The 57,455-nt window shown below is 30.5% G+C and carries 62 protein-coding genes, 1 other RNA gene and 1 riboswitch (1 of these 64 running past the window's edge); of the genes, 34 read left to right on the top strand and 29 right to left on the bottom strand.

From position 1 onward, the window contains the following. Positions 1-1,085: the 5' portion of a TonB-dependent receptor plug domain-containing protein gene (locus ACKVOV_RS03830; RefSeq protein ID WP_409205445.1), read on the bottom strand. It extends 859 nt beyond the left edge of the window; 1,085 of the gene's 1,944 nt are visible here — the first part of the coding sequence; it begins with the start codon at positions 1,083-1,085; its stop codon lies beyond the left edge, outside the window. Between the two features lie 80 nt (positions 1,086-1,165). Continuing rightward, a riboswitch (cobalamin riboswitch) is annotated at positions 1,166-1,364 on the bottom strand. A gap of 82 nt (positions 1,365-1,446) precedes the next feature. Here ACKVOV_RS03830 and ACKVOV_RS03825 point away from each other — a divergent pair. From ACKVOV_RS03825 to ACKVOV_RS03810, 4 genes are all read left to right on the top strand, one after another. Beyond that, positions 1,447-2,589: an ABC transporter substrate-binding protein gene (locus ACKVOV_RS03825; RefSeq protein WP_409205444.1), complete on the top strand. Its 1,143-nt coding sequence runs from the start codon at positions 1,447-1,449 to the stop codon at positions 2,587-2,589. Positions 2,590-2,595: 6 nt separating this feature from the next. Then, positions 2,596-3,618, top strand: a complete 1,023-nt coding sequence (locus ACKVOV_RS03820) for an iron chelate uptake ABC transporter family permease subunit (RefSeq protein WP_409205452.1) — start codon at positions 2,596-2,598, stop codon at positions 3,616-3,618. Further along, positions 3,618-4,403, top strand: a complete 786-nt coding sequence (locus tag ACKVOV_RS03815; RefSeq protein WP_409205443.1) for an ABC transporter ATP-binding protein — start codon at positions 3,618-3,620, stop codon at positions 4,401-4,403. The genes ACKVOV_RS03820 and ACKVOV_RS03815 overlap by 1 nt, the downstream gene beginning before the upstream one ends. 69 nt (positions 4,404-4,472) lie before the next feature. Beyond that, positions 4,473-5,240 (top strand): dienelactone hydrolase family protein, encoded by a 768-nt coding sequence (locus ACKVOV_RS03810; protein ID WP_409205442.1) that lies wholly within the window; start codon positions 4,473-4,475, stop codon positions 5,238-5,240. Here the strand turns inward: ACKVOV_RS03810 and ACKVOV_RS03805 are convergent, their stop codons facing one another. Both ACKVOV_RS03805 and ACKVOV_RS03800 read right to left on the bottom strand, forming a co-directional pair. Next, positions 5,241-5,693 carry a tRNA (cytidine(34)-2'-O)-methyltransferase gene (locus ACKVOV_RS03805; protein ID WP_409205441.1) on the bottom strand — a complete coding sequence of 151 codons (453 nt, stop codon included), beginning with the start codon at positions 5,691-5,693 and terminating at the stop codon, positions 5,241-5,243. A 3-nt stretch (positions 5,694-5,696) separates the two neighbouring features. After that, a complete protein-coding gene (locus ACKVOV_RS03800) occupies positions 5,697-6,287 on the bottom strand; it encodes a pseudouridine synthase (RefSeq protein WP_409205451.1) in 591 nt (196 codons plus the stop codon). Between the two features lie 91 nt (positions 6,288-6,378). Here ACKVOV_RS03800 and rmuC point away from each other — a divergent pair, with 91 nt between their 5' ends. From rmuC to ACKVOV_RS03785, 3 genes are read left to right on the top strand one after another with little or no spacing between them, the layout of a single operon-like run. Beyond that, the gene (rmuC, locus tag ACKVOV_RS03795; RefSeq protein ID WP_409205440.1) at positions 6,379-7,728 is read left to right on the top strand and encodes a DNA recombination protein RmuC; all 1,350 of its coding nucleotides are present in this window, start codon (positions 6,379-6,381) and stop codon (positions 7,726-7,728) included. 5 nt (positions 7,729-7,733) lie between these two features. Further along, positions 7,734-8,102 (top strand): 6-phosphogluconate dehydrogenase, encoded by a 369-nt coding sequence (locus tag ACKVOV_RS03790; protein WP_409205439.1) that lies wholly within the window; start codon positions 7,734-7,736, stop codon positions 8,100-8,102. After that, on the top strand, positions 8,103-8,651 hold the full coding sequence (locus ACKVOV_RS03785; RefSeq protein ID WP_409205438.1) for an acyl-CoA thioesterase: 549 nt from the start codon (positions 8,103-8,105) through the stop codon (positions 8,649-8,651). It abuts the gene before it with no gap. On the opposite strand, the gene ACKVOV_RS03780 is transcribed toward ACKVOV_RS03785, so the two are convergent. The 3 genes from ACKVOV_RS03780 to ACKVOV_RS03770 are packed head-to-tail and all read right to left on the bottom strand — an operon-like array spanning position 8,648 to position 10,810. Continuing rightward, entirely contained in the window at positions 8,648-9,490 is an 843-nt protein-coding gene (locus ACKVOV_RS03780; RefSeq protein WP_409205437.1) for a DUF5777 family beta-barrel protein, read from the bottom strand. The genes ACKVOV_RS03785 and ACKVOV_RS03780 overlap by 4 nt on opposite strands. Before the next feature lie 11 nt (positions 9,491-9,501). Further along, positions 9,502-10,275 (bottom strand): T9SS type A sorting domain-containing protein, encoded by a 774-nt coding sequence (locus ACKVOV_RS03775; RefSeq protein WP_409205436.1) that lies wholly within the window; start codon positions 10,273-10,275, stop codon positions 9,502-9,504. 4 nt (positions 10,276-10,279) lie between these two features. After that, a complete protein-coding gene (locus ACKVOV_RS03770; protein ID WP_409205435.1) occupies positions 10,280-10,810 on the bottom strand; it encodes an ankyrin repeat domain-containing protein in 531 nt (176 codons plus the stop codon). A 110-nt stretch (positions 10,811-10,920) separates the two neighbouring features. Here ACKVOV_RS03770 and ACKVOV_RS03765 point away from each other — a divergent pair, with 110 nt between their 5' ends. Together ACKVOV_RS03765 and ACKVOV_RS03760 are read left to right on the top strand one after the other, a co-directional pair. Continuing rightward, positions 10,921-11,283: a c-type cytochrome gene (locus ACKVOV_RS03765; protein WP_409205434.1), complete on the top strand. Its 363-nt coding sequence runs from the start codon at positions 10,921-10,923 to the stop codon at positions 11,281-11,283. Positions 11,284-11,374: 91 nt separating this feature from the next. After that, positions 11,375-11,917 carry a YceI family protein gene (locus tag ACKVOV_RS03760; RefSeq protein WP_409205433.1) on the top strand — a complete coding sequence of 181 codons (543 nt, stop codon included), beginning with the start codon at positions 11,375-11,377 and terminating at the stop codon, positions 11,915-11,917. Between the two features lie 2 nt (positions 11,918-11,919). Here ACKVOV_RS03760 and ACKVOV_RS03755 read toward each other — a convergent pair whose 3' ends face one another. Next, entirely contained in the window at positions 11,920-12,876 is a 957-nt protein-coding gene (locus tag ACKVOV_RS03755) for an ion channel (RefSeq protein WP_409205432.1), read from the bottom strand. A 53-nt stretch (positions 12,877-12,929) separates the two neighbouring features. Here ACKVOV_RS03755 and nhaA point away from each other — a divergent pair, with 53 nt between their 5' ends. Further along, a complete protein-coding gene (gene nhaA, locus ACKVOV_RS03750; protein WP_409205431.1) occupies positions 12,930-14,093 on the top strand; it encodes a Na+/H+ antiporter NhaA in 1,164 nt (387 codons plus the stop codon). A 222-nt stretch (positions 14,094-14,315) separates the two neighbouring features. On the opposite strand, the gene carB is transcribed toward nhaA, so the two are convergent. Together carB and rpmH are read right to left on the bottom strand one after the other, a co-directional pair. Continuing rightward, positions 14,316-17,168, bottom strand: coding sequence for a carbamoyl-phosphate synthase large subunit (gene carB, locus ACKVOV_RS03745; protein ID WP_409205430.1), 2,853 nt, complete (start codon positions 17,166-17,168; stop codon positions 14,316-14,318). A gap of 237 nt (positions 17,169-17,405) precedes the next feature. Beyond that, positions 17,406-17,567, bottom strand: a complete 162-nt coding sequence (gene rpmH / locus ACKVOV_RS03740) for a 50S ribosomal protein L34 (protein WP_007136275.1) — start codon at positions 17,565-17,567, stop codon at positions 17,406-17,408. Between the two features lie 153 nt (positions 17,568-17,720). Here rpmH and ACKVOV_RS03735 point away from each other — a divergent pair, with 153 nt between their 5' ends. Then, entirely contained in the window at positions 17,721-18,236 is a 516-nt protein-coding gene (locus tag ACKVOV_RS03735) for a DUF2892 domain-containing protein (protein ID WP_409205429.1), read from the top strand. A gap of 145 nt (positions 18,237-18,381) precedes the next feature. Beyond that, the gene (locus tag ACKVOV_RS03730) at positions 18,382-19,077 is read left to right on the top strand and encodes a TlpA family protein disulfide reductase (protein WP_409205428.1); all 696 of its coding nucleotides are present in this window, start codon (positions 18,382-18,384) and stop codon (positions 19,075-19,077) included. Position 19,078: 1 nt separating this feature from the next. Here the strand turns inward: ACKVOV_RS03730 and ACKVOV_RS03725 are convergent, their stop codons facing one another. Genes ACKVOV_RS03725 through ACKVOV_RS03715 form a run of 3 tightly spaced genes read right to left on the bottom strand, consistent with a single transcriptional unit; the run spans position 19,079 to position 21,042 of the window. Further along, the gene (locus tag ACKVOV_RS03725; protein ID WP_409205427.1) at positions 19,079-19,453 is read right to left on the bottom strand and encodes a TSUP family transporter; all 375 of its coding nucleotides are present in this window, start codon (positions 19,451-19,453) and stop codon (positions 19,079-19,081) included. Positions 19,454-19,463: 10 nt separating this feature from the next. Then, positions 19,464-20,348 (bottom strand): lytic transglycosylase domain-containing protein, encoded by an 885-nt coding sequence (locus ACKVOV_RS03720; protein ID WP_409205426.1) that lies wholly within the window; start codon positions 20,346-20,348, stop codon positions 19,464-19,466. 37 nt (positions 20,349-20,385) lie between these two features. Beyond that, complete coding sequence (locus ACKVOV_RS03715; RefSeq protein ID WP_409205425.1) at positions 20,386-21,042, bottom strand: alpha/beta hydrolase; 657 nt, start codon at positions 21,040-21,042, stop codon at positions 20,386-20,388. Positions 21,043-21,716: 674 nt separating this feature from the next. Here ACKVOV_RS03715 and ACKVOV_RS03710 point away from each other — a divergent pair. The 3 genes from ACKVOV_RS03710 to ACKVOV_RS03700 all read left to right on the top strand — a co-directional run bounded on the left by ACKVOV_RS03710 (position 21,717) and on the right by ACKVOV_RS03700 (position 23,118). Further along, the gene (locus tag ACKVOV_RS03710) at positions 21,717-22,001 is read left to right on the top strand and encodes a GNAT family N-acetyltransferase (protein ID WP_409205450.1); all 285 of its coding nucleotides are present in this window, start codon (positions 21,717-21,719) and stop codon (positions 21,999-22,001) included. A 67-nt stretch (positions 22,002-22,068) separates the two neighbouring features. Further along, on the top strand, positions 22,069-22,437 hold the full coding sequence (locus ACKVOV_RS03705; RefSeq protein WP_409205424.1) for a hypothetical protein: 369 nt from the start codon (positions 22,069-22,071) through the stop codon (positions 22,435-22,437). 78 nt (positions 22,438-22,515) lie between these two features. Then, positions 22,516-23,118: a T9SS type A sorting domain-containing protein gene (locus ACKVOV_RS03700; RefSeq protein ID WP_409205423.1), complete on the top strand. Its 603-nt coding sequence runs from the start codon at positions 22,516-22,518 to the stop codon at positions 23,116-23,118. A gap of 344 nt (positions 23,119-23,462) precedes the next feature. On the opposite strand, the gene ACKVOV_RS03695 is transcribed toward ACKVOV_RS03700, so the two are convergent. Next, positions 23,463-23,714, bottom strand: a complete 252-nt coding sequence (locus ACKVOV_RS03695; protein ID WP_395047272.1) for a type B 50S ribosomal protein L31 — start codon at positions 23,712-23,714, stop codon at positions 23,463-23,465. Between the two features lie 224 nt (positions 23,715-23,938). Here ACKVOV_RS03695 and ACKVOV_RS03690 point away from each other — a divergent pair, with 224 nt between their 5' ends. The 6 genes from ACKVOV_RS03690 (at position 23,939) to ACKVOV_RS03665 (ending at position 30,036) form a co-directional block, all read left to right on the top strand. Further along, on the top strand, positions 23,939-24,469 hold the full coding sequence (locus ACKVOV_RS03690; protein WP_409205422.1) for a DUF4199 domain-containing protein: 531 nt from the start codon (positions 23,939-23,941) through the stop codon (positions 24,467-24,469). Continuing rightward, on the top strand, positions 24,469-25,428 hold the full coding sequence (locus tag ACKVOV_RS03685) for a glycosyltransferase family 2 protein (protein WP_409205421.1): 960 nt from the start codon (positions 24,469-24,471) through the stop codon (positions 25,426-25,428). Before ACKVOV_RS03690 ends, ACKVOV_RS03685 begins: the two co-directional genes overlap by 1 nt. A 151-nt stretch (positions 25,429-25,579) precedes the next feature. Next, a complete protein-coding gene (locus ACKVOV_RS03680; RefSeq protein WP_409205420.1) occupies positions 25,580-27,307 on the top strand; it encodes a phospho-sugar mutase in 1,728 nt (575 codons plus the stop codon). Continuing rightward, positions 27,307-29,136 (top strand): ABC transporter ATP-binding protein, encoded by a 1,830-nt coding sequence (locus ACKVOV_RS03675; protein WP_409205419.1) that lies wholly within the window; start codon positions 27,307-27,309, stop codon positions 29,134-29,136. Before ACKVOV_RS03680 ends, ACKVOV_RS03675 begins: the two co-directional genes overlap by 1 nt. A gap of 18 nt (positions 29,137-29,154) precedes the next feature. After that, positions 29,155-29,334, top strand: a complete 180-nt coding sequence (locus tag ACKVOV_RS03670; protein ID WP_409205418.1) for a hypothetical protein — start codon at positions 29,155-29,157, stop codon at positions 29,332-29,334. Further along, complete coding sequence (locus ACKVOV_RS03665) at positions 29,335-30,036, top strand: hypothetical protein (RefSeq protein WP_409205417.1); 702 nt, start codon at positions 29,335-29,337, stop codon at positions 30,034-30,036. Between the two features lie 23 nt (positions 30,037-30,059). Here ACKVOV_RS03665 and ACKVOV_RS03660 read toward each other — a convergent pair whose 3' ends face one another. Genes ACKVOV_RS03660 through ACKVOV_RS03645 form a run of 4 tightly spaced genes read right to left on the bottom strand, consistent with a single transcriptional unit; the run spans position 30,060 to position 35,466 of the window. Further along, on the bottom strand, positions 30,060-30,536 hold the full coding sequence (locus ACKVOV_RS03660; protein WP_409205416.1) for an MlaD family protein: 477 nt from the start codon (positions 30,534-30,536) through the stop codon (positions 30,060-30,062). Positions 30,537-30,545: 9 nt separating this feature from the next. Beyond that, on the bottom strand, positions 30,546-31,274 hold the full coding sequence (locus ACKVOV_RS03655) for a hypothetical protein (RefSeq protein WP_409205415.1): 729 nt from the start codon (positions 31,272-31,274) through the stop codon (positions 30,546-30,548). Positions 31,275-31,311: 37 nt separating this feature from the next. After that, complete coding sequence (locus tag ACKVOV_RS03650; protein WP_409205414.1) at positions 31,312-33,768, bottom strand: carboxypeptidase-like regulatory domain-containing protein; 2,457 nt, start codon at positions 33,766-33,768, stop codon at positions 31,312-31,314. A 6-nt stretch (positions 33,769-33,774) separates the two neighbouring features. Further along, the gene (locus ACKVOV_RS03645; RefSeq protein WP_409205413.1) at positions 33,775-35,466 is read right to left on the bottom strand and encodes a M23 family metallopeptidase; all 1,692 of its coding nucleotides are present in this window, start codon (positions 35,464-35,466) and stop codon (positions 33,775-33,777) included. A gap of 188 nt (positions 35,467-35,654) precedes the next feature. Here ACKVOV_RS03645 and ACKVOV_RS03640 point away from each other — a divergent pair, with 188 nt between their 5' ends. From ACKVOV_RS03640 to mtaB, 7 genes are all read left to right on the top strand, one after another. Then, positions 35,655-35,945, top strand: coding sequence for a hypothetical protein (locus ACKVOV_RS03640; RefSeq protein WP_409205412.1), 291 nt, complete (start codon positions 35,655-35,657; stop codon positions 35,943-35,945). Positions 35,946-35,953: 8 nt separating this feature from the next. Further along, entirely contained in the window at positions 35,954-36,247 is a 294-nt protein-coding gene (locus ACKVOV_RS03635; protein ID WP_409205411.1) for a cell division protein ZapA, read from the top strand. A gap of 52 nt (positions 36,248-36,299) precedes the next feature. Then, a non-coding RNA gene (ssrS, locus tag ACKVOV_RS03630) (6S RNA) lies at positions 36,300-36,406 on the top strand. Positions 36,407-36,454: 48 nt separating this feature from the next. Continuing rightward, a complete protein-coding gene (gene rny, locus ACKVOV_RS03625) occupies positions 36,455-38,017 on the top strand; it encodes a ribonuclease Y (protein ID WP_409205410.1) in 1,563 nt (520 codons plus the stop codon). Positions 38,018-38,140: 123 nt separating this feature from the next. After that, positions 38,141-39,316 carry a GlmU family protein gene (locus tag ACKVOV_RS03620; protein ID WP_409205409.1) on the top strand — a complete coding sequence of 392 codons (1,176 nt, stop codon included), beginning with the start codon at positions 38,141-38,143 and terminating at the stop codon, positions 39,314-39,316. Beyond that, entirely contained in the window at positions 39,301-39,645 is a 345-nt protein-coding gene (locus tag ACKVOV_RS03615) for a hypothetical protein (protein ID WP_409205408.1), read from the top strand. Before ACKVOV_RS03620 ends, ACKVOV_RS03615 begins: the two co-directional genes overlap by 16 nt. A gap of 106 nt (positions 39,646-39,751) precedes the next feature. Continuing rightward, a complete protein-coding gene (mtaB, locus tag ACKVOV_RS03610; protein WP_409205407.1) occupies positions 39,752-41,080 on the top strand; it encodes a tRNA (N(6)-L-threonylcarbamoyladenosine(37)-C(2))-methylthiotransferase MtaB in 1,329 nt (442 codons plus the stop codon). 141 nt (positions 41,081-41,221) lie between these two features. Here mtaB and ACKVOV_RS03605 read toward each other — a convergent pair whose 3' ends face one another. From ACKVOV_RS03605 to ACKVOV_RS03585, 5 genes are all read right to left on the bottom strand, one after another. Next, complete coding sequence (locus tag ACKVOV_RS03605; RefSeq protein ID WP_409205406.1) at positions 41,222-41,650, bottom strand: c-type cytochrome; 429 nt, start codon at positions 41,648-41,650, stop codon at positions 41,222-41,224. Positions 41,651-41,811: 161 nt separating this feature from the next. Next, complete coding sequence (locus ACKVOV_RS03600; protein WP_409205405.1) at positions 41,812-42,933, bottom strand: hypothetical protein; 1,122 nt, start codon at positions 42,931-42,933, stop codon at positions 41,812-41,814. A gap of 141 nt (positions 42,934-43,074) precedes the next feature. Next, entirely contained in the window at positions 43,075-43,416 is a 342-nt protein-coding gene (locus ACKVOV_RS03595) for a hypothetical protein (protein ID WP_409205404.1), read from the bottom strand. A 108-nt stretch (positions 43,417-43,524) separates the two neighbouring features. After that, positions 43,525-44,973 (bottom strand): glyceraldehyde-3-phosphate dehydrogenase, encoded by a 1,449-nt coding sequence (locus tag ACKVOV_RS03590; protein ID WP_409205403.1) that lies wholly within the window; start codon positions 44,971-44,973, stop codon positions 43,525-43,527. 141 nt (positions 44,974-45,114) lie between these two features. Next, entirely contained in the window at positions 45,115-46,503 is a 1,389-nt protein-coding gene (locus ACKVOV_RS03585; RefSeq protein ID WP_409205402.1) for a Do family serine endopeptidase, read from the bottom strand. Between the two features lie 302 nt (positions 46,504-46,805). On the opposite strand from ACKVOV_RS03585, the gene dapF reads away from it, so the two are divergent. The 5 genes from dapF to ACKVOV_RS03560 all read left to right on the top strand — a co-directional run bounded on the left by dapF (position 46,806) and on the right by ACKVOV_RS03560 (position 50,835). Beyond that, positions 46,806-47,582 carry a diaminopimelate epimerase gene (dapF, locus tag ACKVOV_RS03580; RefSeq protein WP_409205401.1) on the top strand — a complete coding sequence of 259 codons (777 nt, stop codon included), beginning with the start codon at positions 46,806-46,808 and terminating at the stop codon, positions 47,580-47,582. A 10-nt stretch (positions 47,583-47,592) separates the two neighbouring features. Then, on the top strand, positions 47,593-48,126 hold the full coding sequence (locus ACKVOV_RS03575) for a GNAT family N-acetyltransferase (RefSeq protein WP_409205400.1): 534 nt from the start codon (positions 47,593-47,595) through the stop codon (positions 48,124-48,126). A 10-nt stretch (positions 48,127-48,136) separates the two neighbouring features. After that, positions 48,137-49,168: an endolytic transglycosylase MltG gene (gene mltG / locus ACKVOV_RS03570; RefSeq protein WP_409205399.1), complete on the top strand. Its 1,032-nt coding sequence runs from the start codon at positions 48,137-48,139 to the stop codon at positions 49,166-49,168. A gap of 2 nt (positions 49,169-49,170) precedes the next feature. Further along, positions 49,171-50,085, top strand: a complete 915-nt coding sequence (locus ACKVOV_RS03565; protein ID WP_409205398.1) for a DUF2279 domain-containing protein — start codon at positions 49,171-49,173, stop codon at positions 50,083-50,085. A 108-nt stretch (positions 50,086-50,193) separates the two neighbouring features. After that, entirely contained in the window at positions 50,194-50,835 is a 642-nt protein-coding gene (locus tag ACKVOV_RS03560; protein ID WP_409205397.1) for a peptidoglycan-binding protein LysM, read from the top strand. Here ACKVOV_RS03560 and ACKVOV_RS03555 read toward each other — a convergent pair. From ACKVOV_RS03555 to dnaA, 3 genes are read right to left on the bottom strand one after another with little or no spacing between them, the layout of a single operon-like run. Further along, positions 50,832-51,548, bottom strand: coding sequence for an SAM-dependent methyltransferase (locus ACKVOV_RS03555; protein ID WP_409205396.1), 717 nt, complete (start codon positions 51,546-51,548; stop codon positions 50,832-50,834). The two genes, ACKVOV_RS03560 and ACKVOV_RS03555, sit on opposite strands and share 4 nt — an antisense overlap. Before the next feature lie 6 nt (positions 51,549-51,554). Further along, positions 51,555-52,010 (bottom strand): low molecular weight protein-tyrosine-phosphatase, encoded by a 456-nt coding sequence (locus ACKVOV_RS03550; protein ID WP_409205395.1) that lies wholly within the window; start codon positions 52,008-52,010, stop codon positions 51,555-51,557. Positions 52,011-52,013: 3 nt separating this feature from the next. Then, positions 52,014-53,441: a chromosomal replication initiator protein DnaA gene (gene dnaA / locus ACKVOV_RS03545; protein ID WP_409205394.1), complete on the bottom strand. Its 1,428-nt coding sequence runs from the start codon at positions 53,439-53,441 to the stop codon at positions 52,014-52,016. Between the two features lie 198 nt (positions 53,442-53,639). On the opposite strand from dnaA, the gene ACKVOV_RS03540 reads away from it, so the two are divergent. Further along, complete coding sequence (locus tag ACKVOV_RS03540) at positions 53,640-54,041, top strand: acyl-CoA thioesterase (RefSeq protein WP_409205393.1); 402 nt, start codon at positions 53,640-53,642, stop codon at positions 54,039-54,041. A gap of 50 nt (positions 54,042-54,091) precedes the next feature. Here ACKVOV_RS03540 and ACKVOV_RS03535 read toward each other — a convergent pair whose 3' ends face one another. Genes ACKVOV_RS03535 through ribD form a run of 4 tightly spaced genes read right to left on the bottom strand, consistent with a single transcriptional unit; the run spans position 54,092 to position 57,383 of the window. Further along, on the bottom strand, positions 54,092-55,150 hold the full coding sequence (locus tag ACKVOV_RS03535; protein WP_409205392.1) for an acyltransferase family protein: 1,059 nt from the start codon (positions 55,148-55,150) through the stop codon (positions 54,092-54,094). A gap of 6 nt (positions 55,151-55,156) precedes the next feature. Continuing rightward, entirely contained in the window at positions 55,157-55,765 is a 609-nt protein-coding gene (locus ACKVOV_RS03530) for an IMPACT family protein (protein ID WP_409205391.1), read from the bottom strand. A 6-nt stretch (positions 55,766-55,771) separates the two neighbouring features. After that, a complete protein-coding gene (locus tag ACKVOV_RS03525; protein WP_409205390.1) occupies positions 55,772-56,383 on the bottom strand; it encodes an HAD family hydrolase in 612 nt (203 codons plus the stop codon). Further along, entirely contained in the window at positions 56,376-57,383 is a 1,008-nt protein-coding gene (ribD, locus tag ACKVOV_RS03520) for a bifunctional diaminohydroxyphosphoribosylaminopyrimidine deaminase/5-amino-6-(5-phosphoribosylamino)uracil reductase RibD (RefSeq protein WP_409205449.1), read from the bottom strand. The genes ACKVOV_RS03525 and ribD overlap by 8 nt, the downstream gene beginning before the upstream one ends. Positions 57,384-57,455 lie beyond the last annotated feature (72 nt).

The raw sequence follows: 57,455 nt of genomic DNA, 5'->3' as shown, positions 1-57,455 counted from the left end.
ATTTCTTGAAATTGAAACTGCCCTCCAACCACAACAAATAATTGTTTTAGTATTGAATATTTATTAAAAACATCAATACTTGCACTTCTTGATTTGTAATTACTTGCATCTACAGAATTTGTCCAAGAACTAAATACGTTATAACTTCTTTCTATAGTATTAAAAGCTGAATTAATTACAAATTCTCCTTTATTGTATTTGTATTTTGGTGAAAACCCAAAACGAAACTGTTCTGAAGTAGAATTATTTAAATTTGTATCTGGATTACTAAAATTATCAAATCCTGAATCAAAATTATTTTTTATTCTGTCGTAATTCGCAAAAAAGTTTAAATCTAATTTTGATGTTGCTTTAAAACCTAGTTTAACTAATGAATTCACTTTAGAAAAAGCATCTGCTTCATAAATAGTGTTTACTGGAGCTGAAGCTTCAGATATCCCTGTAGTTTCTGTGCTATTTAAAGTTGCATAATAGTTAAATTTATTAACCGTCCCATTTACTGCAAAACCTTGACTGTAATCTTGAGGCTCATATTTTTTAGTATGAGCTGTTGTTTCTTGTGATCCAAAACTCATATATGCATTTCCTGCAATATCTTTTTTAGCTGCTTTTTTTAGTGTAATATTAATTACTCCAGCAGCAGCTCCAGTTCCATACAAAGTACTAGAAGCACCTTTTAGAATTTCGATGCTCTCTACTTGTTCTACAGGAATTAATCGCAAATCATATTCGAGGTTAATTCCAGACGCATCAGTTAGAGGAATACCATCAATCATAATTAATGTTTGACGATTACGGGCACCACGAACATAGTATCCCAAATTTTTTCCAGCACCACCCTGATTCCCATTTACTTCTACTCCAGCTACTGAACTTAAAATTGTTGCAACAGACTGACCAGATTTTTTTTCTAATTCTTCGGCAGTAATTTTAACAATTACCTTTCCAGACTTTTCTTTAGCCAAAGCAAATTTAGAGTCTGAAACCACTACTTCATTTAGATTCTTTATAGAATCATTTTCTTGTGCAAAAGCACCAATACTTGCAAGTACAAAAGCACCAACAAAAGCAATTTTTTTGTTCATTTTAATAAAACATTTTTAATAATAAAAATGGGAGAAAAGCATGAAATTACCCATACCCAAACCTTTTTTCCCGAAAGTTTGATACATCATCGAATTTAGGCAGGTCTCCTGGCTTGCGTCTTATTGTTTACCTTCCCATCCTAAATATTGGACAGTGGTTTGTAGATAACAACAAGCTTAATAGCTTACAGTTGCGGGAACAGCTTTGGTATTTATCCAAATTCCCTTTTAATCCTCTCTTTTTATTAAAAGATAGAAACCTTAATTCGGGTGCAAAGATAGCTTTAAACTTTGATTAAAAAATAAATTTGATTTTTAAAAACTATTAAATATACCTTTGCAATTCTTGAAAACACAATTTATGAAATCTAAATTATTAAAAACCATATTGTTTCTATTTATAATTTCGATTGTAAGTTGCAAACAAAATGATAATATTTCATTAGTATCAAAATCGACTGTTGAGAATGAAATAAAACATGCAAAAGGGCTGGAAATATACCAATACAAAGGTTTTTCTGTTTTAAAAATTAAAAATCCTTGGCCAAAAGCCAATAAAGTTTTCACCTATATTCTTCAAGAAAAAAATGGCATTATTCCAGATAGTTTAAAACAAAATCCAATCATACAAGTTCCTATAAAAACAATTGTGGCAACTTCTACAACTCACATTTCGTCATTAGAAGTTTTAGGTGTTGAGAATACCCTAGTTGGTTTTCCAAATCTAAATTATATTTCTTCGGAAAAAGTCAGAAAAAGAATAGATGCAGGAAAGGTTAAAGAATTGGGGAATAATCAAAGTATCAATATCGAAGTAGCCATAGACTTAGCACCCTCTGTTATTATAGGTTATGGCTTAGACAACAACAATCCAACTTTAGACAACCTTCAAAAAAGCGGATTAAAAGTCATATTAAATGGTGACTGGAATGAGCAAACACCTCTTGGAAAAGCTGAATGGATTAAATTTTTTGGTGCATTATATGGTAAAAACAAACAAGCTACCAAACTATTTTCTGCTATTGAAAAAGGATACAATACAACTTTAGCTCTAGCTAAAAAAGCTACTTCAAAACCAACTATTTTAGCAGGTGCTATGTTCGAAGATGCTTGGTTTGTCCCACAAGGTGACAGCTGGGGCTCTTTGTTTTTAAGAGATGCGCAAGCAGATTATCTTTGGAAAGAGACTAAAGGGACAGGAGGTTTATCTTTGCCATTTGAAACTGTTTTTGAAAAAGCACAAAATGCGGATTTCTGGATTGGCCCAGGGCAATTTTCAACTCTAAACGAAATGAAAAAAACTAACCCACATTACTCACAATTTAAAGCATTTAAAACAAAAAATGTATATTCGTATAGCATCAGAAAAGGAAAAACAGGAGGTATTATTTATTTTGAATCTTCTCCAAACAGACCAGATTTAGTATTAAAAGACATTTTAAAAATTGTACATCCAGAATTGTTACCTGATTACAAATTATTCTTTTTCCAAAAATTAAACTAATTGAAAATTATTAAAAAACATACATTTCTCTTTGTTGTATCGACAATCTCATTGATATTTTTATTTATATTAAATATTAGTTTAGGTCAAGTTGCTATTCCCTTTAAAGAAGTTTTTAGGAGTTTAGTAGGATCACAAGCTAGTAAAGACACTTGGGAATATATCATTTTTAATTATCGTTTACCCAAAGCAATCACTGCAATTTTAGTTGGTTTCGGATTGTCTATTAGTGGTTTATTAATGCAGACTTTATTTAGAAATCCATTAGCTGGACCTTACGTTTTAGGATTAAGTTCTGGATCGAGTTTGGGCGTTGCTTTTATCATTATGGGAGCCGTCTTTTTACCGAATGCTTTGTCTGAATATTTTTTATCCCCTTACGGAATTATCTTAGCTTCTTGTTGCGGAAGTTTTATTGTTTTACTGGCTGTTTTATTTGTTTCTCAACGACTACGAGATACCATGGCAATTTTAATTGTAGGTTTAATGTTTAGTAGCTTTACTGGGGCAATAGTGAGCGTTTTAACCTATTTTTCTACTGCCGAACAATTGCAGAAATTTACCTTTTGGTCTATGGGTAACTTAGGTAATTTATCGTGGATACAAATTTTAATATTAACCATTTCTGTTTTAATCGGTTTATTTTTAAGTCTATTTAACATCAAGGCATTAGACTCCTTACTTTTAGGGGAAAATTACGCAAAAAGCTTAGGAATCAATTATAACAAAACAAAACTGATGATATTATTTGCAACTAGTATTTTAGCTGGTAGTATTACAGGATTTGTGGGACCAATTGCTTTTGTTGGCTTAGCCGTTCCTCATATTTCAAAAATAATTTTTAAAACCAGTAATCATTGGATTTTATTTTGGGGGACATTATTATTTGGTGCTATTACGATGTTGTTTTGTGATATGATTTCTCAGCTTCCAGGATTAAATATCACACTTCCAATAAATGCTATTACATCAATTATAGGAGCGCCAGTAGTAATTTGGTTATTAGTCCGCAAACGAGGTTTTAATTAATGGAAAACGTAAAAAATATACTACATACTTCAAATTTAAGCATTGGATATAAATCTAAAAAAGAAACTATATCTATTGCCGAAAATCTTAATTTAAATTTTCAAGAGGGGAAACTAATTACATTAATTGGTGCCAATGGTATAGGAAAATCGACACTTTTACGAACATTAACAGGAATTCAAAAACCAATTAATGGTGATGTATATCTGAATGAGAAAAATATTCAAGCATATTCTCCTTTAGAACTAGCACAAAATTTAAGTATGGTGCTTACGGAAAAATTACCCCAAAGCAATTTGACTGTTTTTGAATTAGTAGCCCTAGGCAGACTACCCTACACGAATTGGATTGGAAAATTATCTCCTGAAGATTTAGAAAATATCTCCAAAGCAATCCAACTAACAGAAATTGAACATTTATCAGATAAGAAACACTTCGAAATTAGCGATGGTCAATTACAAAAAGTATTGGTTGCAAGAGCTTTAGCACAAGACACTCCTCTTATCATTCTTGATGAACCAACCACACATTTAGATTTATTACATAAAGTTTCACTTTTTAAATTACTAAAAAAACTCACAAACGAAACAGGAAAATGCATCCTTTTTTCGACTCATGACATCGATTTGGCTATTCAATTGAGTGATGAAATAGTGGTAATGACAACAGAAAAAATAGTTCAAAATGAGCCTTGCAACTTAATTTCCAACGGCACTTTTAATACCTTATTTAAAGACGAAAATATTATTTTTGATGACCAAAGTGGAAAATTTATTTTTAAATAATTAGCATTTATTTCACATCTGTTGAATGTAAAATATTCGTAATTTTACATAAAATTAAATTTTTTTAAGATGAAAAAAATATTTCTTACTTTATTCCTCGTGGCAGCTATCTCTTCTCAAGCACAATTAAAACCTGTATCTTATTTAGATGGAAATCAAAAATTAGAAGGAATTTTAGCGCAACCCAAGAAAATCTTAAAAAATAAAGCTGGAGTTTTAGTTTTACCTGCTTGGATGGGAATTGAAACCAATGCAAAAACCAATGCTACCGAATTAGCAAAACTAGGATACGTTACCTTTGTTGCTGACATTTATGGTATTGACAAAAGACCGACAAACACAAAAGAAGCTGGTCAACTAGCTGGTTATTTTAAAACTAATTATTTAGAATATCACAAAAGAATTCAATTAGCATTAGATCAATTGATAAAAGCTGGTGCAAATCCTGATAAAATTGCCATTATTGGATACTGTTTTGGTGGTACTGGAGCATTAGAAGCTGCTAGAGCTAATTTTAAAGTTAATGGTGTAGTGTCTTTTCATGGTGGTTTAGGCAGAGATGCCTCAAGAGTAATTGAAGCTATTAATCCTAAAGTTTTAGTGCTTCATGGTGCCGATGATTTTTTCGAATCGGATGCGGAAATTAAAACTTTCCAAGACGAAATGCGCACTGCAAAAGCAGATTGGCAAATGGTTTATTATGCTGATGCTGTGCATGCTTTTACCCATAAAGACGCTGGAAATAACAAAAGTACTGGAGTAGCTTATAACGAAAAAGCGGACAAACGTTCTTGGCGTGCGATGTTAGATTTTTTTGATGAGATTTTTGGAAAATAATTATTTAAAATTAATTTGCCTTCTCGCCTCGCCTACTACAAATGCAACTGAATTAGCAATATTATAACTCCTAATCTTATCAGACATAGGGATAGTCAAATGATTTTCGAATACGTTTAAAATTTCTTTGCTTAGTCCTACACTTTCCTTACCAAAAACCAACCAATCTCCTTCTTGAAAATCTGCCTCATAATACGATTTTTCGGCATGAGATGACATTAGGAAAACTCTCGATTTATCTGGAATTTGGTCTATCCATTCTTGTGTATTTTGATATTGATTCCAATCTAAATGTACCCAATAATCTAAACCAGAACGCTTCAAATTTTTATCATTAATTTCAAATCCAAACGGATGAATAAGATGCAAACGATTTCCTGTTCCTACACACAAACGACCTATATTACCTGTATTATTAGGAATTTCTGGTTCTACTAAAACTATATTCAACATTTCTTATTGATTTTTGATATTGTCATTGATTTTTGAAAAATCGCTTATTTCTAAAACTTCTCCAGCTTGTAAATTATTTAAATGGACATTTCCTATACGAATTCTTACCAATCGTAACGTAGGAAAACCAACAGCTGCAGTCATTTTTCGTACTTGTCGAAATTTTCCTTCGGTTACCACAATTGAAGCCCAAGAAGTTGGACCATGACGCTCATCACGAATTTTCTTGCCTCTCTCACCAAAGTTAGGAACCTCATTAACAATAAAAGCTTTGCAAGGTTTGGTCATATACTTTATACCCTCAAAACCTATTTCGACTCCGTTTTGCATTTTTTGAATTGCTTCCTCCGTAATAATACCGTCAACTTGAACATAATATTCTTTTTCGACTTTTTTACTACGCACTATTTCACTCATTTTCCCATCTGTTGTTAATAACAGTAATCCTTCCGAATCTTCATCTAATCGCCCAACAGCCATAATTCCTTCTGGAAAATCATGCAATTCTCCTAGCAATTTTTTCTTGCGTTTTAATTCGTATTTAAACTGAGATAGATATCCGTACGCTTTGTGAATAATGAAATGTTGGTGAATTGTCATTTTGCAAAAATACATTTTCATTTTATCATTTTTCAAAATAAATAATTGATTTTATTCCCTATTTTTACATTTCAAAATTCATTCCATGTCAGAAACCGTTTTAGTTCTAATTTCATTTATAATTGCACTTGCCATTGGTATTTTCATTGGTAAATTAATTTTTTCAGGAAAATCTCAATCAGAAAAAAATATTTTAGAAGAGAAATTAAATGCATTAAAAGAACAATCTCAAATTGAGAAGATATCTTTTGAGAAGAATTTACTTCAAATTAATACCGAAAAAGAACAAATTCGTACGGAAAAAGAGGTTGCAAATATTCAACTCGCCAAAAAAGAAGCCGATTTCGATTCTCTTTTAGAAAAAAACAAGGATCAAAAACAAGAAGTCGAGCAATTACAAGAAAAATTTACCAAAGAATTTGAAAATCTTGCTAATAAAATTCTAGAAGAAAAGACAAACAAATTTACCGAACAAAATAAAGAGAATATGAAAAATATTCTTTCACCATTACAAGACAAAATTCTTCATTTTGAGAAAAAAGTAGAAGATACACACAAAGAAAGTATCGATTATCATGCCGCTTTACGTCAGCAAATACTAGGATTAAGTGAAATGAATGCTCAAATGAGTAAAGAAACTTTGAACCTTACTAAAGCATTAAAAGGTGATAGCAAAATGCAAGGTAATTGGGGTGAACTTGTTTTAGAACGTGTGCTAGAAAAATCAGGATTAGAAAAGGGTCGTGAATATGAAGTCCAACAAAGTTTTACAAACGCCGAAGGTAATCGTGTTTTTCCCGATGTGGTGATTAATTTACCAGATGGCAAGAAAATGATTGTCGATTCTAAAGTGACTTTAACTGCTTACGAACGGTATATAAATGAAGATAATGACGATTTAAAAACACAACATTTAAAAGATCATGTACTGGCTATAAAACGTCATGTAGAACAATTAGGCGACAAAAATTACCATGATTTATATCAGATAGAAAGCCCTGATTTTGTACTTTTATTTATTCCTATGGAGCCTGCTTTTGCATTGGCACTAAACGAAGACACTACTTTGTATAATAAAGCTTTCGAGAAAAATATTGTGATTGTTACACCATCTACATTATTAGCAACATTGCGTACTATTGATAGTATGTGGGCAAACCAAAAACAACAAGAAAACGCATTAGAAATTGCACGTCAAGCAGGTGCTTTATATGATAAATTTGAAGGTTTTGTAACTGATTTAATAAAAATTGGAAAGAAAATTGACGAAAGTAAAATAGAATATTCTGGCGCAATGAACAAACTTGTAGAAGGAAAAGGAAACCTAATTACAAGTGTCGAAAAACTAAAAAAAATGGGGGCAAAAGCAAAAAAATCTTTGCCCGAAAGTATTATAAATAGAGCTGAAACAAACGAAAACAATCTTTTAAACTAAATATTATGTTACGAAAAATTATTCTAATATTAATTACAACTATCATTCTAGGAATTACTAGTTATTTTACTTTTTTATACTACGCAACTTATAGTGAAGGTGTTCGTTCTGGTGAGCTAATAAAATTTAGCCACAAAGGAATGATTTTCAAAACTTGGGAAGGAGAAATTAGCCAAGGAATTTCTGGAGCTCAAATTTTTTCTTTTTCAATAATGGACAGCGAAGAGAAAGTAATTTCAGATCTTAAAGATATGGAGGGACAATATGTAAAAGTGACTTATGTAGAGCGTTACAAAACGTTTCCTTGGTGGGGAGATACAAAATATTTTATTACTGGTGTAAAAAAAGATGTATCACCATTCAAATTGAAATAAATGAATACTATTTTTAAGACCGTAAAATCATCAAAAGTTACTATTTCTGAGTTGATGTTGCCTTCTCACACCAATTTTAGTGGAAAAATACATGGTGGTTATATCTTATCTTTACTAGATCAAATTGCTTTTGCTTGTGCATCAAAATTCTCAGGGAATTATTGTGTAACGGCATCGGTAGATACTGTTGATTTTCTGAATCCTATAGAAGTTGGTGAGCTAGTGACTATGAAAGCTAGTGTAAATTATGTGGGGAAAAGTTCTATGATTATTGGTATTCGTGTAGAAGCAGAAAATATTAGAACTGGTGTTATCAAACACTGCAATTCTAGTTATTTTACGATGGTTTCTAAAGATAGTGATGGAAAAAATGTATTAGTTCCAGGACTAATATTATCAAATTATGATGAAGTTCGTCGTTTTTATAATTGTATAAAAATGATTGCGGTTAGAAAAGAGAAGCAAGATCACGAGGAAATTTTCGACTTTAAATCTGATCAAGCAATATCAAACCTTAATAAATATAATGTTCAGGTTGTTATTACTTAAAAAACTCGTGCTAAATTAAACCCAAAGAAAACATCTCCTTTACCCCAATCTCCAGTTGTGTTTCCTAAAAATCCAGCTTCATGTATTCCTTGCGAATTAGTAAAATGCATTTGAAAAACATGCCCTCCTGTTTCAACGTCAACACCAACTGAAAGCGGATTGTTATATACAGAAATCGATGTTCTATTTAGATGTGCGGCATAATCTATATTTAACGAAACACGCTTTGATAATTTGTATCGTCCTCCAACACCTAATGCAAACTGACTATTGTTCTGAAAATCATTTATAACAAAATTTTCATGAAAATAAGTCGGAGCTAATTCTAACGATAACTTATCGGAAAATTTTCTTGAAACTAATAACTGATTTACATAAACTATTCTGTCTTTAAATTCCATTTTGGGATAAATAGACTGCTTAAGCAAATTATTAAATCCTAAACTATTAAATCCAACAATTGTAAATGGGAAACCATCTTCAATCTGAGATTTCAATAAATATTTTGCCGAAAAATCATACGCTTGTTCACTTCTTCCTGCAGATAAGGAAACTTTGTCTGAAATACCATAAACAAACTTAATTTGTGTAACGGCATTATCTAAACCAAAAAAACCTTCTACACCTTCCTTTACAGAAGCAAAACGATGCGCAATAACGAGATATAATTCCTTTTTCCCAAGTAATTTAGTAGATTCTAGATTTACAATTTTCATTGCCTTAAAAGCTGATGTTACTTTCTGATTCGTTTCGGTCGAATCTATTTGTGAAAGTAAATCATCTTGCGCAAAAATTATTTGTGAAAAACTAAGTAGTATTAATAAAAGTAGGTGTTTCATAAACGTGTTTCTTAATTTACAATAATTTTTTTCCAAGATTTATCATTCGCATTTAACAATTCTAGTAGATAAACACCTGATGACAAACCTTTAAGATTAATTTCGGCAGCATCTAAATTGTTTACCTTAATTGTTTTTACAAAAGCGCCAACTTGCGAATACACATTTATTTTATCTAATCCTGTTTTAGTTTTTATCATAAAATCTCCATTTGAAGGATTTGGATAAATCTGAGTCGCATTTAGAGAAAAATCTTCTAACCCTAAAACAGTAAGTGATGTATCTAACATTACTATTCTATTTCCGCCTCCATGATAAGTTAAAGAAAAAGAAGCAGATTGGTGTTTTGCCAATGCTAAATCTATATTGGTATTAGCATAATTGAATGTAAAGTCATTAGCATCACCTGTACTAAAAGGTCTTGAATAAACTATCGTTCTTAAACCAGCAGATGGCGTATTATTTGTATTAGAAACTAATGTCCAATTATTAGTAACATCATTAGTTGGAGTTAGTCCAATACCATTATGTCTGGCATCAACTAATAAAGCTCCATTCCAATAAACCAAATCAGATCCTGATTCCATTCCGCCAGTAAAAGAACCAAACTGTAAAGCAAACCATCTATCATTTGGTCCGGACAAAGTTACTGTTGCCAGCGAGGTTCCATTGTCTAAAGTTAATTCTGCCGTCATGTCTGTTCCTAGAGTAACAACACCTGTAGATTTTTTTTGAGCAAAAAGACACATGTTAACAAATAATAATAAAAAAGTAAATTTTTTCATGTTTTTAGTTTTTAAGTTGATTTATAATTTCTTGATTTCCAGAGAATACCGCAAACTCAAAAGCGGTTTTACCATCTTTATCTTTGTGTGTCTTATCAGCTTTATATTTTAACAATAAATTTAAAATGTCTGTATTACCAAACATCGCAGCATATATAAGCGGTGTTGTACCATTACCATCGGCAATATTAGGATTTGCTTTGTTCTCCAATAATAATTTTACGAGCTCTGTTTGCCCTTTGTAAGTGGCTGCCATAAGCGGTGTTCCCATATCACTTGATATATTAATAGTTTTACTGTTTTCTATTAAAAATTTTGCCACTGGAAAATTTCCTTTATAACAAGCTAGTATTAAGGGAGTAAAGCCATTTTCATTTTTAGCATTTATTACTTCTGGGGTTTTATTTAACAATGTTTTTAAATCTTCTACAGTTCCCGAACGTGCCACATTAAAAACATCACTTTGCGAGAATGCACTTGCCGAAAAGGCAAATAAAATGACGTATAACAAAGTAATTCTTAAAGAAAATTTCATTTTATAAAATAATTTATAACAAATTTAACAATATTCATTTTAAAATTTGTTTATTTTTATATTAATTTTAACATTAAACACCAAATTATTTAACTTAATTTTTGATTAAAATGCGTATAAAACTTTTATTCATAATAGCCTTATTAACAACATTATTGTCTTGCACTAATGATAGCACATCAGACATTACAACGCCAGCAAACAACTCAGTAACGATAAAATATAGTGCCGATATTGCATCAATAATAAGCAGTAATTGTTTAAGTTGTCATACTTCTCCACCTGTTAATGGTGCTCCAATGCAACTTACTACATATGATGATGTAAAAAATGCAATACTTAATAGAGGTTTAATAGATAGAATTTCTAGAGCTCAAGGAGCGGTTGGAATGATGCCAAATGGAGGAACAAGACTACCACAAGCAACTATAGACAAAATTATAAAATGGCAAACTGATGGCTTTGTAAACTAATGAAATATTTATGGTTCTTAAATCACGAACGTAGATAAATATTCCCTCATAAATATACCATATTCCAATAAGAAAAAAATATTATCTGCGTATGAAAAAAATACTTTCCACATTCGTCCTTATCTTAATGAGTCATTTTGCAATTGCTCAAGATAAAATTTTAACAAAAACTGGTCAAATCGCTTTTGAAGCTTCAGTGCCTTCGTTTGAAGAAGTAAAAGCAACTAATAAACTTTCCGCTTGCGTATTAAACACAAAAACGGGAGATATTGCTAGTGTGGCTATGATAAAGAGTTTTAAATTTAAATCATCTTTAATGCAGGAACATTTTAATGAAAACTATATTGAGAGTGACAAATATCCAAAAGCTATTTTTAAAGGAAAAATTGAAAATTTCGATATATCGAAATTAACCGCTCAGAAACAAGAATTTACTATAAATGGCACAATTGAATTACATGGTAAATCTAAAAACATTTCGGTTATCGCAAAGATTTCTAAAAATGAAAATATTACTAATATAGTTTCAACTTTTACTTTAAATACCGATGATTTTAATATCGATTTACCTTTTCTTATTAGTAGTAAAGTATCCAAAAAAGTACAAGTTAATTTAGATTACAAATTACTTTAAAATTAGATCTCAATTTGCTCAAATAGATTTAATTTATCTATGTGAATAACCGTTTTTGTTTTGTCATTACTATGTTCGAACATTTGTGAAAATTTCGCACCATATACAATTTCTTTAAAAATATATGAGGTTCTAATAGCCACTGTATTACTAAACATTTCGTCGAAAGCTTTCAGAAACACTAAAACTTCTCCTTTTTCGTTTACAAAATCTTCTTTAGAAAATTCGTATAAAGGACTTTCTTCTGTGATGTAATGAACTAATGTCCAGCTTAATGTTAATGCATTTATTGTACTATATTCTAAATCTAAAGGAAAAAATCGATTTACAGTCACACCATTTTCCTCAACTCTCATTGCTAATGTTAGTTTTGCTTCGGCATCGGTTAAATTTGTGTTTTTATATGATGCAACACGGATCATTAATGCTTTTCCGCCTTGAAAAGGAGCAATTATAGCATTCTCAGAAAATTTTAAATGTGCTTTAGGTTTACTAAACCTTCCATATAATAAACCTGTAGCAAGTGCAAATCCTAAAAGCCCAATTAGCGCTTCAGTAGCAGCAATTGCACTTGTTAAAAATCCTTGTGGGCTTATATGACCATATCCAACTGTTGTAAATGTTTGTGCACTAAAAAAATAAGCCTGAGCAAATTTTTCGATTTCAGAACTAGCGACAATACCATTTAGATGTTCGATACCAATAAAATAATATATAGAAGCAAAAATAAAGTTAACCAAAATAAAAACTGAAAAAATCATGATTTGAAATTTCCATGCTGGCAAACGCAAAAGTGTGTGAAACCAACTAATTTGGTCAAAAAATGGCAAACCTCTTTTTTCAATATTTGCAGAACCATCTTTATCTAAAAATCGTCCACCATAATTTGCTGCATTAGTACCAAAACCTGTTTGGTTATCTATTTTAAGATTTTTTCTCGCTTTTTTAAATACTTTCATATACAATAATGATATTGTTGTAAATTTATAGAAATTTAATTTAACATTTTCAAATGAAGTCTACAAAACTTTTTAAATCCTTTTTTGAAAGCGAAAAAACTGGAGGAATTGTATTGTTAATTTGCACTATACTTTCTATGCTTTTAGCAAATTCCTATTTCCAAGAAAGTTACTTAAAAATATGGCATGGCACAATTGCAAATTACCCCATAGAACATATTATTAATGATGGATTAATGACTATTTTTTTCTTGATGATAGGTTTAGAGCTTGAGAGAGAATTATACATAGGAGAATTATCTAAAATAAAAAATGCAATGCTTCCTATAGCAGCAGCGATAGGCGGTATGTTATTTCCTGCTATTATTTATTATATTTTTAATCACAATACTAATTTTAAAGACGGAATAGGAATTCCTATGGCGACTGATATTGCTTTTGCAATAGGAATTTTATCTTTATTAGGGAATAAGGTTCCTACTTCTCTTAAAGTTTTTCTAACTGCACTTGCTGTTATAGATGACTTAGGAGCAATTATTATTATCGCTTTATTCTACTCACAATCAATACAACTAAATTATTTATTATTAGCTATGGCAGTTTGGGGTTTGTTATTTTTATTTAACAGAATAAAAATTTACAATCTTTGGATTTACTTAATTGGAGGTATTTTTATGTGGTATTTTATGATGAATTCTGGTGTTCACGCTACAATTACGGGTGTTTTACTAGCATTTGTAATTCCGTTTCAGAAAGGAAAAGAAACCTCAGTCTCTTACAAATTACAACATTGGCTTCACAAACCAGTATCTTTTATAATTTTACCTATTTTCGCTCTTGCCAATACTGCAATTATCATTAATTTAAACAGCAACAATAATTTATTTGAACCCTATGAGGTAGGGATCGCATTAGGATTAACATTAGGAAAACCAATAGGAATAATTTTAATTTCATATATTTTTGTAAAACTTAAACTAGCAAAATTACCGTTTGATTTATCATGGAAACACATACTTGGGGCTGGAATACTAGGCGGTATAGGCTTTACAATGTCAATTTTTATAACATTACTTGCTTTTGATGATGATACAATTATAAACAATTCTAAATTATTTATAATTATTGCTTCATTTGCATCAGGAATAATAGGTTTATTGTTCTTAAAAAGAATTTTAAAATCTGAAATCTCTGAAGAAGTCGAAGAAGTCGAATGATTTTTATTGTTTTTTGATTTAAATAAGATTTCACTAGACACTTTCCATCTTAAAGGTAAATTATTATCTAATGATGCGTCTATTAATTGCAAGTAAGCCTTCTCACCTGTTTCTGGCCAAGGTGATAAAAATGAATTGAAAAAATACTATAAAATATAAAAAGCTTCCCTTTTTATTAGTAAAAGGAAGCTTTTTTTAACCGTGAATAAGAATATTTTTAATTTATTTACTCAAATACATTTTCCTTCTACTATACAATTCATAAAACTGGTCGTCTTTTAAATCATCAATAAACAAAATACTTTCACCTGTACTTTTCATTTCGGGACCAAGTGCTTTGTTCACATTTTGAAATTTACTAAAAGAGAAAACAGGCTGCTTAATCGCATATCCTTTCAGTTGTGGATTGAAAGTGAAATCTGTTACTTTATTTTCGCCCAACATGACTTTGGTGGCATAATTCACATAAGGTTCACCGTACGCTTTTGCAATAAATGGGACTGTTCTAGATGCCCTTGGATTGGCCTCGATAATGTAAACTGTATCATCTTTTATCGCAAATTGAATGTTAATTAATCCGACGGTTCTAAGCGCTAAAGCAATTTTCTTCGTATGATCTTTTATTTGTTGCATGACAAATTCACCCAAATTAAATGGTGGCAAAGTCGCATTAGAATCTCCTGAGTGAATTCCGCAAGGTTCGATATGCTCCATAATTCCTATGATATACACATTTTCTCCATCACAAATGGCATCAGCTTCAGCTTCTATTGCTCCGTCAAGATAATGGTCTAAAAGCAATTTATTACCTGGAATATTTTTTAATAAATCGATTACATGCTCTTCGAGTTCTTGTTTGTTGATGACAATTTTCATTCCTTGTCCACCTAATACATAAGAAGGACGAACAAGTAAAGGAAAATCTAAAATATCTGCTAAGGCACTTGCTTCATCTGCATTTTCTGCAATTCCGAATTGTGGAAACGGAATTTGAAGCTCAGTTAATAATTCTGAAAAACGGCCTCTATCTTCGGCTAAATCTAAAGCATCGAACGAAGTTCCTAGAATTTTAATTCCGTATTTGGATAATTTTTCAGCTAGCTTCAATGCTGTTTGTCCTCCTAATTGTACAATAACTCCTTCTGGTTTTTCATGACGAATAATATCGTAAATATGTTCCCAAAAAACAGGTTCGAAGTATAATTTATCGGCTGTATCAAAATCGGTAGAAACCGTTTCTGGATTACAGTTTATCATAATGGTTTCATAACCACATTCTTTAGCAGCTAAAACACCATGTACACAAGAATAGTCAAACTCGATTCCTTGTCCAATTCTATTGGGTCCAGAACCTAAGACTACTACTTTCTTTTTTTTAGTGACAATACTTTCGTTATGAACATATTTTTCGCCCGAAGCAGTTTCAATTTCAGCTTCAAAAGTGGAGTAATAATAAGGTGTTAATGCTTTAAATTCGGCAGCACAAGTATCCACTAACTTATAAACTCTGTTAATATTTTGCTCTTCACGCAATTTGTACACTTGACTTTCCAAACAACCCATCATGTGTGCAATTTGTCTGTCAGCAAAACCTTTTTGTTTAGATTCCAGCAATAAATCTCTAGGTAAAGTATCTATTTTGTATTTAGAAATTTCTTTTTCTAAACTGTATAATTCTTCGTATTGTTTCAAAAACCACATGTCTATTTTTGTGATTTCATGAATGCGTGACAACGGAATTCCCATCGCAATCGCATCATAAATCACAAAAACACGATCCCAACTGGCATGAGTTAGTTTATCGATAATTTGTTCGTAGTTTTTGTATCCTTTTCCGTCTGCTCCTAATCCATTACGTTTAATTTCAAGCGATTGTGTTGCTTTATGCAGTGCTTCCTGAAACGAACGTCCAATTCCCATAACCTCACCTACAGATTTCATTTGCAATCCTAAAGTTCTGTCGGCTCCTTCGAATTTATCGAAATTCCAACGTGGAATTTTTACAATAACATAATCTAAAGTGGGTTCAAATAAGGCTGAAGTCGATTTTGTAATTTGATTTTGCAATTCATCTAAATGATATCCCAAAGCCAGTTTTGAAGCAATTTTTGCAATCGGATAACCCGTCGCTTTTGATGCTAATGCTGACGAACGTGAAACACGAGGGTTTATTTCGATGGCTACAATATCCTCTTTTTCGTCGGGCGAAACAGCAAATTGCACATTACAACCTCCTGCAAAATTACCTATACTTCTCATCATCAAAATAGCCATATCCCGCATTTTTTGAAACGTTGTGTCCGATAAAGTCATTGCTGGTGCAACTGTGATTGAATCTCCAGTATGAATTCCCATAGGATCCATATTTTCGATAGTACAAATGATGACAACATTGTCGTTTTTGTCACGAAGTAATTCTAATTCGTATTCTTTCCAACCCATTAATGCTTTATCTATAAGCACTTCGTGAATAGGTGACATTTCTAATCCGTAGGTTAATTTTTCGTCAAAATCTTCTTTTTTATAAACAATCGCAGCTCCTGTTCCTCCTAATGTAAATGAGGGACGAATTACTAACGGGAAACCAAACTCCTGTGCAATTTCCTTTCCTTTCAAAAAAGAAGTAGCTGTTTTGGCTGGCGCTTGGGGAATCCCTATTTTATTTAATAGGTTTTTAAATTTTTCTCGGTCTTCGGTAATTTCGATAGCATTTACATCGACACCAATTAGTTTTACATTAAAATCGTTCCAAATTCCTTTTTCATCGGCTTCCAAACAAAGGTTTAAGGCTGTTTGTCCTCCCATTGTTGGCAAAACTGCATCAATTTGTGGATGTTCTTTTAGAATTTGAATAATAGATTTGGTCGTCAATGGCAACAAATAAACATGATCCGCCATGGTTGGATCGGTCATGATGGTTGCTGGATTGGAATTAATAAGGATTACTTCGATTCCTTCTTCACGAATAGAACGTGCTGATTGTGATCCTGCGTAATCGAATTCGCAAGCTTGTCCTATTACGATTGGTCCTGATCCTATAATTAAAACCGATTTTATTGAATTGTCTTTTGGCATTGTGTAGTTGTAGTTAGTTGTGTGTTTTTAGCCCCGATTACTTCACTTGATTTTTATTTTCATCGGAGTTCAGTGAACTTCGTTTGTAACGTAAATCCTTTTTATTTTTTCTTTAAAAATAAAAAGATTGAAGTGAATAGCGGGAAATAGCTTCAAAAATTTATGAATATTTATGAACAGGTTTAAAAAAAAGCCGCTACTAATAAAAGTAACGGCTTTATATTGATTGTTAAATCATTATTTTTTGTGTCTTGGTTCACAAGAAACAGTCAATTTATGTCTTCCTTTTGCTCTACGACGAGCCAAAACTTTACGTCCGTTTGCAGAAGCCATTCTGTCCATGAATCCGTGTTTGTTTCTTCTTTTTCTTTTCGATGGTTGGAACGTTCTTTTGCTCATTTTGTGTATCTTTAAATTCTTGTATAAATATCTTGTTGTAGGTTTCTTTCAAACCGAGTGCAAATATACAATGATTTTTTTTTCTTGCAAGTGGTTTTATAAAAAATATTTAATTGTTTTACTATATTTGCAATTCATTATAAAAATACAATTATGTTTCATAGAAATATTAAGCTTGTAATAGCTGCTCTGATTATATTTACTGGAATTTGGCAATTTACAGAAGGGAATATTGGAAATGGAATTTTCCTTATTTTATTATCTGCTATTCCTATTTTCTTATATTTTAAAAACGAATTTATCCTTTTGGCGTTTTTAAAATTAAGAAAGCAAGACTTTGAAGGTGCAAAAAATTGGTTAGACAAGATAAAAAACCCAGAAACGGCTTTGGTACAAAAACAACAAGGTTATTTTAATTATTTGCACGGATTAATGCTTTCGCAAACAAATTTAATTCAAGCGGAAAAATATTTTAAGAAAGCTATTAGTTTAGGTTTGAATATGGATCAAGATTTAGCACTTGCAAAATTAAATTTAGCAGGAATTGCTTTGAGCAGAAGACGCAAAATTGAAGCTACAAATTTATTAACTGAAGTTAAAAAATTAGACAAACAAAATATGTTAAAGGATCAAATAAAGATGATGAAAGATCAGATGAAAAAGATTTAACATTTGTTAAAAATATCATAAACCACGCTACTTAGCGTGGTTTTTTTATACTTTTTAGGCTACTAATCGAGTTTTTATACGTTTTATCGATTATATTGATTATCAGCAATATAACTTTATACCTTTATAGTCCAAAAATTGAAGTATGAAAATTCTATATATAACAATGCTAAGTTTTATTTTAAACTTTACAGCAAATTGCCAAGAAAATAAAAACAGCTTTAATTATGTTGTAAAAGCCAACATAAAAAAATATAACCTTGAGAGCAATCTAGCTTTTGAAAATAAAGACTCCGAAAAAGGTCAAATTTTATTTGATTCTTTAGTTTCAAATCACTTAATAGGAACCACTTTTGAAGATTACACACTCAAAGGTTTTGACAAAAAGAAAATAAAATTAAGCTCATTTAAAAAACCTTTATTCATTTTAACCTATGCCTCTTGGTGTATTCCCAGTAAAGGAGAAATTCCTGCTCTGAATAAATTAGCTCAAAAATATGCTAAAGACGTTCAGTTTGTAATGCTTTTTTGGGATAAAAAACATAGTGTTAAAAAAATAGCTAGAAAATTTAGTCATAATATAACAGTTTGCTATGCTAACGAATCATACAAAAATGACGCCAATATTGTCGCTAATTTGAAGCATACTTTAGGATTCCCAACTTCTTACTTTTTAGATCAGAATCTGAAAGTTGTAAATATAAAACGTGGTGGTGCTCAACCTGATAAAAAAAGCACATACGTAAAAGCCTACACAATGAACTACAATGCTTTTAGAGAAGGTTTAGGGAGTTTATTGATAGATAAAAACATCACGAAAGAACAATTGACAACAAATTAAATTATTTTTCTAATAGCATTTTTCCTGCAATAAATAGAAGTACTATACTAAATATTTTTTTTAGCATTTTTTGATCTAAACTTAATGCTAACTTACTTCCAAAAAAACTACCCACAAAGAAAAATATTGCAATTACAATTGCATATTTCCAATTTATATATCCTTCTTTATAATAATTAAAAACCGCTATAGCAGTAACTGGAGCCAGCAATACTGCTAAACTTGTTCCTTGCGCTTGAAACTGATTAAATCCTAAAAATAAAACCAATAGAGGCACCATTATAATTCCCCCTCCTATTCCAACTAATCCGCTGAGAATCCCTGCTAATAAACCAATTATAATTAATGATATTATTGTTGTTATCATACTTTTCATCTATCTAGATTTAGTATCCTTCAGTAGGAATTTCTATTTCGTATTTTTTGTTTTTTGGATTATCTAATTTCTTGTCTCTAAGCCATGGATTATGGTATTTCAAAGTTTTATAATTAATCCCTTGGCTCTTTGCAAACAAAGCCAGATTATTGATTGTAGTGTCTACTTCTATTTTACGGGTTAGTATTTTTTGATATAATTTATCTTTTTGAATATCAAAACCATATAGTATCGGATTTTTCATAATTTCTTTTAATGCTAAAATCCTAAAAACATATCTCGAAGTTTCATCATTTAATAATAAATCGTAATAATTATTAACTTGCTGAAACTCCATTTGACTTGATATTCCAGACATTCCTCCGTTGTATGATGCTGCAGCAAGTGTCCAAGATCCTAATTTTTCTTTAGCCGAAAGTAAATATTTACAAGCAGCTTCGGTCGATTTTTCGAGATGATAACGTTCATCTACAGTTTCAGAAACCTCTATACCTTTTTCACGAGCTGTTTCAGGCATAAATTGCCAAACACCACGAGCTCCGGCAGGAGAAACTGCATTAACAAGAGAGCTTTCTATCACAGCTAAATATTTAAAATCGTCTGGAACATTATATTTCGCCAAAATAGGCTCAATAATTGGAAAAACCTTGTTGGCTCTTTTTAATATTAGTATTGTAGAAGAATGCAAATTCTCATTTATCAGCAATTCCCTATCCATTCTCTCTCGGACGTCATAAATTTGCAACGGTGTTTTCTCAGATGCAAAATCTATTTCGCTAGGAAAATTATTATTTATTCCAATACTTAAGTTTCTATTATATGTTGTTGCAAAGATTAGGAATCCACTTGCTAAAATAATTGCAAAAACAATTACTATCTTTTTTATAATTTTCATGTTTTGTGTGTATGAAGTGAAATTATCAATATAATTTTTATTTCAGGATTATTTCAGGTAAATTCTCGTTAAACCATTTGTATCTGTTTACAATCATAATATGAGTTCCCGCTTTCACATTGATAAAATCTTTAATATTCTGAACAGGAAAAACACTATCGTTATCTCCATGAATGTGAATTACGTTATTGTCTACAATTGTTCTTTCCCAACATACAACTTGTTCGATAGCCCAATCTAAATAAACTTTATCGCTCATGGTGAGATATTTTTTATACATCTTTAATCTTTCTTTAATCATTGTTCCAAAAGCATATTTTGCAAGTGCATCAACATTTGAAAGTAAACTTGTTGGAATTAATTTATATGCCTTAGTAGTTCTGGCAATTTTCATTCGGCTTGGTAATTCTTTATTAGATTTTACACTCGAAATAATAATTATTTTTCTTAACTCTAAAAATTGAGCCATTTCCTGAACTAAAATACCCCCAAAAGAAACTCCTATTAGAACTGCTTTATTATGTTTTACAAATTTAGACATACGCTCAGCGTAATTCTTCAACGTTTCCGCCTTTTCGGGCATTATCCAATCAAGTAGATGAATTTCGAAAATTTCTTCAGGCAATTTTATTTTTTCAAAAATAGTAGAACTAGCAGCCAAACCAGGCATAAAATAAACGTTAATTTTTGACATAAGTTATTTTATCTAAATAAAAATATAATATAGGTAAGCTTTACCGAAATTTCTATAAAAATAAATATTTACAATCACAATTATACAAAACACAAGTTATTTTACAATTAATTTATGATAAAACACTTCCTAAATAAATCTAATTTTAAATTGTTAGTAAAAGGATTATTACTTTTACTAACAATTTATTTCTATTGAAGGTAGGATTGAAAAATGAGAGGAATATATAAAATTAATAATGATAAGTTTAGACGAACTTCAAGCAGTGAACACCTATAAAAAAACTTCGGCTTTAGATGTTTTAAGAAAAGAATGATGTACAAGCCAATATATGAGGAAAATTATTTGATATTGACCATCAAATGAATATCTTTGTAGGATATGTTTTTCCTATCATAGGAACAACTAAAATTTATTTTTAGTTTACAAACAAACTTCTTTAAATTTTAAGAATGTTTGGGAAATATAAAGTGTTTTTATATTCTTCAAACATTAAAAAAATAATTGTGTTTAGCTTTTTTTGATTGATGGAAAAATTGAAGTCGACAATCAAATTTTATCAAAAAAAGATGCAATAACTAATTGCAAATTTTAATATTAATGTGACTAAAAAAATCGACCATATTACTAATTCAAGTCCCAAATAAATTAAAATTATGGAAACACAAACTAACATGGAAATTAAAGACAATACATTTTCTAGACAATTTGAAACTTTAGTAAATGGAGAACTTATTTCTGTTGAATATTCTTTTCAAGAAAAGAAAATATTCTTAACACGTTTAAATGTTCCTGAAAATTTTACTGACGAAGATTTTATTTCCGATTTTTTAAAAAATATCATGGCAATTGCCATAGAACGAAAATTAAAAGTCGTACCTATTTTACCTAAAATTGTATTATTCTTTAAGAAAAACCCTATTTACAAAGATTTACTTCCTCCAGGAATTAGATTATAAATAATATTAAAAGCCATCTCTATTTCTGAAATGGCTTTTTTTTTACAAAAAAATATATCTTTATAGCATGACTTCAGAGGAAACAAATCTAAAAATAATCCACTTTTTCGAAAACATCGAAAAATACTATGGTTGCAAAACTGAAATTACAGAAGGTTTATATTGCATATCAGATAGTAACATCATAGAGCTAGAAAATCAAAAAATTAATGCCGATTTAACCACATGGAATCTATCTGAATTCATACTCATTCGTTCTGCTTATAGGAATAATGGGGAACGATTTATGTTTGAAGGTGACAAAATGTACTTCGAAATTTCTGCTAAAAATATTATTAATTTAGAAGAACCTGGTAGGAATAAGTTTGAGTTTTTAGAGCAATATAGTGAAACAGTTTATAGAATTACTAAAATTCGGTTTCATTATAAGTATTAATATTTTCTTAACATAAAAAAATCGTTTTCTTATGTTAAGAAAAACTACTTTTGCACCCATTTTAAAAAAATTTAAACTATGAAAAAAAATTATTATTTCATCATCCTTTCTTTTATTATTTCTATCAGTACTAATTCGCAAACAATTTGTGGAATTGTAAATGAAAATCAAAGTTTAACTCTGACTGCTCCTGCAGGACAAGTAATTACTTCAATAGATTTTGCAAGTTATGGCACACCAACTGGTTCTTGTGCTACAAATGATTTAGCTATTTCAGGTTGTCATTCTAACACTAGTAAATCTAAAGTTGAAGCCTTAGCATTAGGGAATAATTCATTTACTATCGCTGCTACAAACACTGTTTTTGGTGATCCTTGTAGTGGTACTGTAAAAAAATTAGCCGTTAAAGCTAGTTATGGAGTATTGGCAAATACTACTTTTTCTATTAATTCGAAAATTAACATCTACCCTAATCCTGTAAAAAACATTGTTACAATAGACTATAATTTTTTAAATTTTGCTAATTTAGAAATAATAGATTCTGTTGGAAGATTAGTTAGTACTAGTAAACTAAACAATAATTCAAATAAAATTGACATTAGTAATTTAAGCAATGGCACATATATATTTAAAATTATTTCTGAAGAAGGAATAGGAATAAATAGAATTATTAAAAACTAAATCCAAATTAGTATAAAACCTATTTGTTTAACAAAAAAGGCAGAATACATTTCATGAAATGTATTCTGCCTTTTTTGTTAATACTTTTTAAAACTCAAAACTACCTAGTAATCTCAAATCCCATAAATCAATTTTATGTAAATTCTTTAGTGTTTTTATTTGACACCTTTTTTTATAAATACACGAAATATCTATTCCCTTAATTTGTGTTTACTATTTTAAAAAGACTATCGACTAACTCAAAGGCTTTAATAAAAACTCAGCTCCGTCTTTATTTTTAAAATAAAGCAATAAAAAAACCTTCCAAATTGGAAGGTTTTTTTTGTATAGTGACAAACAAGTTATTATTTAACGTGTTTAGCGTATTTAGTTTTAAATTTATCAATACGTCCTGCAGTATCAATAAGTTTAGATTTACCTGTGTAAAATGGGTGAGAAGTTCTAGAGATCTCCATTTTAAATACTGGATATTCAACACCTTCGTGTGTAATTGTTTCTTTAGTTTCTACTGTAGATTTTGAGATAAAAACATCTTCATTAGACATGTCTTTAAATGCAACTAATCTGTAATTTTCTGGGTGAATTCCTTTTTTCATGGTAATCTTTTTATTGATGGCTGTGTTTTATTTTGCTGCTTTTTATTAAAAAAAGGTATAAACGGAACACAACTTTTTGTTGATAATTTTATTTATTTCAGAGTGCAAATGTACAACTATTTTTTAAAAATCAAATGATTGTGTAACTTTTTTTCATTTGAAGTAACTAATTGTATGTATTGTATAATTCTTATATTTGTAAATTAATTTAAAAGAAACTAATCATGAATGAAATAGTCAAAAAAAACGGAATCACCTACGGAATAATAACTGGTATACTTTCTATACTTATCACTACATTAATATACATTATTGATTTAAAATTATTTACTTCTTTATGGCTTGGTTTTTCAACTATTGCTATGTATATAATTATTGGTGTTATTTTGTTGTCAAAAACTAGAAAAGAATTAAAAGGTGTATTAACTTTTAAAGAAGCTTTTACAACATATTTTATTTCGGCAGTAATTGCAATACTAATTTCTGTTGTTTTCAACATCGTTTTATTCAATTTTATTGACCCGTCAGCAAAAGCTACTATAAAGGAGTTGACTATGAAATATACTGTTGAAATGCTACAAAAATTCAATACTCCAGCATCGGCAATTAATGAAACCATTAAATCTTTAGAAGAAAATGACCAGTTTTCAATTTCAAAATTATTACAAGGTTCAATCTTTAGTATTATAGTTAGTGCAATATTTGGTCTAATACTTGCTGCATTTTTTAAAACTAAATCATCATTCCCACAATAGTGAATATATCTATCATAATTCCTTTACTGAACGAACAAGAATCGTTACCAGAACTAACCTCATGGATTGAAAAAGTCATGTCTGAAAATAACTTCTCTTATGAAGTTATTTTCATAGATGATGGTAGCACCGATGATTCTTGGAATACTATAAGCCAGTTATCTAATTTAAATTCTAATATAAAAGGAATTCATTTTTTAAGAAACTACGGAAAATCACAGGCTTTACACGCCGGTTTTGCAAAAGCGCAAGGTGACGTTATTATCACTATGGATGCCGATTTGCAAGACAGTCCTGACGAAATTCCTGGATTATACAATATGATTGTAAATGACAATTATGACTTGGTTTCAGGATGGAAAAAGAAACGTTACGACAACGCAGTCACTAAAAATTTGCCGTCAAAATTATTTAATGCCGCAGCTAGAAAAACTTCGGGTGTGCAACTCAATGACTTTAATTGCGGATTGAAAGCATATAAAAATATTGTTATAAAAAATATTGAAGTTTCGGGCGAAATGCACCGATACATTCCTGTTTTGGCGAAAAACGCAGGTTTTAGCAAAATAGGCGAAAAAGTAGTAATTCACCAAGCTAGAAAATATGGAGAATCTAAATTTGGAATGAGTCGTTTTTTAAATGGTTTTCTATATATAATAACAATTTGGTTCTTATCTAAATTTGGCAAAAGACCTATGCATCTTTTTGGTGCTTTGGGAACAGTTATGTTTCTAATAGGATTTTTATCAGCTGGTTATATTGGAATTTCGAAACTTATAAAGTTGCTTTATTTACATGAAGATACTATTTTAGTAACCGATAATCCTTGGTTTTATATCGCATTAACTACTATGATTATTGGAACTCAATTATTTCTTGCAGGTTTTCTTGGAGAAATAATTTTAAGAACAAAAAACAACGAAGAAAGATATAAAGTTTCGACAGAAATAAATTTATAAAATTAAGGTTTAATTAAACGACTATTAGCCCCGATTGAAACGAAAATCCTTTTATTTTTTCCTTTAAAAAAGAAAAGATTGAAGTGTAAAGCGGGAAATAGCTCCTAAAAAAAGCTCTTCGACAAACTCAGAGTGACATAAAAAATAAAAAATGCACATACCACAAAACATATTAGACGCAGTAAATATTTGGCTTACACCAACATTTGACAGCAAAACACAAGACACGATTAAAGAGATGATGACTTCTTCGCCTAAAGAATTAGAAGATAGTTTTTATAAAAATCTCGAATTTGGTACCGGCGGAATGCGTGGTATTATGGGTGTTGGGACCAACAGAATAAACCAATATACGTTAGGAAAAAATACACAAGGTTTATCAGATTATTTGCATAAATCGTTTCCAAACCAAGAAATAAAAGTAGCCATTGCTTACGATTGTCGTCATAATAGTGATACACTGGCAAAGGTTGTTGCCAATGTTTTTTCAGCAAATGGACTTAAAGTTTTCTTGTTTTCTGATATGAGACCTACTCCTGAATTATCTTTTGCAGTAAAACATTTGGGATGTAAGGCTGGAATTGTACTCACAGCCTCTCATAATCCACCAGAATATAATGGTTACAAAGTGTATTGGGAAGACGGAGGACAACTTGTTCCTCCTTATGATGGCGATATTATTCAGGTTATTGAAGCTTTGAATTATGATCAAATAAAATTTGAAGCCAACGAAAATTTGATTGAATATATTGACATAAAAGTTGACGAAGCTTTTATCAATTCGACTATTGAAAATGCAAGTTTTAATACTTCTGCTGAAGCCAAAGAGAATTTAAAAATTGTATTTACTTCTTTACACGGAACTTCAATAAAATTGATTCCTGACGTCTTAGAAAAAGGCGGATACAAAAATGTACAAATTGTTCCCGAACAAGCAATTCCAGATGGGAATTTTCCAACTGTAAAATCCCCAAATCCAGAAGAACCAGAAGCACTTACTATGGCATTAGCACTGGCTGATAAAACAAATGCTGATATAGTAGTAGGAACCGATCCTGATTCTGACAGATTAGGCGTTGCCGTGAGAAATACCGAAGGTAAACTAGTTTTACTAAACGGAAACCAAACCATGGTTGTTATGACACACTTTTTGTTACAGCAATGGAAAAAACAAAACAAAATTACTGGAACAGAATTTATAGGTTCAACCATAGTTTCTACACCAATGATGCTCGAATTAGCTTCTGCTTATGGTGTAGAATGTAAAGTTGGATTAACTGGTTTTAAATGGATTGCAAAGTTCATTAAAGATTTCCCTAACCAAAAATTTATTGGTGGTGGTGAGGAAAGTTTCGGATTTATGGTGGGTGATGCTGTTCGTGATAAAGATGCCGTTGCTGCCACACTTTTAGTTTGCGAGATTGCAGCTCAAGCCAAAGAGAAAGGAAGTTCGTTATACCAAGAGTTACTTCAAATGTATGTCGATTTTGGTTTTTACAAAGAACATTTAATTTCTATCACCAAAAAAGGAATAGAAGGTTCTAACGAAATTAAACAAATGATGGTTGATTTACGTGAAAATCCTTTGAAAGAAATAAACGGCGAACGTGTGGTATTTATTGAAGATTACCAGAATTCGACCGCCAAGAATTTATTTACCAATGAAATCGAAACATTAAACATTCCCAAATCGAATGTATTAATTTACTATCTTGAAGACGGAAGCAAAATTTGTGCACGCCCAAGCGGAACAGAACCTAAAATTAAATTTTATTTTAGTGTAAATTGCGCTATACAAAACGTTTCGGAAGTTACCGAGGCTGAAAATCATTTAGACAACAAAATAAAAAATATCATTGCTGAAATGCAGTTAAACTAATGGATACAAACCTCTTAAAATTAATTCCTTATACAAAACCATATAAGTCACATATTATTTGGAATGTGATTTATAATATATTGTATGCTTTATTTAGTACAATATCAATGGTAACTATGTTTCCGTTACTAGAAGTTTTATTTAAAACAAACAAAGAAATAAGTCACAAACCTATTTATACTGGTATTGCAAACGTTACGAGTTATAGCAAAGAATTACTGTTTTACCATATTTCAAATCTTAATAGAGAGCATGGTCCGCAATATGCATTATTACTTGCAGTTGGGTTAGTTATTACCACATTTTTATTCAAAAATTTATTCAATTATCTTGCTTCTTACCACATTATGCATCTTAAAAATGGTGTGCTTCGTGATTTAAGAAAAAATATGTTTGACAAAATTATCGAATTACCATTATCTTACTATTCCGAAAAAAGAAAAGGTGACGTTATGGCAAGAATGTTGGGCGACGTGGGCGAAGTACAAAATTCTTTTTTTTCAATATTAGAATTAATAGTAAAAGAGCCTCTTACTATTGTATTTGCAATAGTTGCAATGCTTAACATTAGTGTCAAACTAACTTTATTTGTTTTTATATTTATTCCGATATCTGGTTTTGTAATATCTAAAATTGGTAAAAACTTAAAATCAAAATCGACCCTTGCACAACAAGAAAGCGGACACTTAATATCTATCGTTGAAGAAAGTTTAAGTGGACTAAAAGTAGTAAAAAGCTATAATGCGGAAGGAACATTCAAAAAGCGTTTTGGAGATTCTGTAAATCGTCTTTTAAAATTATCAAATAGTATTGGAAACAAAAACAACTTAGCTTCGCCCATGAGTGAATTTATGGGAATTCTTACCATTGCAGTTTTATTATGGTATGGAGGAAATCTAGTTTTAGTTGATAAAACACTGGAAGGATCTTTGTTTTTAGTTTATATGTTATTGGCTTATAACATACTTACACCAGCAAAATCGATATCTAAAGCATCTTATGCTGTAAAAAATGGATTGGCTGCTGCCCAACGTGTTTTTGAAGTTTTAGAAACTGAAAATACAATAACAAACAAAGAAAATGCTATTGATAAAAATACTTTTGAAGACAAAATTGAAATTAAAAACATCAACTTCCGTTATGAGGAAGAAAATGTATTAAAGAACTTTACAATTACAGTTCCGAAAGGAAAAACTATTGCTTTGGTTGGACAATCTGGTTCCGGAAAAAGTACGATTGCTAATTTATTAACTCGTTTTTACGATGTAAATGAAGGAAATATAACTATTGATGGTATTGATATAAAAGACATGAAACTCGAATCACTTCGTGGTTTGATGGGATTGGTTACTCAAGATTCAATCCTTTTTAACGATACAATAAAAAACAATATTCTTTTAGGTAAAGAAAATGCTACTGATGACGAAGTTATAGAAGCACTAAAAATTGCAAATGCTTATGAGTTTGTAATGAATTTGCCAAACGGAATCGAAACCAATATTGGAGATGCTGGAAACAAACTCTCTGGCGGACAAAAACAACGTTTATCTATTGCTCGTGCTGTGCTAAAAAATCCTCCAATTATGATTTTGGACGAAGCTACCTCAGCATTAGACACCGAAAGTGAAAAATTTGTTCAAATTGCATTAGAAAACATGATGCAAAACAGAACCTCAATTGTTATTGCACATAGGTTATCTACCATTCAAAAAGCAGATAATATTATTGTTATGAAAAAAGGAGAAATTGTAGAACAAGGAACCCATACGGAACTTTTAGCACTAAACGGAACTTATTCTAACTTGGTTACAATGCAAAGTTTTGAATAGATTTTAAAAATAAATATTATGAAAAGAGAATATTTTGGAATGTTATTTATAATTGGTTCTGTAGCATTAATATTTTTAGCAGAATATTTTTTTGGTGAGGCCAAAGTAATGGATAATTTAAGCCGATTTATTGTCATATGGATTATGATTGCTTTTCAAGTTGGTCAGTATTCTATGAGATTTCCTAAATGGAGATAAATGTATATAAACCATAACAATATTAACCTTCCTGAAAATCCAGATACTATCGTTTGGAAATACTTAGACTTGTCTAAATTTTTGGATTTATTATTGTCGCAAAAAATGTTTATGTCTCGTTCGGATAAGTTCGAAGATCAATACGAAGGCACATTTAGCGAACCTACTTTTGAAGAAATTAAGAAAATCGCAGCAAATAATCCTGAATTTTTAGATTATTACAAATCACATCGCGAGAAAGTTGCCATTAGTAGCTGGCATACAAACGAATATGAGAGTTTTGCAATGTGGCAAATTTTTACCAAAAACCAAGAAGGTTTAGCCATACAATCGACAATAGGAAGATTAAAAGAAGCTTTACAACCCGAAAAACATACAAATCAATTTATAGGAGAAGTAAATTATATCGATTACAAAAAAGAATACATACCGTTTGATGATAATTTTTTTCCTTTCTTATTTAAACGAAAAAGTTTTCAGTACGAACGTGAAGTTAGAATTATTACCGATGTTACGGAACAAAATATTTCGATAAACGATGGACTTAAAATTAATGTAGATATTAATGCATTAATCGAAAAAATATATATTCACCCAAAATCTGAAAACTGGTACAAAAAACTAGTTATCGAATTAGTAACCCAATTAGGTTTCGATTTTGAAATTGAAAAATCTGATTTAGAAAGTGATATTTTGATTTAGGATTTTAGCCAAGTACTATATTATTACCTTTTGTTTTGATTTTCAAGATTTTTATTCAATTTTTTTAATTCTTTTAAAATCGAATCATTTTTATCAGTTCCAGTAATTTTTTCTATTAAGCTTTTGAAGTTAAAATTTACAGAATCATTTAAAAATATTTCTTTTTCATTAAATAACAAAACCGTGTCATTTTCTGCAATCATTTCTATATTCTTACCAAGTTTTATATTAATTATTTTTGGATCTAGTAATCCAAAATTTTCAATATTAAATTTTGTATCAATTGGCAGTTTTAAATTATTTTGAATATTTGCATTTATAATTATCTGACCTTGATTATTGAGATTTATATTTTTAATTTGACCGATTTCAATTCCATTTATACATAATTTAGATTTTTCTGTAAGTCCTTCTCCATTTTCAGCTTTAAGGGTAATTGACTTAGTTTTTGAGCAGGAACTTAAAATGCAAATTGTTAACACCAATATAACTTTTCTCATTTCTTATATTTAGTTTATCGGCGAATACTCTTCTACTTTCCAATCCTTATTTTGCAAGTTCACAAAATGATAATGTACTTTGTCGGTCTTATCGAAAGCACCATTTTTGTTTATATCTTCGATAGTTCTAAAATACAAATGACTGTTAGATTCAATCAAATTCCAGTCTATCAGTTCTTGAAAATCGGTAGCAATTTTAGTAAATTTATTTCCGCCAATATCACTTAAGTAAATGGTCTTTATATCGCTTGAACTTATTTTTCCATCGTTATTAGTATCCATATCAGCTAATGTATAGACCAATACTTGTTGTTTTGCTTTATCCGAAACTGTTTTTAAATAAGTTACTGTTTGTATAAGCACTGGTTTTTCTGTTAGTAAGTGCAGAGAATCTGAACCTGTTTTCTGAAATTTAAAATTGCTTATATAACCTGTTATTTCGTAATCATTATAATTAGAAACCTTGAAACTTTCATCTTTGTCATAAGATGATGATGAACCTGAATTAAATTTAGAGTTTCCATCAGTCATGCTATATTCTCCCATAGGGTGAATTAAAAAACTAGTTCCTTCCATTTGAATGGGTAAATCGGCAATTTTTATTTGCGTCGAATCCTTCTTTACAGGTGCAACAACAGCTTTTGCATCTTCATAAATTACCTTTGGTTTTTTAGATTCTTCTTTGCAACTTACTAATAGGATTAGTATTGGGAAAATATATTTTGAGAGCTTTTTCATACTTAAAAATTTATATCAAATATAAGGTTTTTTTAAATTACAACTTTACATTCAGTTTCAAACTAAATACACGAGTTGTCAAATAATTAGGAACACCATATTGTGATTTTGTATATACATCACGAACCCAAGTGTTTGTAATAGCATTTTGGTTATTAAACATATTAAAAATCTCTAATCCGATGGATAAATCTTTAAATTTTTTAAGCCAATGTCCTTCTTCTTTGGCTCTTGCTCTATCTGTAAACACATATGAAAAACCCAAATCAGCACGACGATAATCACGCAAACGCAGCTGGTAATCGTAAGGATCTGCATATGATGGCGAACCACCTGGCAAACCCGTATTATAAACTAAATTTAAATACATTTTAAATGTTGGAATATTAGGCACATAATCCTGAAATAGGATTCCAAACTTCAATCGTTGGTCTGTTGGTCTTGCAATATAACCACGATTATCTATATTTTCTTCCGTTTTTAGATACCCAAAACTTAACCAAGACTCTGTTCCATGTACAAACTCTCCATTTAATCTTAAATCTAATCCTTGTGCATAAGCTACAGCATTATTATCGGCTTCATATCTTATTCTCACATTGTCTAATGTGTAAGGATTTACATTGGTTAATGATTTATAATACGCTTCAGTAACTAGTTTAAACGGTCGGTTCCACATCTTAAAACTATAATCATTTCCTATCACGATGTGTACCGATTGTTGTGCTTTTACATTAGGAACAACCTGACCATCGGCATTTCGTAATTCCCTATAAAATGGTGGTTGATGATATAATCCGCCTGAAATCCTGAACAACATATCTTTATCCCAATCAGGTTTTATAGCAAATTGAGCTCTAGGACTAAATGTTATTTGACTTTTCCCTAAAATATTTTCACCACTTACTTGCCACTCATGAGCACGAACTCCAATATTAGTAAAAATATCGTTAGTTCCCCATTTAGAACGTCGGTTCCATTGCACATAACCTGAAAATCTAGAAATATTTACATAATTTGTGGCTCTCACATTATGATAAGGTACGAGTGGTCCGTAATATGGATTATATGGTTGTTCGTTTCTTGGTTCTATATGAGGTGGATTTATAGAAAATCCAGCCGAATCTATCACTTCCCATTCTATTAATCGATCACGAATACTTTCACGAGTGTATTTAATTCCCCACTCTATTTGATCTTCATTTTTTTTATGAAACCCTTTGAGTTCAGTATTTACAATTACAGCATCTAAATCGTTTCGAGCATGTGTTAATTGAGAACCTATTGCTTGCGAAAAATTGACATCTCCAAAAGTATCCGAACCTAAATTAGAGTCTACTTCTCCCAATCGATATTGAGCCAAAATATCAAAATATTCTTGTTCGGTAGTGTGGTAAGCTGATGTTATTAATTTCAAATTAAAATTATCATTTACTGTATAAGTAGTTTTAAAAGCACCAAAAAGTGTATTATATCTGTCTTTTTCCTGACCTTCATAAGCAACTAAAAGCGCTACAGGCTCACTAATTGTTCCAAAATTTGTTTGACGTGTTAATGGAATATAATCATATTTATTCTGAGCAATATTACCCAAAAATCCAAACTGCCATTTTGTATTGGGCGTAAATGTAATGTAAGATTGTACATCTAGAAATCGTGGTTTAAAATTAGTTTCTGTTTCTTGACTTTTAACCAAAAGTGCATTATCTCGATATCTAACACCTGTTATTGATGTCCATTTTTGGTTTTTTGACGCTGTCTCTACTGCCATACTTCCTCCAAGGAAGCTAGCTTCGAGTGAAGTCCCAAATTTTGTAGGTCGACGATATGTTATATCTAAAACCGATGATAATTTATCTCCATATTTTGCTTGAAAACCACCTGCTGAGAAATCGATATTCTGAACCAAATCGGTATTAGTAAAACTCAAGCCTTCTTGTTGTCCTGAGCGAACTAAGAAAGGACGATAAACTTCGACTTCATTTACATAGACTAAATTTTCATCATAATTTCCACCACGAACTGCATATTGTGTGCTCAATTCGTTGTTAGAATAAACACCTGGTAATGTTTTCAAAATATTTTCGACACCTGCATTCGCTCCAGGAATTAGTCTAACTGCTTTAGGCGAAATTGTGATTATACCTTCTACCCTTTTTCGACTATTATTTGTGATAATTACTTCACCTATTTGTTCCACATTATTTTTTAGAACAATATTAAACTCGTAATCTTCATTAGATTTTAATTCTATTGAAACTACTGCAGCTTTTAGCGATATATGCGAAAATTTTAAGTTCGATTTCACATTGGAAGGAATCGTTAAACTGTAAAAACCATTTGTATTTGTAGTCGTTTTATTTTCTTGAAATGTAACATTTACCCCATCAATAGGTTGGTTATTTTCGTCAAGAATTATACCTTTTACTCTTGCGGTTTGAGCAAAAGCAAACAGAGTAAAAATGAATAAAAGTAGTGTGAATTTAGTCTTCAAAATTTTTTATTTTGTTTTATTAAAATTGGATTCAAAAGTAGTAGAATTTCCTAAATTATCTTTTACAATAATTTTAAATTCATTTTTACCGTTTATATATACATTATCAGACAAATTATGAGTTAGTCTTTTTAGTTTGCTTTCATATTCCATAAGAATCCATTCTCCGTTTAAATAAGCATTGTATGATGCAATTCCTGAAAGATCATCAGAAATAGAAACTTTTAATGTTTGCTGATTATCTAAATTTGCACCATCAGAAAAATTAGGTTTGTATATAAGTGGTGCAATTGTATCTTTCGCTAAAAAGAATTTTCCTAATTTTTTAGTTTTAATAGAAAACAAACTATCATTTTTCAAGGTTGTATTATATTCTGTTCTGGCACCATCTAAATTGGCAATAAACATTTTTTCTCTATTTGGAACAGGAATTTTTGTAATATCAAAAGTGATTGTCATATTTTCATTTACAGCAACAGAATCATCATGAAGAAAAAGTTCATTATTATTTACATCAAACTTTAAATAAAAATCTTCATAAAAAGTGTTTGCTGGAATAAATACTGAAATTCCATCTTTTGTATAACTATTCTCATTACGTGCTTTAAGAAAATACGGCGTTTTTATAACTTGGCTAGTTTGTTCTAATGGTAAGTTAGCGAACGAAATAGGTATGTTTACAATAGTTTCATTGCCATGAAAATCATGTAAAACGATTTTATAATTCATAGTAAAATTTGAAGAAACATCGACGATTCCGTTATTTTTAGTGCTTTTTATAATATTATTTGCATATATATAACCCACAAAAAGTTTCTGAAAACGTTGATTTTGAATTTTGTATCTAGGATAATCTATAAAATCATTAATGTGTTTTGTTTCATCAAACGAAAAAGAATCAAACTCATAGTTATAGTATGGCGTTCCGTTTAGACAAGCATTTAGTTTGTAAACTCCATTTTTACCATAATTATTATCTGAAATATCGTAGGCATTTATTCCAAATCCTATTTTGCCTCTTGCTACAATTTTGCTAGCTAAATAAGTTCCATCTTTTTGTAAAGAAATACTTATAGCCACAGGGTTTGGAGAGCCATTTACTTGAGATGAATCAGATAAAGGGTAAACTAAAATCTCTGTGATTTGTGGTGCCTTTGTATCAATAAAACTGGAATCATATCCAAAAAATAAAGGGTTTATAATTTTTTCTGTTTTAGTATCTCTGACCTCAAAATGCAAATGAGGTCCACCAGAACTTCCCGTATTACCAGAATATGCTATTAAATCTCCTTTCTTAATAGGAATTTCATTTGGCTTAGGAAAAATCTCTATTTCATAACTTTTTTTTGAGTAATGTTCAGCATTTAAAACACTTTGAATTCCTGCAGCGGCTCTTTGCAAGTGACCATATACAGTAGTATAACCGTTGGGATGATCTATATATATAGATTTCCCATAACCGCCAGTAGAAATTTTAATTCTAGAAATAAAACCATCGGCAGTAGCATAAACAGGAAATCCTTCTTTTTTTTGAGTTCTAAAATCGATTCCAGAATGAAAGTGATTTGGTCTTAATTCTCCGAAAGAGCCAGCAATTGCTAAAGGAATATCTAAAGGTGAGCTAAAATAATCTTTAGGGTACTTATCTTGGGCAAAAATGATATTAAAAACAAATAAAAAAACAACTAAAATTCTCATAAAAAAACATTTGTGCTAATATAACAAAATAGTTTTATAAAAATTGTGCTAAAACATATTGATAACACTAACATTCTAAACGATTTATAAATTAAAACCAATAAAATATTATTTTTTTTATGAAAGTTATTGCTATAATTAAATAGGAATAGTAACTTTGTGAAGTTATGTAATGAATTTTTATTGCAATGAGTGAGATTGGAGAAATTGTTGATTCTCTTGAAATTAGGTTTCAAAAGTTTTTAAAAAAGATGGAAGATTTACAAGAAGTAAATCGACTTTTATCAGTGAAACTAGAAGAATCTGAACGATTTATTTTAAATCAAAATCAAGAAATTAAAGCTATAAAAGCTAATTTTGACTCGATAAAAATTACAAATTCATTACTTGGTAGTGACGAATATAAAAGAGATACAAAGCTTAAAATAAATTCATTAATTAGAGAAATAGATTATTGTATTGCACAACTTTCTGATTAGAAAGCATAATGAGTGAAAAACTAAAAATAAAGATATCGATTGCAGACAGAGTTTACCCGCTAACGGTAAATCCTAGTCAAGAGGAAGGATTAAGAAGTGCTTCTAAAAAAATTGATGCTATGATAAAGCAGTTCGAACAAAATTATGAAGTGCGAGACAAACAAGATGTTTTGGCCATGTGTGCCTTACAATTTGCTTCTCAAGTAGAACAAAAACAAATTGACAAGTCGACAATAGAGGAAAATACTATGCTGAAACTTGAAAAATTAAATGAATTATTAGGCGAATATCTAGATAAATAATACGTTCTTTACATAGACTAAAATACTACCTACATTAGTACTTATTTGATAAACTCAACACTAACAAATTAAAATGAGCAAATCATCGTTACTATAGCAAGCCAATTTAGTTTGGAAGCTTGAACAACGAGTTAGCTCAAAACTTGTCAATCCGAGTTTATGCAATACCTCTGATGTAGGTTTTTTTATATATAAACTTAAACAAATATGGACATTTTAACAATAATAATCTCAGCAATTGCTGGAATAGGCGGCGGATTCGGAATATCAAAATTTATAGAAAAAAATAACGTTTCAAACTTAGTAAAAAACGCTAAAAAAGAAGCTTCATCTATCTTAAAAGACGCGAATTTAGAAGCCGAAAACATAAAAAAAGATAAAATTCTTCAAGCTAAAGAAAAATTTATCGAACTAAAATCTGAGCATGAACAAGTTATTTTAACTCGTGATCGTAAAGTTGCTGAAGTAGAAAAAAGAATTCGCGATAAAGAATCCCAAATTTCTGGAGAATTGTCTAAAGCGAAAAAAATAAATGACGATTTTGAAGCAAAAACTAACGAGTACAGTACAAAAATTGAAATACTTGAAAAAAAGCAAGTTGAAGTAGAAAAAATGCACAAAAGTCAGTTGCAACAACTGGAAGTGATCTCAGGACTATCTACGGAAGAAGCTAAAAGTCAATTAATTGAAGGATTAAAAGGTGAAGCCAAAACACAAGCAATGGCTCACATACAAGAAACTATTGAAGAGGCTAAACTTACAGCACAACAAGAAGCAAAAAAAATAATTATTAGTACTATACAACGTGTAGGGACCGAAGAAGCCGTAGAAAACTGTGTATCTGTTTTTAACATCGAATCTGATGATGTGAAAGGTAGAATTATTGGTCGTGAAGGTCGTAACATTCGTGCTATTGAAGCTGCTACTGGTGTCGAGATCATTGTAGATGATACTCCAGAAGCAATTATTCTTTCTTGTTTTGACCCAGTTCGTAGAGAAATTGCGCGTTTAGCATTACATAAATTAGTAACTGACGGTCGTATTCACCCAGCTCGTATCGAAGAAGTTGTAGCAAAAACTACAAAACAAATTGATGATGAAATTATCGAAGTTGGAAAACGTACCGTAATTGATTTAGGAATTCATGGTTTACACCCAGAATTGATAAAAGTAGTAGGACGTATGAAATATCGTTCTTCTTACGGACAAAATTTATTACAACACTCGCGAGAAGTTTCTAAACTTTGTGGAATCATGGCGGCTGAACTAGGATTGAATGTAAAACTAGCTAAAAGAGCTGGATTACTTCATGATATAGGAAAAGTTCCAGATGCAGAAAGTGATTTACCTCACGCACTTTTAGGAATGCAGTGGGCAGAGAAATATGGAGAAAAAGAAGAAGTTTGTAACGCTATTGGAGCGCATCATGACGAGATAGAAATGAAATCTTTATTATCTCCTATTGTTCAAGTTTGTGACGCCATTTCTGGAGCAAGACCAGGTGCTCGTCGTCAGGTTTTAGATTCATACATACAACGTCTAAAAGATTTAGAAGAAGTTGCTTATGGGTTTACAGGAGTAAAAAGTGCCTATGCAATCCAAGCTGGTCGTGAGCTACGTGTTATTGTAGAAAGCGAAAAAGTAAGTGATGATAATGCAGCTAACTTATCGTTTGAAATCTCACAAAAAATTCAAACAGAGATGACTTATCCAGGTCAAGTAAAAGTTACAGTTATTAGAGAAACTAGAGCGGTAAATATTGCTAAATAATATTTTTTATCTTATTCATAAAAAAGAGTTCTTGTTAGAACTCTTTTTTTTGTGGTAGACACTAAAAAAACTTCGTAACTTTGATTAAAATTAATCAATTAGTCAAAACAAAAAGCAAAAAAAATGAACTACATACTTTTTGACGGAACAGTTCGCAATGCATTATTGCCTTTTACATTTACACGTCCAGTTGCTGATATTCGTGTAGGAATTTTAACCCTTCGTGAAAAATGGGAAAAATATTTGGGTTCGACTACAACAACCTTAACAGAAGAATATCTTTCTGAAAAATTCCCAATGGTTGAGTTGGAAGAAAATGTAATGATAAATGCCTCTTTTTTACCAAACGAAATTCTATCTGAATTGGTTTCTAATCTCGAGCCAAATCAAGCAATTTTTAAAGGCGAAGAAGTTATCGCTTTTTTTACACAAGATTCACAAGAAGAAGTTGATTTTGAGACTTACGAAATTATAGAATACAATGAAGATTGTTTCACAATAGAGCATACTTGGGATATTTTTCAAAAAAATGACATTGCGATTCGTGAAGATTTCGAATTAATAACTCAAGACAGGACATCACAAATCATTCCTAAAAGTGTGAATGTAATTTCTCCAGAAAATATATTTATAGAAGAAGGTGCAAAATTAGAATTTGTAACCTTAAATGCGTCTACAGGACCTATTTATATTGGTAAAAACTCTGAAATAATGGAAGGTTCTGTTATCCGTGGGCCATTTGCTTTATGTGAGGAAGCACAAGTAAAATTAGCCACTAAAGTTTATGGTGCTACCACTGTTGGACCTCATTGCCGTATAGGTGGAGAAGTAAACAATTCTGTTTTATTTGGCTATTCAAATAAAGGACATGATGGATTTTTAGGAAACTCAGTTTTAGGAGAATGGTGTAATATTGGGGCAGACAGTAACAATTCGAACCTAAAAAATAACTACGAAGAAGTAAAATTATGGAGTTACGAAACCGAAAATTTTGCTAAAACTGGATTACAGTTTTGTGGACTAATGATGGGTGATCATAGCAAATGTGGAATAAATACCATGTTTAATACGGGAACTGTTGTTGGTGTAAGTGCAAATATTTTTGGCTCTGGCTTTCCTCGTAATTTTGTACCAAGTTTCTCTTGGGGAGGTGCTTCTGGATTTACCACTTACATTACTAAAAAAGCTTTTGAAGTTGCTAAAGTAGTTATGTCTCGCCGTCATGTAGAGTTTACCGAAGAAGATGCTAAGATTTTAGAGCATGTTTTTGAGGAAACTAAAAAATGGAGGAAAGAATAATTATGTTAGGATTTGTATTAATTTATTTTATTTGGAAAAGATTTGCTGACTTAGCATTTGAATATAAACACAAAAAATGGGTTTTTGGCTTAATAGGCGTAGCTTCTTATTATTTGGGCACCCTTATTGCTGGATTAATCTTAGGTCTTCTCATTCTATTTTTCGATTTCAGCATTGATTTTGACAATACTTTTTTAATGTCATTAATAGGTCTTCCCTTCGGTGTATTAACATGTTATTTGGTTTATTCTTTTTTGAAAAAAAAATGGGAAAAAGAAATAGTTATTGTAGACTCCATTGAAGATATTGGCAAACCAACTTTAGAATAATCAAATTACTTATGTTTAATTTTTTAAGAATTTCTTAAAATCAAAATTTGTATGTAATTTTGCACTCTCAATTTTTTGACAACGATTTCATTAATTGAGCTATCTTATGGAAAATAGAAAAAAAGTAGCATTCTACACTTTAGGTTGTAAATTAAATTTCTCTGAAACATCAACTATTGCAAGAAATTTTCAAGACGAAGGTTTCGATCGTGTCGATTTTGAAGAAGTTGCAGATATGTATGTCATCAATACTTGTTCGGTAACCGAAAATGCCGATAAGCAATTCAAGCAAATTGTAAAAAAAGCAATGAAACTCAACGACAAAGCATTTGTTGCCGCCGTTGGATGTTATGCTCAACTAAAACCCGAAGAATTAGCCGCTGTTGATGGTGTAGATTTAGTTCTTGGAGCTACCGAAAAATTTAAAATCACCGATTATATAAACGATTTGTCTAAAAATGATATGGGTGAAGTACATTCTTGCGAAATTGAAGAAGCCGATTTCTATGTAGGAAGTTATTCTATTGGAGATAGAACTCGTGCATTTTTAAAAGTACAAGATGGTTGTGATTACAAATGTACTTATTGTACAATTCCTTTAGCTAGAGGAATTTCCAGAAGTGATGATTTACAAAATGTATTGAAAAACGCTTCTGATATTTCTAAACAAGGAATTAAAGAAATTGTACTAACAGGAGTAAATATTGGAGATTACGGAAAAGGAGAATTTGGAAACAAAAAACACGAACACACTTTTCTTGATTTAGTAAAAGCTTTAGATGAAGTAGAAGGAATCGAAAGATTGAGAATTTCATCAATAGAACCAAATCTTCTAAAAAATGAAACGATCGATTTTGTTTCAAAAAGCCGAACATTTGTACCACATTTCCATATTCCGTTGCAAAGCGGAAGTAATGAAATTCTAGGAAAAATGAAACGTCGTTACCAACGCGAAGTTTATACTGACAGAGTTGCCAATATTCGCCAAGTTATGCCGCACGCATGTATTGGTGTCGATGTGATTGTTGGATTTCCAGGCGAAACCGACGAGCATTTCCTAGAAACCTATAATTTCTTGAATGAAATGGATATTTCCTATCTGCACGTTTTTACTTATTCAGAAAGAGACAATACCGAAGCGGCAATTATGGAAGGTGTTGTTCCAATGAATGTAAGAAACAAAAGAAGTAAAATGCTACGCGGACTTTCGGTAAAAAAACGTCGTGCTTTTTACGAAAGCCAATTAGGAACCAACAGAACGGTTCTTTTTGAATCTGAAAATAAAGAAGGTTACATTCACGGATTTACAGAAAATTATGTGAAAGTAAAAACACCTTGGAATCCAGAATTAATAAACACACTTCACGAAATAAATCTAACAAAAATTGATGAAGACGGAAGTGTGAGAATGGAATTTTTGAATATTGAGGTTTAGGTGGTTAACGTTTCGCAACTTGGCGCTAGTAGCGAAGCCAGCGAACGTATTATTTTCGGTTAAATATAAACATTTTCGGAAAGGAAATTATGAAGGATGAGTAAATTAGCTATTACGCCAAACTGCTGTTGGCAGTAGTTTTTATTCATTTTTTGTATATTCATATAACTCATTTAATTGAGTTTCATTAAGAGATTTGTTCCACATCATTTTATGATAATCAATTTTCATTTTGCTGAACATAGTAGTGTCTGCTTTTGTAATCTTTTCTGTTAACCAATTCCAAAGTTTTGTTGAATCTATTTTAGACAAAGCTGGTCCAGTTATATTTTTGTTAAGTTTATGACAAGCAGCGCAATTTGAATTAAATATTTCTTTACCCTTTTTAGCTTTCTCTGAAAGGTTAATTGAAGCATTTCCACAAACAAATTCCGGTTCTATAGATCCGCAAACAAATTCATTATTACTTTTAATATTCCAAAAATAAAAGCATATAATACCGATAACAACAATAATAAAACCGCTAGTTATTATCAGTATCCTGTAAATTGATTTATTAAAAGTGTTCATTCGATAAGCGGTCTTCAAAAATTACTGCCAACGTTCCGCCGCTTCACGCAGTTGCGAACTTAGGAACTGATTATTTTCTGTTAAAGATAAAAATTCTTGCGAGAAATAAACGTGAATTTACTCCAAAATTCGCAATCTTGCCAAACTCCTGTTGGCAGCAGTTATTTCCAATTATACTCATTGTTGAAATCATCAATATTCTCAAAAGTCTTTAAAACTTTCTTTTTATCGTTATTATTTAATGAGAATAAATTACTGATTTTGTCAATGTAATAAGGGTTTTTTACTTCAGGATTTACAATGATTATTTTTTTTGAATCTTTATACCATTCCAAATCTTGATATTCAATTATTGCACGCCTAAAAAGAGAATTAGCTTCAAAGTCAAAATCTGGGAAAGAATATCCAATAATAATTATTTCATCAGCGTTTTGAAGTTTATTACTTGCTACTTTGGCTTGTAGTGAAAATACCCGATTTGTTCTGTATGATTTATGCGCATGAGGTGGAATTATCATTAGATTTAAAAAAGAACCACAATAATCACAAGTCCACCCGTCACCCATATCTCCGTCAATATCGAAAACAGCAGGAATACTGTGTCGGACACAAGATCTGTTTTTACAATTATACCAATTTATAGAGCCATGTAGCTTTAGAAAATAAGGCTTGTGGTAGTTGTTAAATGCGTAATCACCAAAATCAGTGTTGTTGTTTGATTGAGGTGGAATTAATAAATTATGAGTATTATTTATGAATTCTTTACCAATTAGTTTTTCTTTTAATATTGATTCAATAATACAATCCCAGTTATATGTAATTACAGTGTCATTTTCAGTTAAAGAATTACTAATGTTTTTGTATAATGTTGTGTCAAAAGGTTCGTGATGATAATTTTCTAAAACACTAAATAAGAATTCTAAAAGTTCCCTTTTAGCTTTATTTACTAATAAGATTTCATCATTGAAATAATAGTCGCCTTGCTCTATAAATTCAAGGAAAGAATAAACCTCTTCTATGTTTATGTTAGAATTAATTTCAGTGAAATATTTTTTATCACTGAAATTTCTTTTTGATTTAACATTAAAAAAACCTTGAATAAACTTGTTAAGTGAAGTGTTATAAAAGCAATAATTTTTTAAATGATTATTATTCCATAATGAGTTTACATATTTAGACTGAAAAAATTCTCTAGCTAAAGGAATTGGAATATCCAAATTTCTTGTAGCATGTTTTGATGCTCCAGCACCCAACACAAAAACTCTTTTTTTATTTTCATTCATTATTTAGCGATAGTGAGGTTAATTGCTGCCAACTCATAAATAAACGAAGGTTTATCATACAAACGATTATAATCATTTGTAAATAATTGAAAAACGTATTTATCTATCTTTCAAAGATAATAAAATCGGTGACTAAAAAATTCAATACTTATAATGAAACCTGATTTTAGTAATTCTAAAAACCGTTTCGCCATATTGTTCTAAAAACTCAAATTTATTTCTGCCTGGTTCTTCTAAACTAATAATGTTTTTAGCAGAAATCTCGAAGTACATTTTTTCTCCTTCAAACATAAATCGTTCACCATTATTCCGGTAAGCTGAACGAATGAGCACAAATTCAGATAAATTCCAGGTTATAAAATCGGGATTATTTATTTCTAAATTCGAATACAAACCTTCGGTAATTTCGGTTTTACAACCATAATACTTTTCGATATTTTCGAAAAAATGTATTATTTTTTGGTTTGTTTCTTCTGAAGTCATATCATAAAGATATAATTTTTTACAAAAAAAATCCGCTTCGATTTCTCAAAGCGGATTTTTTTTGTTTTTCTTCAACTGTCATATTTAAAACTGTCGAAGCATTATCTACTAATAATAAGTATATCTTCTTACTTTAGCAATATATTTTGCCAAACGAATTACTTGGTGGCTGTAACCATATTCGTTATCATACCAAACATACAATACGATATTTTTACCATCGGTAGAAACAATCGTAGCATTACTATCAAAGATAGATGGTGCTGATGTTCCTACAATATCAGAAGACACTAATTCGTTGTTTAATGAATATTTAATTTGCTCTACTAGTTCTCCTTCTAAAGCATATTTTTTCATGATGTTGTTTACCTCTTCAATCGAAGTTGTTTTTCCTACTTCAAGATTTAAAACCACAAGTGAGCCATTAGGAACAGGAACACGAATTGCATTAGAAGTTAATTTTCCAGCTAAACTTGGTAATGCCTTTGCTACTGCGCTTCCAGCTCCAGTTTCTGTAATGACCATATTTAATGCTGCTGCACGACCACGACGGTACTTTTTGTGCATATTGTCTACTAAATTTTGGTCATTTGTATAAGCGTGAATCGTTTCTAAATGTCCTTTTACAACACCTAAAGTATCTTCAACTGCTTTCAAAATTGGAGTAATTGCATTAGTTGTACATGAAGCCGCAGAAAAAATATTTACCTCGTCTGGATTGTATTCATTTTGGTTTACACCATGTACAATATTTGGCACTCCTTTTCCAGGTGCTGTCAACAATACTTTGTCAACTCCTTTTGAAGTTAAATGTCTTGCCAACGCTTCTTGAGTTGTAAATGCTCCTGTATTATCAATAACTAGAGCATCTTCGATTCCGTAAGCTGTATAATCTATGTCTTCTGGCTGATTTGCTGTGATAATATGAACCGTTGTTCCGTTGATGATTAAAGCATTATTCGCAACATCTGCCACAACCGAACCTTGAAAGTCTCCATGAATAGAATCGTAACGCAACAATGAAGCTCTTTTTTCTAAAGTAGTTGCATCGTTTTTGTCACGAGTAACAATCGCACGCAAACGCAATTGGTTTCCTTTACCCATTTTTGACATTAATTCTCTAGCTAACAAACGTCCAATACGTCCAAAACCATATAAAACTACATCTTTAGGGTGAATATCTTCTGTATTTTTAGCATCTTTTAATTTATCTATTACAAATGATTTTGCATCATTATATTTGTTGTTTTCAAGATGAAATTCGTAAGTTAATTTACCAATATCTAATTTTGATGGTGGTAAATCTAACGACAATATTGCTCTGGCGATTTCTACCGAATCAAATACCGATATTGGTTTCCCAACAAATTCTCCAGCATATTCATGTAAGTTAATAATGTCGCTTACATTTCTGTCGATTAATTGGTTTCTAAAAAGAACCATTTCGATAGATTTGTCATACCACAAATCGCTAATTATTTTTATTAATTCGACTCCTGCTCTTCTTCTGTCTGCTTGAAAAGCAATTTCTTTTTCGTAAACCGTTGTGTTGTTCATTGTTTAAGTAAAAAAGGATTATTATTCTTTGTGATGCAAAAGTATAGATTTCAATCGTTTTCGTAAAGGATTTTTATAGTTTTTTTAGTATCAAAAAAAACCAGTCTAAAAAGACTGGTTGATTTAATTTTTTAAATAATTTTACAATAAAAACCTCAATATCTGACCGTTTACAGTAATAAGTTCTATCTGCGAACGTTGGCTTTCTGATTTTTTAGATAAAACCTTAGTTACCGTTTCAATATCAGTAGCTTTTACATTATCGATACTTAAAATAACTGCTCCTTTTAGTTGTTCTGCGTAACCTGAGAGCTCATCATTGGTAATATTTTCAATTTTAACACCATATTTGATATTAAACTTCTTCATATCACCATTATCTATATCGGCTAATTCTAACCCTTTCAAATCGTAATTAATCAATTCTTTTTTAGTTAACTTAACAGGAATAGTTATATTCTTATCATTACGAATAATCCCTACTTTAATCTCATCATTAGGACGTTTTGTATTAATGTATGATGTTAAATCTGCAAAAGAAAGAATACTTTTTTCATCTAATTTTGTAATAATATCATCTTTTTTAAGCCCTGCTTTTTCAGCACCAGAATTTTTAGATACCTTATTCACTAAAACACCTGTACTTTGTTTTATTCCTAATTCTTTTGAGGTAGCACTATTTAGTTCTCCTGCTTCAATTCCTAAAATACCACGTTGTACATTTCCGTATTCCATCAAATCTTCAACAATTTTTCGAGTTAAATTAGACGGAACTGCAAACGAATATCCTACATAAGAACCAGTTTGAGAAGAAATCATAGTGTTTATTCCTATTAATTCGCCTCGAGTATTTACTAATGCACCACCACTATTTCCTGGATTTACAGCCGCATCAGTTTGAATAAACGATTGAATACCATTGTTTGATAAATCTCTCGCTTTTGCCGAAACAATTCCAGCAGTAACAGTCGATGTCAAATTATAAGGATTACCAACTGCAAGAACCCACTCTCCTACTTTTAAATTGTCAGAATCACCAAAAGTGGCATAAGGCAACTTTTCGTCTGCATCAATTTTTAGCAGGGCAATATCCATTTTACTATCGGTTCCTACTAATTTTGCCTTGTATGTCTTATTATTATTTAAAGTAATTTCAAGCTCTGTAGCATCTTTTACAACATGATTATTGGTAACAATATAACCATCTTCGCTAATAATAACACCCGAACCTGTTCCTACTTGTGTTTGCTGACCTCCGCCAGCTCTAGAACCATAAAAGAATTCTAACATCGGATTATTAGGAATGTTCGAAACAGAAACATTTTTTACATGCACCACCGTATGAATTGTATTTTCAGCAGCAGTCGTAAAATCAATATTTTCGGCAGTAAGCCCTACATTTTTTGCATAATTACTACTCGCAATAGACAATTTAGAGGAATTACCTTCTTCCATAAATAGTTTGTAAGCTCCCAGCGTTGTAGCCCCGCTTAACAAAGACACAAAAAATAAACTTGCAAATTTTTTCATAGTTAAATGTTTTTATATTTTAAATTCTAAACGTAAATTTAGAAATTTGTTGTCATCATAAAAAGAGTTTAACGCTCGTTTAACAACTTTTAACTTAACATTAATATTTGTACTTTTGTAATAGTTTTTAGAAGCAAAACATTATAATTTCTAAAAAACGTCATTCCTGCTTTCGCCTTTAGTTTCGACAAAAAATCGAAAGCTATCGGCTCTATCAGGGCTAAAATTCATATTTTTCGTTTCCTTTGAACTTTTTCAAAAAAAAAAAAAAAAAAACGATTAACCAATAAACTATTGCCAAAATGAAACTTTATAAATACCAAGGAACAGGAAACGATTTTGTCATGATAGACAATCGTTTGCAAGCATTCCCAAAAGAAAATACAGCACTTATCGAAAAACTTTGTGACAGAAGATTTGGTATTGGTGCTGATGGCCTTATTTTATTAGAAAACGACGAGTCGACCGATTTTAAAATGGTTTATTACAATTCCGACGGAAACCAAAGTTCTATGTGTGGCAATGGCGGACGATGTCTGGTTGCTTTTGCAAAAAAACTAAATATAATAAAGGACAAATCAACATTTACAGCAGTAGATGGTTTGCATCACGCTTCAATCGATGAAAATGAAATTGTTTCACTTCAAATGAAAAATGTAGATGAAGTAAATATTCATCATAATTATATTTACTTAAATACAGGTTCTCCCCATCATGTCCAATTTGTTAATGATTTATCTAATTTTGATGTCAAAAATGAAGGAGCAAAAATTCGTTATAGCGATTTGTACGGAAAATCAGGAAGTAATGTAAATTTTGTAGATCAAATTTCCGAAAATGAATTTTCAATAAGAACCTACGAACGTGGTGTAGAAGACGAAACACTATCTTGCGGAACAGGCGCTACAGCAACTGCTATTGCTATGAGAGCGATTGGAAAAACAAATAGCAACAATATTACTATAAATGTGCAAGGAGGAAAACTCGAAGTTTCATTTAATGAAGAAAATGGAATTTTTACGAATGTTTTCTTAAAAGGCCCAGCAGAATTTGTTTTCAGTACTGATTTAACATTCTAAACAATCTATTTTGATTACATTAAAAGGAAATAATATTTACCTCCGTGCACTAGAACCTGAAGATTTAGACTTCGTTTTTAACGTAGAAAATAATGAAACTGTTTGGGAAGTTAGCAATACACAAACACCTTATTCTAGATTTCTAATTAAACAATATCTAGAAAATGCACATCAGGACATATATGAAGCCAAACAATTGCGATTGGCTATTTGTAAAAATAATGAGTTGAAACCTTTAGGATTAATAGATTTATTCGATTTTGATCCTAAAAATAATCGAGCAGGAATAGGAATCATTATCGAAAACACAGAAAACAGAAATCAAGGAATAGGAAAAGAGGCTTTATCGCTTTTAGTCAATTATGCTTTTATGAAGTTAAATTTGCATCAATTGTATGCAAATATTGGTAGTAATAATGAAGTTAGTTTAAAGCTTTTTACTACTTTTGGTTTTCAAAAAATTGGAACCAAAAAAGATTGGACTTTACATGAAGGAAAATATTTTAATGAGGAATTGTTTCAATTGATAAATACAAATTTTTAATTTTTTAGTTTTGAATAAAAAGAAAATTGCCCTTATAGTTTCATCAATTTTAGTAGCCTCTTTTGCTATTTACGTTTATATAAATGTGTTTTCAAATAATACAAAGTTCGACAAAAATGAACTTTATGTGTTTATCCCAACCGGATCAACTTATGAAGATGTGCTTAAAATTATTGAACCGAATGTAAAAAACATTAATAAATTTAAATTTGTTGCAGAAAAACGTTCTTATAACAGCAATGTTTTCTCTGGAAGATTCTTGTTCAAAAAAGGAATGAGCAGTTTCCAGATGATTACTGCACTTCGTCATAACGAACCATTAAATCTTGCTTTTAACAATCAAGAAAGTTTAGAAAAGTTAGTTTCTCGCCTTTCCTCTCAAATGGAAGTAGATAGCATAACACTTATAAACAGTCTACGTGATACTGTTTTTATGAAAAAAAACGGTTTCAATAACGAGACTATTCTAGGCATGTTTATTCCAAATACTTATGAAATAAAATGGAATATTTCGGCAGAAAAATTTCGTGAAAAAATGGCAAAAGAATATACTATTTTTTGGAATAACGATAGATTAGCAAAAGCAAAAGCGCTAGGAATGACATCTCAACAAGTCATCACATTAGCATCAATAGTACATAAAGAAACAGTAAAAATTGACGAGCGCCCTCGTGTTGCTGGTGTATATCTAAACAGACTAAAACTCGAAATGCCATTACAAGCAGATCCAACGGTAATTTTTGCAGTCAAAAAAGAATCTGGAGATTTTGATCAAGTTATCAAAAGAGTTCGTGGAGATATGCTAAGACTTACCTCTCCTTATAATACTTATGTACATACAGGATTACCTCCTGGACCTATTGCTATGCCAGATATTTCGGCTATCGATGCAGTGTTAAATCCAGAAAAACACGATTATATTTATTTTTGCGCTAGTGTAGAACGTTTTGGTTACCATGATTTTGCATCAACTTATGAGCAACATCAAGTTTATGCAAAAAAATATGCAGAATGGGTTACTAAATTGGGTATCGAAAAATAATTTTGAAATTATATTACTACATATATTTAAGTTTATTTTTTTTTTCATTTCCTGTTTTTGCCCAAAACAAAATAGAGGTTTTCCTAAAACCCGCAGATTCTTTACTTACCCAAAGAAGAAATACAGTTGTAATTACTGAAGCTCTTGCTATTTCTGGAGCTTTAGTTGGTTTGAATGAGCTTTGGTACAAAGATTATCCTAAATCTAAATTTCATTTTATAAATGACAATAAAGAATGGCTACAAATGGATAAATTGGGGCATCTATATTCTGCCTATCACATAGGAGATGCTGGTGTAAATTTATTACAATGGAGCGGAGCTACAAAAAAACAACAATTAATTTATGGGTCAACTTTAGGTTTTGTATTTCTAACTGCTGTTGAGGCTCTCGATGGATATTCTGAAAAATGGGGTGCTTCTTCTGGGGATATTATAGCAAATGCTACAGGTACAACTTTATATATTTCTCAAGAATTACTATGGAAAGAGCAACGAATTGTACCCAAATTTTCTTTTCACAACACATCTTATGCTTCCATACGACCAGATGCATTGGGAAAATCACTAAACGAACAAATATTAAAAGATTATAACGGACAAACGTATTGGTTGTCTGCAAACGTTCATTCGTTTTTTCCGAGATCTAAAATACCAAAATGGGTAAATGTAGCTGTTGGATACGGAGGCGAAGGAATGATTTCTGGAAACAAAGATATTTCTGACGTAAATAGTAGTTTTGAAGACAAAAGATACCGTCAATTTTACCTCAGCTTAGATGTAGATTTAACAAAAATTAACACAAAATCACATTTTTTAAAGACATTTTTTTCGATTTTTAACACTATAAAAATCCCCGCACCAAGTGTCGAATTAACATCTAACGGAGTTGTTAACTTTCATTGTTTATACTTTTAGAAAAAATTAACATATTATATTTCAACAAGTTACCTTTCGGTTGTAAATTTGCCCTGTAGAAATTTTCTAATTTTGATGGTTTTACCTAGTTAGAAAGAAAAATAATTTATGACAAAAAAACAGATATTTTACATCGGAATATTTGCCTCAATTACAATTTTAAGTTCTGGTTTTAAACCATTCTCTTCTGAATTTTTCCCTTGGTTTCATGTATTTGAAAAAGAAGAAATGTTTTATACAGTACCTACCGAAACAGAACTTAACCAAACTTTTTTTGACATCCCTTTTACTGGAAAAACTTTTGTAGGATTTAGACAGTCTTTAGCCGTTCGTGAATCTCAAGGAAAGTATTCTAAAGTAAATACATTAGGATATTTAGGAAAATATCAGTTTGGTTCGGAAACTTTACGCATTTTAGGAATTAGAGATACTCTTTCTTTTCTAAAAAGTAGAACATTGCAAGAAAAAGCTTTTTTAGCCAATTTATCTAGAAACAAATGGGAACTTCATGACGAAATCGCCAAATATTCTGGAAAAATAATAAACGGAATAGAGGTTACCGAATCTGGAATTTTAGCTGCAGCACATTTAGGAGGAACAGGATCCGTAAAGAGATTTTTAAAAACGAATGGGCGCAAAAAATGTAAAGATGGTTATGGGACTTCTATTATAGAATATATGAAAGATTTTGCAGGTTATGATACCAGTTGTATAGAACCCAGCGAAAAAGCAAAAGCGAGACATTACTAATACGTTTTATGAATAATAAAAATACAAGGTCGGTTATGTAAATCGACCTTTTGTTTTTTCCATAAATTCACTGTCATTGTTTTGATGTATTCAGTTGGTAAAGTAATATCACAAGCAACACACAAAAGCGTATTGGGTTGTAATGTTTGCAAAATATCTTCTAACAATTTATTGTTTCGATAAGGTGTTTCAATAAACAATTGCGACTGATTCTTATCGAAAGATAATTTCTCTAACCCTTTTATTGCCTGTTTTTTTTCGGATTTATCAATTGGCAAATAACCATTAAAGGTAAAACTCTGACCATTCATTCCAGAAGCCATAAGTGCTAACAAAATTGATGACGGACCAACTAAAGGAACAACTTGAATGCCTTTTTCGTGAGCAATCTTCACAATAACGGCACCAGGATCTGCAACACCAGGACAACCTGCTTCGCTCATCAAACCAACATTATGACCTTCTAATAAAGGTTTTATAAAATCTAGGTGTTCTTTGCTATCGGTGTGTTTATTTAATAAAAAAAGTTTTAGCTCTGATTGTTTCTTCTCTGGATGAACAATTTTTATAGATTTTCTTGCAGTTTTCTCATTCTCAACAATATAATAATCTATAAAATCGATAGTTCTTTTAATTGTTTGAGGTAAGACATCATCAGCGTTCATTTCGCCAAGAGTAGTTGGAATAAGGTATAGTTTCCCTAGAATATTCATCTTGGTTTATTTTTTTAAAAGTCTTTCCTTAATTACATCACAAGCTTCATCTAGCATATCATAAACTCTTTCAAAACCATCTTGTAGGCCATAATAAGGATCTGGAACATCTACGTTTTCATCAGGAAATAATTCATTAAGAATGAGTTGCACTTTTGCTTTTTCATTTTCATGAGAGGCAAGTGCGATTACATCTTTATAATTCTGATTATCCATTACATAAATATAATCAAAATCTGAGAAATCTTGTTTAGAAAATTGACGCCCTTTTAAAGACGAAATATCAATACCTTTTTCTTTTGCTATATTTATGGATCTTGCATCGGGAGGATTTCCTATATGCCAATGTCCAGTTCCAGCAGAATCTACAATAAAATCTGATGAAAGTTTAGATCGTAAAATACCTTCGGCAAGTGGGGAACGACAAATGTTTCCCAAACAAACCATCAATATCTTTGCCATATTTTATAGAGATAATTTTTTATTAATATCATCAACAAATTTTTTAAATTGTTTGTCGGTAGAAACTAAATTATCAACTGTCTTACAAGCATGTAAAACAGTAGCATGATCACGGTCTCCAATTTGAGAACCAATATTTGCTAAAGAAGCTTTGGTGTATCTTTTTGCAAAAAACATAGCCAGTTGTCTTGCTTGTACAACGTGACGTTTTCTTGTTTTAGATTGTAAAATCTCTAAATCCAACTGAAAATAATCAGAAACTACTTTCTGAATATAATCTATAGATACTTCACGTTTTACATTCTTAACAAATTTCTCAACTACTTGTTTAGCCAATTCTAAAGTCACTTCTTTTTTATTGAAAGAAGATTGTGCAATAAGAGAAATAATAGCTCCTTCTAATTCACGAACATTACTTTTTATGTTACGTGCTACATATTCTATAATTTCTTCAGGAATTTCTACACCATCACGATATAAGATATTCTTTAAGATAGAAATTCTTGTTTCGTAATCTGGTTGATGCAATTCCGCAGATAATCCCCATTTGAAACGAGACAACAAACGTTGTTCTATATCCTGCATATCAACAGGAGCTTTATCCGAAGTAAGAATTACTTGTTTTCCGTTTTGATGCAAATAGTTAAAAATGTGAAAAAATACATCTTGTGTTCCTGTCTTTCCTGAAAGGAATTGAACATCATCAATAATCAAAACATCAATTAATTGATAAAAATGTATAAAATCATTTCTCGTGTTTTTCTTAACAGAGTCTATATATTGTTGTGTAAATATTTCGGCAGAAATATACAAAACTGTTTTATCTGGGTACTTATCTTTTATCTCTACTCCTATTGCGTGAGCAAGATGAGTTTTCCCTAAACCTACACCACCAAAAATAAGTAATGGATTAAATGATGTTCCTCCAGGTTTATTAGCAACAGCCATTCCTGCAGATCGAGCCAATCTATTAGAATCTCCTTCTAAAAAATTATCAAAACTATAATTTGCGTTTAGCTGCGATTCAATCTTTAAATTACGAATTCCTGGAATAATAAAAGGATTTCTTAATTCTGGGTTTTTTTGTTGTACGGGAACGTCAATTTCTTGCGTTTTTACTGGCGAACGGTGTGCACTTGGTAATTGTTCTGTAAACGGAAGTTTATTACCATAAGTGTTTTCCATTTTAATTTTATAAAGTAACTTTGCATTTTTACCAAGTTCTTTAGTTAATGCTACTTTAAGTAATTTTACGTAATGTTCTTCTAGCCATTCATAAAAGAATTTACTAGGCACCTGAATATATAATGCGTTATCAGTTAGTTCAACAGACTTAATAGGTTCAAACCATGTTTTATAGGCTTGCTCCTGAATGTTATCTTTTATAAAAGATAGACAGTTGTCCCAGACTGATTCAGCAGTTTTATTCATAGTATGCATGCTTACGCTTTAAAATTATAAGGTTATCTTTACAAAAAAACAAGTAGATTTTTTGATTAATTCGGGATAGCAAATATGAGTCATAAAATCGTTAAAAAAAAATTTTTATGCTATTGATTTTATAAAAAAAATGTCGTAAGAGTCTTTTTTTTTAACGTTAAACAATTATTAAATTTTATATAATACTAAATGAAAGAATATCAATTTAAAGTCCGTGTTCGTTATGCCGAAACAGACCAAATGGGAGTAGTTTATCACGGAAATTATGCTCAATATTTTGAAATGGGACGCGTTGAATGGCTTAGAAACCTAGGAATTTCTTATAAATGGATGGAAGAAAACGGAATTATGCTTCCTGTAGTTTCACTAACCATGAATTACAAAAAACCAGCTCGTTATGATGATGAATTAAGAGTGAAAACAATTTTTAAAAGTCAGACCTCAGTCAAGATTGAATTTGATTATGAAATCTATAATGAAAGTAATGAGTTATTAACAACTGGTAACTCAGTTTTGGTATTTGTAGATATGAAAACAGGAAGACCAACTTTACCTCCAGATTATGTAAATGAGAAACTAAAACTTATGTAAAATATTTTTTATCCTAAAAAAGAATGTCACAATTTTTTAAAAATGAAACTCTAATGTTTTTTCTTTTTTATAAAATAAAGTTCATAATATTTATATGATAAATGGGAAATAAGAATTGTAACTATTATCACTATAAAATTATACAATACAACAACTATCGATTTATCAAAATAAAATTTACTAAATACTTTTAAATAAATTAATCCTATAAGTTGGATTACAATTGAATGATACATATATATACCGTATGAGATTTTACCCAGATAAATCAATAGTTTATTTTCTAATAACCTTAAAGGAGATAATGTCATCAAACTAATTACAATTGAAAAAAGAATCATACTAAAAAAATGATAGGCTTCAACAGAAAAATAATTAATAAAAATATTAGTTGTAAAATATATTATAAAAATAAAACACAACACATATAAAGCAGCCTTATATATAGATAAAAAGGTTTGTTTTAAAAATAATATTGAAAAAAGTCCACTCGAGGTAAAATAAAAGAAGTACATCCCAAATTTTCTAAATAAAGGAGTTCCTTCATAAAAAAAAATCGAAAAAAAAGTCAGTGTAAAAATTAATAAAAAAAGAATTGTTCTTTTTGCCGGCAAAAAAAATATAATAGGCGCTATAAATAAATAAAACTGTTCTTCAACTCCTATAGACCATAAAACTTCTATAATACCTCCTGGACTATATAAAAAAACAAAAACATTTGGCAAAAAAAACAGTGAGAGTAATAATCCTTCGTACAAATTATAATTACTATCAAATGGAAAACCAAATTTTGGAAGTATAATATTATAATATAGCAATCCGAAAAATAAAATTAAAAAATAAAGAGGAAAAATCCTTAAGACTCTTCTTAAAAAGAATTTTTTTAGTGAAATAGTATTTGTAGTTTTCTTTTCTATATGTAACTGTCTAATTATCAGGCATCCGCTTAATGAAAAAAATACATTAACAGCCTCTGCCCCTTTATGAAAAATAGGGAGTAAATTATAAAATGGAATATTATGCTTGCTGCAAAATTCTGGTAAATGAAAAATAACCACAATAATTGCAAGAAAAAACCTTAGTGAAGTAATGTTTGGCAGAATTTTCATATTAAACTAAACTTCTTTAATTCCAACCTCAAAAATCGCTTCAAAAATATCAAAAATGTTCTTAGCATTTTTTTTTCGGGTAGCAATTTCTATTTGGCAGTCTTCTTCCATTTTTTGAGAAATAATCATAATATTTTTTTCTTTAATAACTCGCATCACTTTATTCATATTCTTGTAATCAAACTGAACTAAGAAATGGGTGTCAATTGTCTTTTCTACAATTTCCGATTCTTCAAGAGCCATTTGCGCAGTGGTTTTATAGGCCGTTATGAGTCCGCCAACACCTAACTTCACACCTCCAAAATATCTAACTACTACCACTAAAACGTTAGTAATATTATAAGATTGAATTTGTCCGTAAATTGGCATTCCCGCACTATTATTAGGCTCACCATCATCATTAGCACGATACTGGATTTTATCTGTCCCAATCTGATAAGCATAACACCAATGTCGAGCTGAGAAATGTTTTTTTTTAAGACTTTCTATATGAATTTTAACTTCTTCTTCTGAAGTAATTGGAAATGCGTAACCAAAAAACTTACTGTTTTTTTCTTTAAATAAAACTTCAGTTGATGGTTCAGTAATAGTAAAATAAGTGTCTTTAATTTCCAAAAAAAATTATTTAAGAATAAATTTTTTATCAAAAAGTTCTACAACATCTTCTTTGCCTGGAATAATATTCCAAACTTGCATTCCTAAAGATGCTGCAATATCTGTATTTTCTTTTTTATCATCGATAAACAAAGTACGATTTGTTACCAAATCATGTTTTTTGATAATATAATTAAACGCTTGCGGATCTGGTTTACGAGCTCCAATTTCGAAAGAAAAATATACTTTTTCGAAGCATTGATAAAATTCCCTTATAAATGTAGCTCCGAGCATGTGCTCAAATTTTGCTATATGAATTTCATCTGTATTGCTTAACAAAAATAATTTATAATTCATCATAGACAGCCGTTGCAAAAACTCTAATCTTTGTAAAGGAAAATCTAAAAGTACAGAGTTCCAAGCAGCTCTTATATCATCAATGGAAGCATTTGGGATTAATTTTTTTAACCCAATAATAAATTGAACTTCTGTTAATTTTCCCCGTTCAAACTCCTGATTTAAATATTCAAGTTCATCATTCCAAGAATGTAGCCCTAATCTTTTTAATGCCTTAAGCGAAGCTTCTTTATCAAGATTGATAAATACATCGCCAAAATCGAAAATAATAGTGTTAATCATAATTCAAATAGATTAATAGTTCGTCACTTCCTATTTTGCTTTTCGCCACTATTTTTCCAGTAATATTAGGGGCTTTTGTACCACTAGAAAACATCTCTTTTCCTTTAAAAACCCTTGCTTCATCCCATAAATTTGCATTTATAAAAGTTTGCAAAGTTTGTCTTCCGCCTTCTACAATCAAAGACTGTAAATTATTATCAAATAAGAATCTCGCAATTTGTAAAGCTATATTATCAGAATAACATATTGTCTTGTCAGAAATTACCAATGTTTTTTGGCGAATATCAAATATATGACTTTCTTTTGGAATTCTATTATTTTTATCTAAAACAATTCTTGTCGGATTTTTTCCTGCCCAATCTCTAACATCTAATCTCGGATTGTCATCGATAACTGTTTGAGTCCCTACAAGTATGGAGGCTTCTTCACTTCTCCATTTGTGTACTAATTGACGAGAATATACATTAGTAATCCAAACTGGTTTTTGCTCATTTTTTGAAGATGGCGCAATAAATCCGTCTTCACTTTCTGCCCATTTTAATATAATATAAGCGCGCTTTTTTTCGTGAAAAGTAAAAAATCGCTTGTTAGATTCTCGACATTCTGCTTCAAGAATTCCTACAATTACATTAATACCAGCTTCTCTTAATTTTTTTATTCCTTGACCAGCCACTTTAATATTAGAATCTATGGTTCCAATAACCACATTCGGAATTTTATATTTAATGATCAAATCAGAGCAAGGTGGTGTTTTTCCAAAATGACTACAAGGTTCTAAACTGACATAAATTGTCGATTTAGATAATAAAGTTTTGTCTTTTACCTCATTTATTGCATTTACTTCGGCATGATTTCCACCATAAGCAGAAGTATAACCCTCTCCTATAATTTTATTTTCAAAGACAATTACTGCTCCAACCGAAGGATTAGGCATAGCTGCGGGCAAACCATATTTGGCTAATTCGATGCAACGTTTTATATAAAATTCATGTATCTTCACATCACAAAAATAAGATTTTACTTTTAGAATGAACAACATTATAATTAGAGAAATTCAACAAAAAGACAATCA

The sequence above is a fragment of the Flavobacterium sp. genome, assembly GCF_046153165.1.
Classification (GTDB): domain Bacteria; phylum Bacteroidota; class Bacteroidia; order Flavobacteriales; family Flavobacteriaceae; genus Flavobacterium.
This window is presented reverse-complemented; position numbering and strand designations above follow the sequence as displayed.

What these genes read in the sequence shown, in the direction of transcription:
- ACKVOV_RS03620 (WP_409205409.1), top strand. Translation starts at nt 38,141, where the DNA reads ATGAACTACATACTTTTTGACGGAACAGTTCGCAATGCATTATTGCCT.
- ACKVOV_RS03765 (WP_409205434.1), top strand. Translation starts at nt 10,921, where the DNA reads ATGCGTATAAAACTTTTATTCATAATAGCCTTATTAACAACATTATTG.
- ACKVOV_RS03770 (WP_409205435.1), bottom strand. Translation starts at nt 10,810, where the DNA reads ATGAAATTTTCTTTAAGAATTACTTTGTTATACGTCATTTTATTTGCC.
- ACKVOV_RS03680 (WP_409205420.1), top strand. Translation starts at nt 25,580, where the DNA reads ATGCACATACCACAAAACATATTAGACGCAGTAAATATTTGGCTTACA.
- ACKVOV_RS03600 (WP_409205405.1), bottom strand. Translation starts at nt 42,933, where the DNA reads ATGAATGAAAATAAAAAAAGAGTTTTTGTGTTGGGTGCTGGAGCATCA.
- ACKVOV_RS03690 (WP_409205422.1), top strand. Translation starts at nt 23,939, where the DNA reads ATGAATGAAATAGTCAAAAAAAACGGAATCACCTACGGAATAATAACT.
- ACKVOV_RS03525 (WP_409205390.1), bottom strand. Translation starts at nt 56,383, where the DNA reads ATGATTAACACTATTATTTTCGATTTTGGCGATGTATTTATCAATCTT.
- ACKVOV_RS03825 (WP_409205444.1), top strand. Translation starts at nt 1,447, where the DNA reads ATGAAATCTAAATTATTAAAAACCATATTGTTTCTATTTATAATTTCG.
- ACKVOV_RS03640 (WP_409205412.1), top strand. Translation starts at nt 35,655, where the DNA reads ATGAGTGAGATTGGAGAAATTGTTGATTCTCTTGAAATTAGGTTTCAA.
- ACKVOV_RS03670 (WP_409205418.1), top strand. Translation starts at nt 29,155, where the DNA reads ATGAAAAGAGAATATTTTGGAATGTTATTTATAATTGGTTCTGTAGCA.
- dnaA (WP_409205394.1), bottom strand. Translation starts at nt 53,441, where the DNA reads ATGAATAAAACTGCTGAATCAGTCTGGGACAACTGTCTATCTTTTATA.
- ACKVOV_RS03760 (WP_409205433.1), top strand. Translation starts at nt 11,375, where the DNA reads ATGAAAAAAATACTTTCCACATTCGTCCTTATCTTAATGAGTCATTTT.
- rny (WP_409205410.1), top strand. Translation starts at nt 36,455, where the DNA reads ATGGACATTTTAACAATAATAATCTCAGCAATTGCTGGAATAGGCGGC.
- ACKVOV_RS03775 (WP_409205436.1), bottom strand. Translation starts at nt 10,275, where the DNA reads ATGAAAAAATTTACTTTTTTATTATTATTTGTTAACATGTGTCTTTTT.
- dapF (WP_409205401.1), top strand. Translation starts at nt 46,806, where the DNA reads ATGAAACTTTATAAATACCAAGGAACAGGAAACGATTTTGTCATGATA.
- ACKVOV_RS03595 (WP_409205404.1), bottom strand. Translation starts at nt 43,416, where the DNA reads ATGACTTCAGAAGAAACAAACCAAAAAATAATACATTTTTTCGAAAAT.
- ACKVOV_RS03695 (WP_395047272.1), bottom strand. Translation starts at nt 23,714, where the DNA reads ATGAAAAAAGGAATTCACCCAGAAAATTACAGATTAGTTGCATTTAAA.
- ACKVOV_RS03785 (WP_409205438.1), top strand. Translation starts at nt 8,103, where the DNA reads ATGAATACTATTTTTAAGACCGTAAAATCATCAAAAGTTACTATTTCT.
- ACKVOV_RS03735 (WP_409205429.1), top strand. Translation starts at nt 17,721, where the DNA reads ATGTTTCATAGAAATATTAAGCTTGTAATAGCTGCTCTGATTATATTT.
- ACKVOV_RS03645 (WP_409205413.1), bottom strand. Translation starts at nt 35,466, where the DNA reads ATGAGAATTTTAGTTGTTTTTTTATTTGTTTTTAATATCATTTTTGCC.
- ACKVOV_RS03605 (WP_409205406.1), bottom strand. Translation starts at nt 41,650, where the DNA reads ATGAACACTTTTAATAAATCAATTTACAGGATACTGATAATAACTAGC.
- ACKVOV_RS03585 (WP_409205402.1), bottom strand. Translation starts at nt 46,503, where the DNA reads ATGAAAAAATTTGCAAGTTTATTTTTTGTGTCTTTGTTAAGCGGGGCT.
- ACKVOV_RS03805 (WP_409205441.1), bottom strand. Translation starts at nt 5,693, where the DNA reads ATGTTGAATATAGTTTTAGTAGAACCAGAAATTCCTAATAATACAGGT.
- ACKVOV_RS03730 (WP_409205428.1), top strand. Translation starts at nt 18,382, where the DNA reads ATGAAAATTCTATATATAACAATGCTAAGTTTTATTTTAAACTTTACA.
- nhaA (WP_409205431.1), top strand. Translation starts at nt 12,930, where the DNA reads ATGAAGTCTACAAAACTTTTTAAATCCTTTTTTGAAAGCGAAAAAACT.
- ACKVOV_RS03665 (WP_409205417.1), top strand. Translation starts at nt 29,335, where the DNA reads ATGTATATAAACCATAACAATATTAACCTTCCTGAAAATCCAGATACT.
- ACKVOV_RS03715 (WP_409205425.1), bottom strand. Translation starts at nt 21,042, where the DNA reads ATGTCAAAAATTAACGTTTATTTTATGCCTGGTTTGGCTGCTAGTTCT.
- ACKVOV_RS03815 (WP_409205443.1), top strand. Translation starts at nt 3,618, where the DNA reads ATGGAAAACGTAAAAAATATACTACATACTTCAAATTTAAGCATTGGA.
- ACKVOV_RS03535 (WP_409205392.1), bottom strand. Translation starts at nt 55,150, where the DNA reads ATGAAAATTCTGCCAAACATTACTTCACTAAGGTTTTTTCTTGCAATT.
- rpmH (WP_007136275.1), bottom strand. Translation starts at nt 17,567, where the DNA reads ATGAGCAAAAGAACGTTCCAACCATCGAAAAGAAAAAGAAGAAACAAA.
- ACKVOV_RS03590 (WP_409205403.1), bottom strand. Translation starts at nt 44,973, where the DNA reads ATGAACAACACAACGGTTTACGAAAAAGAAATTGCTTTTCAAGCAGAC.
- ACKVOV_RS03555 (WP_409205396.1), bottom strand. Translation starts at nt 51,548, where the DNA reads ATGAATATTCTAGGGAAACTATACCTTATTCCAACTACTCTTGGCGAA.
- rmuC (WP_409205440.1), top strand. Translation starts at nt 6,379, where the DNA reads ATGTCAGAAACCGTTTTAGTTCTAATTTCATTTATAATTGCACTTGCC.
- ACKVOV_RS03780 (WP_409205437.1), bottom strand. Translation starts at nt 9,490, where the DNA reads ATGAAACACCTACTTTTATTAATACTACTTAGTTTTTCACAAATAATT.
- ACKVOV_RS03660 (WP_409205416.1), bottom strand. Translation starts at nt 30,536, where the DNA reads ATGAGAAAAGTTATATTGGTGTTAACAATTTGCATTTTAAGTTCCTGC.
- ACKVOV_RS03635 (WP_409205411.1), top strand. Translation starts at nt 35,954, where the DNA reads ATGAGTGAAAAACTAAAAATAAAGATATCGATTGCAGACAGAGTTTAC.
- carB (WP_409205430.1), bottom strand. Translation starts at nt 17,168, where the DNA reads ATGCCAAAAGACAATTCAATAAAATCGGTTTTAATTATAGGATCAGGA.
- ACKVOV_RS03755 (WP_409205432.1), bottom strand. Translation starts at nt 12,876, where the DNA reads ATGAAAGTATTTAAAAAAGCGAGAAAAAATCTTAAAATAGATAACCAA.
- ACKVOV_RS03615 (WP_409205408.1), top strand. Translation starts at nt 39,301, where the DNA reads ATGGAGGAAAGAATAATTATGTTAGGATTTGTATTAATTTATTTTATT.
- ACKVOV_RS03720 (WP_409205426.1), bottom strand. Translation starts at nt 20,348, where the DNA reads ATGAAAATTATAAAAAAGATAGTAATTGTTTTTGCAATTATTTTAGCA.
- ACKVOV_RS03790 (WP_409205439.1), top strand. Translation starts at nt 7,734, where the DNA reads ATGTTACGAAAAATTATTCTAATATTAATTACAACTATCATTCTAGGA.
- mtaB (WP_409205407.1), top strand. Translation starts at nt 39,752, where the DNA reads ATGGAAAATAGAAAAAAAGTAGCATTCTACACTTTAGGTTGTAAATTA.
- ACKVOV_RS03810 (WP_409205442.1), top strand. Translation starts at nt 4,473, where the DNA reads ATGAAAAAAATATTTCTTACTTTATTCCTCGTGGCAGCTATCTCTTCT.
- ACKVOV_RS03675 (WP_409205419.1), top strand. Translation starts at nt 27,307, where the DNA reads ATGGATACAAACCTCTTAAAATTAATTCCTTATACAAAACCATATAAG.
- ACKVOV_RS03550 (WP_409205395.1), bottom strand. Translation starts at nt 52,010, where the DNA reads ATGGCAAAGATATTGATGGTTTGTTTGGGAAACATTTGTCGTTCCCCA.
- ACKVOV_RS03540 (WP_409205393.1), top strand. Translation starts at nt 53,640, where the DNA reads ATGAAAGAATATCAATTTAAAGTCCGTGTTCGTTATGCCGAAACAGAC.
- ACKVOV_RS03725 (WP_409205427.1), bottom strand. Translation starts at nt 19,453, where the DNA reads ATGAAAAGTATGATAACAACAATAATATCATTAATTATAATTGGTTTA.
- ACKVOV_RS03560 (WP_409205397.1), top strand. Translation starts at nt 50,194, where the DNA reads ATGACAAAAAAACAGATATTTTACATCGGAATATTTGCCTCAATTACA.
- ACKVOV_RS03710 (WP_409205450.1), top strand. Translation starts at nt 21,717, where the DNA reads ATGGAAATTAAAGACAATACATTTTCTAGACAATTTGAAACTTTAGTA.
- ACKVOV_RS03705 (WP_409205424.1), top strand. Translation starts at nt 22,069, where the DNA reads ATGACTTCAGAGGAAACAAATCTAAAAATAATCCACTTTTTCGAAAAC.
- ACKVOV_RS03655 (WP_409205415.1), bottom strand. Translation starts at nt 31,274, where the DNA reads ATGAAAAAGCTCTCAAAATATATTTTCCCAATACTAATCCTATTAGTA.
- ACKVOV_RS03700 (WP_409205423.1), top strand. Translation starts at nt 22,516, where the DNA reads ATGAAAAAAAATTATTATTTCATCATCCTTTCTTTTATTATTTCTATC.